We start from the raw sequence: 57,671 nt of genomic DNA, 5'->3' as shown, positions 1-57,671 counted from the left end.
ATCCTTGAGCAATTGCGGACTGCACACCGGGAACACTTCTTCGCTGAACAGCCAGTGACTTTCGCCCTGTTTGAAGCGACCGTCGCCGAACAGTACGGCAACGTCGATATCCGGCCGGAGCATGTTGTGATTGCGCTCGCTGGTGACCAGGCTGACATCGACCTGCGGATTGGCTTCGTGAAAACGATGCAGACGCGGCATCAACCAGTACGCGGCGAAGGCGAAATCGGTGGCGACCTGCAGCACTTCATGTTGCTGTTGTGCGCTGATTGCGCCCAATCCTGCGTCGATATTCTGCAAACCGAGGGTGACTTGCTCGAAAAGGATCGAACCGACCTCGGTCAGCTCAATGCCTCGGTAGATCCGGTCGAACAGCCGTGTGCCGAGCTGTTCCTCCAGCCGTTTGATCTGCTGGCTGATGGCCGGTTGAGTGGTGCCGAGTTCTACCGCTGCAGCAGTAAAACTGCGATGACGGGCCGCCGCCTCGAAGGCGCGCAGCAGGTCCAGCGACAAATCACCGAGGGCTTCATACATAAGCTGTGCTTATCCTAGTCATTGTCCGGCGCGGGCTTTACCGGAGATTGCGTGGAATCCATGCTCGATCGCAGCAATGTCGCATAAATATTCACTATGGAATGCCGCGATCACATGAAGCGCAAGAACATTCTCTTCATCATGGCCGATCAAATGGCCGCGCCAATGTTGCCGTTCTACGGCCCGTCGCCAATCAAACTGCCGAATCTCAGCCGCCTCGCCGAACTGGGCGTGGTGTTCGATGCCGCGTATTGCAACAGCCCGCTGTGCGCGCCGTCGCGATTTACCCTGGTCAGCGGCCAGTTGCCGAGCAAGATCGGCGCCTACGACAACGCCGCCGATTTCCCCGCCGACATTCCGACCTACGCCCATTATCTGCGGCGCCTCGGTTACCGCACTGCGCTGTCGGGCAAGATGCATTTCTGCGGTCCCGATCAACTGCACGGTTACGAAGAACGCCTGACCAGCGACATCTACCCGGCCGATTATGGGTGGGCAGTGAACTGGGATGAGCCCGACGTGCGGCCGAGCTGGTACCACAACATGTCCTCGGTGTTGCAGGCCGGGCCGTGCGTGCGCACCAACCAGCTCGATTTCGACGAAGAGGTGGTGTTCAAGGCGCAGCAATACCTGTTCGACCACATTCGCGAGGACGGCGGCCAGCCGTTCTGCCTGACCGTGTCGATGACTCACCCACACGATCCGTACACGATTCCCAAGGCGTTCTGGGACTTGTACGACGATGCGGATATCCCGCTTCCCACAACACCGGATCAGCATTCACTCGATCCGCATTCCCAGCGTTTGCTCAAGGTCTACGATCTGTGGGACAAGCCGCTGCCTGTGGATAAGATTCGCGATGCGCGTCGCGCTTATTTCGGCGCCTGTAGCTATATCGACGCCAACGTCGGCAAACTCCTGCAAACCCTCGAAGATACCGGGCTGATCGATGACACCATCATCGTGTTCTCCGGCGACCACGGCGACATGCTTGGGGAAAAAGGCCTCTGGTACAAAATGCACTGGTTCGAGATGGCCGCGCGGGTGCCCCTGTTGATAAGTGCTCCAGGGCAGTTCAAATCCGGCCGCATCAGCGCTGCTGTGTCCACTGCCGACCTGTTGCCGACCTTCGTGGAGCTGGCCGGCGGCAGCCTGGAACCCGACCTGCCACTGGACGGCCGCTCATTGGTGCCGCATCTGCAAGGGCAGGGCGGTCATGACGAAGTGTTCGGCGAATACATGGCCGAAGGCACCGTCAGCCCGCTGATGATGATCCGGCGTGGCGCCTTCAAATTTATCTACAGCGAAACCGACCCTTGCCTACTCTTCGATGTGGATAACGATCCACGGGAGCAGGAAGAACTCAGCCAGTCACCGCAACATCGCCAGCTGTTCGACGATTTTCTCGCCGAAGCCCGGGCCAAATGGGACATTCCAGCGATCCACCGCGAGGTGCTCGAAAGCCAGCGGCGCCGGCGCTTCGTTGCCGACGCGCTGACTATCGGCAAGCTGAAGAGCTGGGATCACCAGCCGCTGGTGGACGCCAGTCAGCAGTACATGCGCAACCACATCGACCTCGATGACCTGGAGCGCAAGGCCCGTTATCCACAACCCTGCCAAAACCAATAACGTTAAGGGGAAGTCCATGGTCAAGTTATCCACAGTCGTGACGGTCAGCCTGCTGGCACTGGGCAGCGCATCCGCATTCGCCGAGAGTTGCGACACGGTGAAAATGGCCGATCCCGGCTGGAGCGACATCGCCGCGACCAACGCCATCACCGGGTTTCTGCTGGACGGCATGGGCTACAAGGCCAAGGTCGATACCCTCGCGGTGCCGATCACCTTCGGCGGCTTGAAGGATGGCCAGGTCGACGTGTTCCTTGGCAACTGGATGCCGGCGCAGCAGAGCTTCTACGACAAGTTCGTGGCCACCGGCGACGTCACGCAACTGGCGAAGAACCTCGACGGCACCGAATTCACCCTGGCCGTGCCGGACTACGTGTGGGACGCGGGTGTGCATAACTTTTCCGACCTGAACAAATTCGCCGACAAGTTCGAGCGCAAGATCTACGGCATCGGCTCCGGCGCGCCGGCGAACATTTCGCTGCAAGAGATCATCAAGAAGAACGACTTCGACATGGGTCAGTGGAAGCTGATCGAGTCCAGCGAACAGGCGATGCTTGCCGAAGTCTCGCGGGCGGTGAAGAAGCAGAAATTCGTCACCTTCCTCGGCTGGACTCCGCACCCGATGAACGTGCAGCTGAAAATGCATTACCTCAAGGGTGGCGAGAAGTACTTTGGCGACACGGGTAGCGTCTACACCCTGACTCGCAAGGGCTATGCCGAGGCCTGTCCGAATGTGGGTAAATTGCTGACCAATCTTTCGTTCACTCAGGAGATGGAGAACAGCGTCATGGCCGAGGTGGTGAACAAGAAGGTCAGCAATGCCGATGCGGTGAAGGCGTGGATCAAGGCGAATCCGGCGGTGCTGGACAAGTGGCTTGATGGTGTGAAAACCGTGGATGGCAAGGATGCGTTGCCGGCGGTTAAAGCCAAACTGTAACTGCGCGGGCCGATCGTTCCCACGCTCTGCGTGGGAATGCCGCCATGGACGCTCCGCGTCCCGAGCTGCGTACAATGCGCAAAATTTCACCCGAGAGGATTCATGGCCTTCCCCAGCCGCCGCTCACTGTTCCCCTTCCTGACCTGGCTGCCCCGGCAGACCCGCGCCAGCGTCGGGCGGGACCTGGTCGTCGGCCTCAGCGGCGCGATCCTCGCGTTGCCGCAGTCGATTGCCTACGCCCTGATCGCCGGCCTCCCACCCGAGTACGGCCTGTATGCCGCGATCATTCCAGTACTGATCGCCTGCCTGTGGGGCTCGTCCTGGCATCTGATCTGCGGCCCGACCGCGGCGATTTCGATTGTGCTGTTCGCCAGTGTCAGTCCACTGGCCGTGCCGGCGTCGCAGGACTACATCACCCTGATCCTTTTGCTGACGTTCCTCGCCGGGATTTTTCAGTATTTGCTCGGCCTGTTGCGCTTCGGCGCACTGGTGAACTTCGTCTCGCACTCGGTGGTGCTGGGGTTCACCCTCGGCGCGGCAGTGGTGATTGCCATCGGGCAATTGCCGAACCTGTTGGGGCTGGATCTGCCGGCCAAGGCGACGGCGCTGACCAGCCTGATGGACTTGCTGCGCCATCTCGGGGCTGTGGATAAACCCTCGCTCGTCCTGGGCGTCGCTACGGTGCTGGTTGGCGTATTGCTCAAACAACTGCTGCCACGCTGGCCGACGCTGTTGATGACTCTGGTGCTCGGCAGCCTGGTGGTGTGGCTGTGGCCGGCGATGTTTGGCCATGTTCAATTAGTCAGTGCCTTTGTCGGGCGCCTGCCGCCGTTCAGTGGGTTGCCGCTGGACATGGATCTAGTCCTGCGCCTGCTGCCGAGCGCGGTGGCGGTGGGCATGCTCGGGCTGGTCACCAGTCTGTCGATTGCCCGTTCGATTGCTGCGCGTTCCCAGCAATTGCTCGATGCCAATCAGGAGGTCCGCGCGCAGGGTCTTTCGAACATTGTCGGGGCGTTCTTTTCGGGATCGTTGTCCGCCGGTTCGTTCACCCGCTCCGGACTGAGCTATGAGGCCGGGGCCTGTTCACCGCTGGCCGGGGTGTTTTCGGCGTTGTGGGTGGCGCTGTTCGCGATTTTCGGCGCCGGGTTGATTTCCCACATTCCGATTCCGGCCATGGCCGGCAGCATTTTGTTGATCGCCTGGGGACTGGTGGATCATCGCGGCATTCGTGCGCTGCTGCGGGTCAGCCGGGCCGAGTTTGTGGTGATGGGCCTGACCTGCGTCGCCACGTTGCTGCTGGAATTGCAGACAGCGATTTACGCCGGGGTGCTGGCGTCGCTGTTTTTCTACCTCAAGCGCACTTCGCAGCCACGAGTGCAGCATTGGCGCGACGGCGAGGACGATGTGCTGCGGGTCGGCGGGTCGATCTTCTTCGGCGCCAGCCACTACCTGCAAGTGCGCCTGCAACGGATGCACGGCGCGCGGGTGGTGATCGAGGCGCAGCAGATCAACTTCATCGACTATTCCGGCGTGGAAATGCTGCATCAGGAAGCCCGGCGCCTGCTGCGCCAGGATCGCAGCCTGACCTTGCGTCAGGCGCGACCGCAGGTGGTGGAGGAGTTGCGCAAACTCGAAGGGCCGGAGAAATGCCCGATCCGCTTCGAGGACTGAAGGCCCCTTACAGCGCCAACTGCCGACGCAACTCCGCCAGAACCGGCGCCGTGTCGGGACGTACGCCACGCCACAGGAAAAAGGCTTCCGCCGCCTGTTCCGCCAGCATGCCCAAGCCATCCATCACCACACCCGCGCCATGCTCGCTGGCCCAGCAGCAGAACGCGGTCGGCTCCTTGCCATACATCATGTCGTAGCACAGGGTCTGGCCCGGTTCGATCAGGCTTTCTGCAATCGGCGGCACGTCGCCGGTGAGGCTGGCGGAGGTGGCGTTGATGATCACGTCCACCGGCTCGCGCAGCCAGTCGTAACCGCTGGCCGACACCGGCCCGAGGTCGCAGAACAGTTCGGCCAGCAACTCGGCCTTGTCCACCGTGCGGTTGGCGATGATCACCGAAGCCGGTTTCTCCGCCAGCAACGGCTCCAGCGCACCGCGTACCGCGCCACCGGCGCCGAGCAGCAGAATGCGTTTGCCGGTGAGGCTGAACCCGGCGTTGACCGTCAGATCGCGCACCAGCCCGGCGCCGTCGGTGTTATCACCGAGCAGGCTGCCGTCGGCGAGCTTGCTCAGGGTGTTCACCGCGCCCGCGCGTTGGGCACGGTCGGTCAGGCTGTTGGCCAGGCGGTAGGCGTCTTCCTTGAACGGTACAGTCACGTTGGCACCGCGACCTTCCTGGAAAAAGGCCGTGGCGCAGCCGGAAAAATCGTCGAGCGGCGCCAGCAGGATGCTGTAGTCGAGGCTCTGCCCGGTCTGTTCGGCGAACAGTTTGTGAATCATCGGCGACTTGCTGTGGCCGATCGGGTTACCGAAAACGACGTAACGATCCATCGGAAATCCTCAGGCCTGGGCCAGCCAGTCGCGATCTTGCAAGAAGTAGTCGGTCAGGCGTGCTTCTTCGCTGCCCGGCTCGGCTTTCCAGTCATAGGCCCAACGCACTTGCGGCGGCAGCGACATCAGGATCGACTCGGTGCGACCGCCCGACTGCAGGCCAAACAGGGTGCCACGGTCATAGACCAGGTTAAACTCGACGTAGCGACCGCGACGGAACTCCTGGAACTCACGCTGCCTGGCGGTGAACGTGTCGTTCTTGCGACGCTGCACGATCGGCAGGTAAGCGTCGATGTACGCATCGCCGATGGCACGCATGAAGGCGAAGCTGGTGTCGAAGTCCCACTCGTTCAGGTCATCGAAGAACAGACCGCCGATGCCGCGTGGTTCGTGGCGATGCTTGATGTGGAAATAGGTGTCGCACCAGGCCTTGTAGCGCGGATAGACGTCCGGGCCGAACGGCGCGCAGGCCTGTTCGGCAACGCGGTGCCAGTGGATGCAGTCTTCTTCGTTGCCGTAGTACGGCGTCAGGTCGAAACCGCCGCCGAACCACCAGACCGGCTCTTCACCTTCCTTTTCGGCGATGAAAAAGCGCACGTTGGCGTGGGACGTCGGCACATGCGGGTTGTGCGGGTGGATCACCAGCGACACGCCGAGGGCTTCGAAACCACGACCCGCCAGTTCCGGCCGATGAGCGCTGGCGGACGGTGGCAGACCGCTGCCGAAGACGTGGGAAAAGTTGACGCCGCCCTTTTCGATCACCGCGCCGTTCTCGATCACCCGGGTGCGACCGCCACCGCCGGCCGCACGGGTCCAGGCGTCTTCGACGAAGCGCGTGCCGCCGTCTTCGGATTCCAGGGCCGCGCAGATGCGGTCTTGCAGGTCGAGCAGATAGGCCTTTACGGCGTCGGTGCGGGTCGTCATGGCATCACCTTGGATCGGGCATCGCCCCGTGGGCGAGGGGGCGGCGCAAATGGGCGCGTAGCATAACATCGCAGGCCGGCACGCCGCAGTTGACGAAGATCAAGCAGGGGAGTTCGATAGGGGCCTTCCAAATCGTCCCAAGGAGTAGGCAGATGGCCAAGCGAATCCAGTTCCGCGCCCATGGCGGCCCCGAAGTGCTCGAATACGTTGACTACCAGCCCGCCGAACCCGGCCCGCAGCAGGTTCGCGTGAGCAACAAGGCCATCGGCCTGAACTTCATCGACACCTACTACCGCAGCGGTCTCTACGCGCCACCGGCATTGCCGTCGGGAGTAGGGGCGGAGGGCGCCGGCATCGTCGAGGCGGTGGGCAGCGCCGTCACCCGGTTCAAGGTCGGCGACCGCGTAGCTTATGGCAGCGGCCCGCTGGGCGCGTACAGCGACGTGCACGTCCTGCCGGAAGCGAATCTGGTGCACCTGCCGGACGCCATCAGCTTCGAAACCGCCGCCGGCGTGATGCTCAAGGGCCTGACCGTGCAGTACCTACTGCGTCAGACCTATGAACTCAAGGGTGGCGAAACCATTCTGTTCCACGCGGCGGCCGGCGGCGTCGGTCTGCTCGCCTGCCAATGGGCGAAAGCGCTGGGAGTGAAGCTGATCGGCACCGTCAGCTCGCCAGCCAAAGCCGAACTGGCCAAGGCCCACGGCGCCTGGGAAACCATCGATTACAGCCACGAAAACGTCGCCCAGCGGGTGCTGGAATTGACCGACGGGAAAAAAGTCCCGGTGGTGTACGACGGCGTCGGCAAGGACACTTGGCCGGCCTCGCTGGACAGCGTGGCGCCTCGCGGTCTGCTGGTGAGCTTCGGCAACGCCTCGGGCGCGGTAGACGGGGTGAACCTTGGGATTCTGGCGGCGAAAGGCTCGCTGTACGTCACCCGGCCGACGCTCGCGACCTACGCCAACAACGCCGAAAACCTGCAACGCATGGCCGATGAGCTGTTCGGGATGATCACCAGCGGCAAGCTGAAAGTGGATATCAGCCAGCGTTATTCGCTGGCTGACGCGGCGAAAGCGCAGACCGAGTTGTCGGCGCGACGCACCACTGGCTCTACCGTTCTGCTGCCCTGACCACAGACTTCTCCTGCCAATCGTCATGACTTGGCCGGTGTCTGTTCCAACGTCACAAAAAACGGTGTCTTGCCAGTCAGAGTCGTTTCAAATGCCTGACGGGCAAGACGCTTCACCTCCAGCCCCAATACACCGGGCAGACTGAGCAATGCGCTCGCTTGCCCTTCGACCTGCAACGCACCTTCGATGAAGGTATGCGCGACGGCAGTCAGTCTGTCCTCGGCGATAACCAGACGCATGTGCGCTCCACCGGCCTGTCGATCGATCTGCACCTGGACATCCGCAGTGTCCAACTCAGGCAGGATCTGCCGAAGTACGTGCAATACCTGCGACTGAGTGATGATCGCCCCACCCAGTTTGATCGATGTTTCGACCCTCCCATCAAGGGCCAGAACCGGCATGGAGCTGCCACAGGCACAATTCTTCACCGTGCGCAGGATTCGCCCCCGATCCCCGATCCTGTAGCGAAACAGCGGCGCATGATCGGGCAGCAGGGGCGTCAGCAGAAACTCACCGGTCTCTTCTTCTGCCACGGCCTGCAGGGTCAGGGGATCAACCACTTCGACCAGCATCGCGTCGGCGTGCAAATGATAAAAACCGTGTTCAAGGTGGGCACACTGAAAGCCGATGGGACCCGTTTCCGTCGAGCTGTAGCCCAATGAGCGAATTTTCAGCTTCGGCCAATCCCGGGCCAATTGGTCGCGCAGCGTTTTACTGCAGGGTTCTCCAATGTAGTAAAGCCACCTCAGACTGCCCAACTGTTCTGAACCAACGTTTTCATGATTGAACAAGGCGGCGGCGAAGGAAGGGGTGCACATCAGCGCATCGGCCGCGTGCGACCGAATCAGCTCGGCAATGCGCTGAACACCCATCTGTGAGCCGGCGGGCAACAAGCGTGCGCCAATGTGCTGGACGATGGCTGTCGCGTAGTGAAATGCACCCTGCATTTCACCGGCCGTCAGGCAGTTGATGACCACCTCCGGATGCTCGTCCGTCATACCAAACATCCGCGCCCCCAGAGGCACGATCGCGGCGTTGAACGCCCAGGAATGAGTGATCTGTTTGCGATTGCCGGTGCTCCCTCCCGAGGTCAGGGTCAGGCCGCCACCTGGAGCTCGGTGCGACGCATCGCCGAGTGCGGAAAACAGCCCACCGCCGAACTCGTCTTCCACTGCCAGAACCGGCAGTCGATGCAGATCAGCCAATGTCTGCACCTCCAGGATCCGGGGATACAGCGCGCGGAACCACGGCAGAGCGCGCGCGTGAGCCAATTTTTGTGCAAGCGCCTCGGCTGATAAATCCATCAGTGGATCATTGCTCATTAGCCCATCCTCCCTGACGAATGCCCAACTCGTCGAATCCGCTATGGACGGCACTCGCCAGAGATTCCAACTGGTGCTGACTGTGGCTCGCGCTGACGGCCAGACGCAAAATCGCCTCGCCCTTGGCCACTACCGGAAACAGTGCGGTAGTGACCGCCATGCCCTGCCGACGCAAATGCTGCGCCAGACAGATCGCGTCTCTCTCGGCCCCGACGCGGATGAAACGAATGGGGGACTCGACCTGATGATTGCCCAGCACCGGCCCAAGCAAACCGTCGATCACGGTGATATTTCGCCACAGGCCAGCCTGCAATCGACCCAGCTCCGGCGACAGGTGGATTTTCCCGGAGGCAACTGCCGCGCCCACTCCAGCCATGGAAAGGGGGCCGCCGAACGTATAGGTCGAGGCGTGGCTGCGTATCAGCTCGGCATCGGCTGCCGTACGCACGGTGATCGCGCCACCGGTTGCACCGAATGCCTTGGACAGCGACGACAGAAGGATCAGCCGACCGCGCAGCCGTTCTTCAGCAGCGGCCAATGCATACCCACCCCCTGCCACTCCGTGGATCGAAGTGCCGTGGGCATCATCCGCATAGAGATAACCGTCAAAACGCTCCGCCAGTTGCAACAGGCGGTTGACCGGATACACACCGCGCATCGAGCCAATGCTGTCGGTCAGGATGATGGGCGTGTTACCCGCTGCGACCGCCGCCAGACACGCATCCTCTACTTGCTCCACATCACTGCAATCGCAGCGCTGTACCGGACCGAACTGCCAGAGAATGCCTTGCAGGACTTGCATCGAAGCATGCGCTGCACGGTCAACAATCCAGCAGGGGCCACGACGCATGGGGTAGGAGGGCATCTCGCCGGAACCGAGCAGCGGCAGGCAGCCAAGATGCGCACTGCCTACCGAATTGAAGGTCACCGTATGTCCCTGAAATATCCGGCTCAGTAGTTCATCCAGCTCACGCATGGGAGGCAGCAGGACTCGGGTTCGCGCGGCTGCGAACTGCACGCCGAAGGCTTCGGCGGCGCTCACGGCTCCGTAAACCAAGCGTGGATCAAACTCCAGCCCCAGGTAAGAACATGAGAGAAACTCCGTCAGCCGTTCGCCGCTGTCGAGTTCGATCTCTTTGCCTTCACGCTTGACCAGTTTCAGACCGTTCAGCCCGGCATCGAATAACTGCTGTTGATCATCACGAGATTGCCGGACACGGTTTTTGACCCAGTTGACGGTCGGTTGAAAGGTGTTCATCGGGATACCTGCATCGCAGTTGTCCGGCGATAAACCTGCACACGCCAGAGCTGGGTTTTTTCTTGTGCGATCTCTGCCTGGTACTGATGGGTGATATCGCAGAAGCCTGCACAATCGGGTTGAACCACATGTAAATGGCCACGCATGACCACCCGTGCGTTTTCCACCAGCACTGGTGCCAGACGCTGCAGAACATGGGTACCGGCCGTTTCGGGCATGAAGGAGGGCACGTCGGACAGAGATACGAAATCGATACCCGTTTCCCCGGCAACACAGTCGAGGATGTCAGCCTGCACAATGCGTAATTCACATTGCTTAAGCCCCTCACGGGCGTGCTGGAAAATCTGCGGATCGCACTCCAGCGGGAAACCTTGCGGATAGCGCAGTTCACCGAAAAACAGCATTTGCAGGAAAAAGCTCTCCCGGACCACCTGAGAGGTGAACAGCCTGTGGAAAATTTCCAGATAGGCCGCACGGGAACTGATACCAAGGTTGTTGGGTGGAAAGGCGCCTTTGTACAACAGCGAATTGAGTACTGCTGCGTTGCCCAGCAAAGCGATCACGGCCTTCCAGCGCTTGAGTGGAAAGCGCTTTCGGTAATATTCGGTTTGTTCTTCAAGGCAGCCGTACTGAAAAATGCCCCGGCCCGCCTTGCCGGTAAACAGTCCGGTGATCTTCGCCAGCCGCTTCAGAGTCTGCTCGAATGCGCCCATGTAGATCGGCGCGTCCCATTGCCTGGACTGGAATAACCCGAACAACCAGCGCCGATCCGCGGGCGGCAAAATCAATTGCTGAAAAATGGATCGGCGCCGTGCTCTGAGACTTTCCATCCGATAGCCCATGAACTCCATGAACGACTCATGATCGGTCTGCTCCAGCAACGCCAGACGCAACCGGGTGAACGCCAGTTGCGGCGCACTGATGTCGCTACAGGTCATGCGTAACGGATTTGCGGCCAGCAGCGGCAACAGGCGCCCGCCGCATCCGGCAATACCCAGCACGTGTCGGGAATGCGTGGGCAGGATCGCGTACTCAAGCGCGGTGTCTTCATCCCCCAGCGTGTAGTTGAGCTGGTCGAAATAGTCAGCCATGTCTGCCTCCAGCCACCTGATATGAACATGGGCGTGAGGTCTTCATTGGTTGTCCAGGGCGTGGAGGAAGTCATAACGGGGCGCCAGCCCGTTTTGCCAGGCTTCGTACTGCTCATATACGGCCTCAAGCATGTTGCCCGTCAGGCGCAGGCTGGTTTCCATGACGGTGGCAACGGCATCCCAATCGTCCTGACGCTTGCAGGTGCGCTGCAGCATGAGTTTGATTTCGTTGAAGTGCTCGATATCGATGTCGGAATGTGCAACGAAGAACGTCAGCTGAGCCGGTTTCAGCTCCAGCGTTTCACTCAGACGGTTAATAAGTGGCGTAATGAACTGGTAGGCATTTTCTGCCCAATAACTATAACCCAGTCGCTGTAACGGATTACCGGTAAAGGAAATCCAGTACAAATAGGCAATCAGTACTTCAGTCTCTGGAAGTGCAGATGGAATATCGAACACTTCATGCTTCAGACCAAGGCTCATGACATCGTGCAATGCCATCTTTTCATGACCGACTTCCTGTGCCGCATGTTCAAAACAGAACTTTGCATACACCGGATTATCTGCATGCCGCACACCCACCAATCCTTGATTTCGCGCATTGTGTGCCGTGTAGTGAAAGGTTTCGATCATGTAGATCGCATATAGCGCTCTGGAAACACCACCTTCGCGAATGGCTTTTACCAGCCGCGAATTCTCCAGAATATCGGCCCATGACTTTTCGAATTCGCTCATCGAGCAGGCTCAACTGTTGGTTAAAACTGAGGGGCGCATTCATCAAGGTGCTTCTCCGATGGGTTGGCGAGCAGGTGGATGGGTTGTTGAAGTGCGGCGAAAATCTGCTGCCATTGAGCTGAAAGCAGCCAGTAATCACCACGCTTGCGGTGTTCGATGTGCAGAGCGTCGGTGGTGATCGGCGTCAGGCCGAAGCGCTGGAAGAATCGCCGTTGCGGTGATCGGCAGAGGGCGGTGACGCCTTCATGACCGTGCCTGATCGCCCATTCCGTGGCAGCCGCCAGCAGGCCGTTGACCGACATCGGGAACTGATTTTGCGAGTGACTGATCAAGCGGCTGAACTCGACATGGCGCGATAGCGCCACCGTGGGAGAAAGCTGCTGTTGCGCCAGTGATGCCCATTCAAATGGCGCAGGCGTGACTCTCAATACAGCCATGGGTCTGTCGTGCAGATACAGCAAAAAGTGAGTACTGCGCGAGGCAATTGCCAAGTGTGTTTCAAATAATCTGGCTTTGGGTGTCAGCATGTAGTGCTGCAATCGCAGTCGAAAATGACGAGCAACAAACTGTTCAAACTCTCGAATATCCGAACCTGCCTCAAGAATAACGATGCGATAACTTTCATAGCGACTTTTCAAGGTCGCCTGTAATGCCTGCAGACAGTCCGTTAATTGCAAATACCTGATATCCATTTCCTCTCCGCAGCCGTTAACTTTTCGAAGTTTTCTGAGCGCGTTGAAATAATGAATGTTTTTAGAAAAATCGCTACTGTGCGGCTTCTGAGAATAACGTCGGAAAAATTACAACAAATGAATACTTACCGATTCATCTGACATAGAAAGGAAAAATTCAAACCGAAAAACCGGTCTGTATTTTTAGTTACTTGAAGGAAAAATCGCAGGCGCGCGTAGTACTCCTCGCCATAAAAGCCGAGGAGTACTCACAGAATTAACCAAGGGTAATATCAGGACGGGCGCACAACCCTGCCGCTCGCCAGATCGCGAATCAGGCTCGGGTTCTTGCGCCCGCCGAGCATTCCGCCCAACACCAGATCGACCTGGCCCCGGAAATACTGCTCGACCCGCAAGCGACTCTTCGCCGCCGGCCGGCCTTGCGGGTTGGCCGATGTCGAGATCAACGGCCCCACCAGCGAGCACAAGTCCCGCACCTGCGGATGATCGCTGACCCGCAGCGCCACGGTGTCGTGCACCCCGGTCACCCATTCCGGCAACAGGTTCTGATGTGGCACCAGCCAGGTGTTCGGCCCCGGCCAGGTACTGGCCATTCGGTCGATCCAGTCCTGAGGAAAATCCTCGAACAGGAAGTCGAACTGACGAATGTTGTCGGCGACCAGGATCAACCCCTTGTCCACCGAACGGTTCTTGATCGCCAACAGGCGATCCACCGCTTCTTCATTCCATGGATCGCACCCCAGCCCCCAGACGGCTTCGGTTGGATAGGCAATCACCGCCCCGGCGCGAATCTCTCGTGCGGCTTGTTGCACACGCCAACTGTTGACCATGAAAAACTCTCCGCAAACAGGTTTCGCGCAGTTTACCGATCTTCAATGTAAAACCTAGCTTACCCGCGCAAACCAGCGACCGTTTTCGCATACTGCACGGCCCTCCATCTCCAGTTCGGTCAATGCCGCCAGCACTTTGGGTAGCGCCCAGCCACTGCTGTCGGCCAACCCCTCGCTGGTATGAGGTGCGGCGTGCAACAGCCGCAACAACGGGTTTTCGGTACTCGGTGCGATTGCGGACACCGACAGGTGCTGCCAGCCGCGCAAGGCTTCCAGAATATGTTCGATGGTTTCCACCAGCACCGCGCCATCGCGGATCAGTTGATGACAACCGCGCGCGCCGGGGTGGTGGATCGAGCCCGGAATCGCGTACACCTCTCGCCCCTGCTCCGCCGCCAATCGAGCGGTGATCAACGAACCGCTGGCCACGCTGGCCTCGACCACCAGTACGCCGAGAGACAAACCGCTGATGATCCGGTTACGTCTGGGGAAGTTGCTCGCGGTCGGCCCGGCGTCCAGTGGAAACTCCGAAATCACCGCACTGCCCGAGGCAATCATCGTGTCCGCCAGCCGCCGGTTGCGCTGTGGATAAAATTTTTCCAGACCGGTGCCCAGCACGCCGACGGTTTGCCCGCCGACGTCGAGCGCAGCTTGATGAACAGCGGCATCGATGCCCAGCGCCAGGCCACTGGTGATGACAAAACCGGCCCCGGCCAGGCTGCGGGCAAACGCTGTGGCGGTGTCCATGCCCGGGCGCGAAGCGCGGCGACTGCCGACCACCGCCAGTTGTGGTTTTTCCAGGATCAGCGGGTCACCGGCAACAAACAGCAGCGGTGGCGGATCGGCAATCTGTGCCAGCAATGCCGGGTAGTCCGGCTGGTCCCACATCAGCAAATGCTGGCCCGGGTGCTCTAGCCAGGCCAATGCGTGGCTCGCGCCGTCACGCACTTCAGGACAGCGGCGCGCTTCGGCACTTGTCACCGGCAACCCCAACGAACGCCAGGCACTGGCCGGCGCGCTGATGGCCTTGGAGGCGGAGCCGAACGCTTCGAGCAATCGGGCAAAACGTTTCGGGCCGATTTCCGGCAGGCGGTGCAGACGCAAACGCGCTTCCAGTTCCGCTGGGGAAACCGGCGTACAGACAGGCATCATCATGGATCATCCTTGATCGTTATAAGCCCCGAACCTTTCGGAACAAGCTGTGGATAACTCTGTTGATAACTTGTGAAGCCAGCTAAGGATTTCGCACCTTGTCCAACACCGCCAGCGAGCGCGATGCGTTCAATACCAGGCCGTAACTGAGTTTGTCGTAGGTGCGGAACACCATCAGCAATCCGGCGCGCTCATCGGGGATTTTCAACGGCTGGCCGGTGATCCGGTCACGCACGGTTTCCCCGGTTTTCATCACCACCAGCACGTTGCCCTCGGCCAGGCCGTCGCGCTTGCCCTTGTTCAGGGTTACCACGTCCATTGCGCCGATCTGCGTGACGCCACGCGGCACATCAATGATCAGACCGTTGATGTCGGTGGTGGGCGCGCTGGGCATGAAGGTCGAGTTGATCGAGCGTTCTTCGCCGCTGAACAGACGGTCGCCGAGGCGCACTTCCTGGGTCGTGCGTTGCAGGGCGAGGGTGGCGACGTCGCCCTCGGTGGCGACGATCTCACCGCCGCCGATGTCGTCGGCGTTGATCCCCAGAAACTCCTTGCTCTGCGGATCGGTGTAAACCTTGCCCTGGCGGAAGATGCCGTAGACCGGCTGATTCGGGTCGAAATGGCCACGGGCGAAGATCCGGTCGCCGGTGCCGCTGAGCACGCGTTCGGCATCGCCCGCGACGATGTACGGCGCCTTGTCGAAGTCCTCGACCTTGTCGACGATGCGGTTGCTCAGCAGAAAGCTGTTGATGGATTTCAGCGGAATGCTCGGAATCGCCTCGGCCACCGGGCTGCTGCGGATCCGTGGCGAGAGCTTGATGGTGCCGCGCGACGCCCCGCGATTGAGGGTCAGGCGGGGCTGACCGTTGACGTAACTGAGCGTCAGCGTGTCGCCCGGATAGATCAGGTTGGGGTTTTCGATCTGCGGATTGGCCCGCCACAACTGCGGCCACTGCCAGGGTTCGCGCAGATACTTTCCGGAGATGTCCCAGAGTGTGTCCCCCGAAACCACCGTGTATTGCTGTGGAAAACCTTCCTTGAGTTGCACTTGCCCGTGCGCGGTACCGGCCGAGGCCAGAAACAGCAGGGCGAGTAGTGATTTCCTCATGCGGTGAATCCCTTTATCATGTGCGTTCGCGTGAAACGCCAGAGCCCCCGTGGCTCGCTCCCTGCTCTATGCTGAAAAGCAAGGAGCTACGTTTCACAACGGTAGCCTGCATCTTCGGACCCGCCAGGCCATCGCCCGACTTTACCTCACACGTGCAGCAATCAAGCTTATGGCCATTTTGAACATCCTCGAATTTCCGGACCCGCGTCTGCGCACTATCGCCAAGCCTGTGGCTGTAGTGGACGACGAAGTGCGTCAGCTGGTCGATGACATGTTTGAAACAATGTATGAAGCGCCGGGCATCGGCCTTGCCGCGACCCAGGTCAACGTGCACAAACGTATCGTCGTGATGGACCTTTCCGAAGACCGCACCGAACCCCGGGTGTTCATCAACCCCGAGTTCGAACCGCTGACCGACGAAATGGAGCAATACCAGGAAGGCTGCCTCTCGGTGCCGGGTTTCTACGAAAACGTCGACCGCCCGCAGAAGGTCAAGATCAAGGCTCTGGACCGTGACGGCCAGCCTTACGAACTGATCGCCGAAGGCCTGCTCGCGGTGTGCATCCAGCACGAATGCGACCACCTCAACGGCAAGTTGTTCGTCGACTACCTGTCCACGCTCAAACGCGACCGGATCAAGAAGAAACTGGAAAAGCAGCACCGCCAGAACGCTTGATGCCCCTCTCCAAAGGCTTGCTGCGGCAAGCCTTTTTCTTTTTATGAGATTCCCCCCATGACTGAGCCACTGCGCATCGTTTTTGCCGGTACCCCGGAATTCGCCGCCGAACACCTCAAGGCCCTGCTGGATAGCCCTTACGAGATCGTCGCGGTCTACACCCAACCGGATCGTCCGGCCGGTCGTGGGCAAAAACTGATGCCGAGCCCGGTCAAACAGCTCGCCCTGGAAAATAATATCCAGGTGTTGCAGCCGCCGACTCTGCGCAACGCTGACGCTCAGGCCGAGCTCGCAGCCTTGAAGCCTGACTTGATGGTGGTGGTCGCCTACGGCCTGATCCTGCCGCAAGTGGTGCTGGATATTCCACGTTTGGGCTGCATCAACAGCCACGCTTCCCTGCTGCCACGCTGGCGCGGTGCGGCGCCGATCCAGCGCGCTGTCGAAGCAGGCGACGCCGAGAGCGGCGTGACCGTGATGCGCATGGAGGCGGGCCTGGACACCGGGCCGATGCTGCTTAAAGTCGTGACCCCGATCAGCGCTGACGACACTGGCGGCAGCCTCCACGACCGCCTCGCCGAAATGGGCCCGCCAGCCGTCGTGCAAGCGATTGCCGGTCTGGCCGCCGGCACCCTGGAAGGCGAAGTGCAGAACGATGACCTCGCCACCTATGCGCACAAACTGAACAAGGACGAGGCGCGCATCGACTGGAGCCGTCCGGCCGTCGAGCTGGAACGTCTGGTCCGCGCCTTCAACCCATGGCCGATCACCCACAGCACGCTCAACGGCGAAGCGCTGAAAGTGCTGGCGGCGACACTGGCCGAAGGCAAAGGCGCACCGGGCACCATTCTCGGCGCCGGCAAGGACGGTCTACTGGTCGCCTGTGGCGATCAGGCACTGTGCCTGACCCGCCTGCAATTGCCCGGCGGCAAGGCGTTGAACTTCAGCGATCTGTTCAACAGCCGTCGTGAGAAATTCGCCACCGGCACGGTACTGGGCGCTGCGGTGGACGCGCAATGAACCCGCGTCTGGCCGCCGCCAAGGCACTCGCCGCCGTCCTGAGCGGCAAGGCTTCGCTCAACAGCTCCCTGCCAACGCAACTGGATAAGGTCGAGGATCGCGATCGCGGTTTCACCCAGGATCTGGCCTTTGGCACCGCCCGCTGGCAGCCGCGTTTGTCGGCGCTGGCGGAGAAGCTGCTGCAGAAGCCGTTCAAGGCTGCCGACGCCGATGTCGAGGCGCTGTTGCTGGTGGGTCTGTATCAATTGCTCTACACCCGCGTCCCGGCTCACGCCGCCATCGGCGAAACCGTCGGTTGCGCCGACAAGCTGAAAAAGCCGTGGGCCAAGGGCCTGCTGAATGCCGTACTGCGCAACGCCCAACGCGAACATGAGGCGATCTTCGCCGAACTGGAGCGCGATCCGGTGGTGCGCACCGCCCACCCGCGCTGGCTGCAAAAATCCCTGAAGGCCTTCTGGCCTGAGCAATGGGAAGCCATCTGCGAGGCCAACAACGCGCATCCGCCGATGATCCTGCGGGTCAACCGCCGTCATCACAGCCGCGACGCCTACCTCGGTCTGCTGACTGAAGCGGGTACCGCCGCGCAGCCATGCACTTTCAGCCGCGACGGCATCGTCCTCGACGCTGCCGCCGACGTGCGCAGCCTGCCCGGCTTCACCGAAGGCTGGATCAGCGTGCAGGACGAAGCCGCGCAACTGGCCGCCGACCTGCTCGATCTCGCGCCGGGCCAGCGAGTGCTGGACGCCTGCTGCGCACCGGGCGGCAAGACCTGCCACATCCTCGAAGCCGAACCGGCGCTGGCCGGTGTGGTGGCGGTGGACCTGGAAGCCAAGCGTCTGGTGCGGGTGAAGGAAAACCTCGAACGCCTCGGTCTGAGCGCCGAACTGATCGCCGCCGACGGTCGCGACACGGCCGCGTGGTGGGACGGCAAACCGTTCCAGCGCATCCTGCTCGATGCGCCGTGCTCGGCGACTGGCGTGATCCGTCGTCATCCGGACATCAAGCTGACCCGCCAGGCCGACGACATCGCCGCCCTCGCGCAACTGCAAGGCGAACTGCTCGACGCCATGTGGAAAACCCTCGAAGTCGGCGGCATCCTGCTCTACGCCACCTGCTCGACCTTGCCGACCGAGAACACCGAAGTCATCGCCGCGTTCCTTGAGCGCACGCCGGGCGCCCGGGAGCTGGATCTGGCCACGCAGGCCGGGATCAAACAACCTCATGGCCGCCAATTGCTGGCCCAGCAGGGTGGGCATGACGGGTTCTACTACGCCAAGCTGATCAAGATCGCTGCCGCGCGCGGCTAAACGGATTCAATGGAGTGACGGGTTGAAAATCATCATCCTCGGTGCAGGGCAGGTCGGCGGTTCGCTGGCTGAACATCTGGCCAGCGAAGCCAACGACATCACCGTGGTCGACACCGATGGCGACCGTCTGCGCGACCTTGGCGACCGTCTCGATATCCGCACCGTGCAGGGCCGTGGTTCGCTGCCGAGCGTGCTGCGTCAGGCCGGTGCCGACGACGCCGACATGCTGGTGGCGGTGACCAACAGCGACGAAACCAACATGGTCGCCTGTCAGGTTGCCCACACGCTGTTCCACACCCCGACCAAGATCGCCCGGGTACGCGAAGCTTCGTACCTGACCCGCGAGGAGCAACTGTTCCAGAACGAAGCGATTCCGGTCGACGTGCTGATCAGCCCCGAACAAGTGGTCACCAACTACATCAAGCGCCTGATCCAGCATCCCGGCGCCTTGCAGGTGATCGACTTCGCCGAGGGCCAGGCGCAACTGGTGGCGGTGCGTGCCTATTACGGCGGGCCGCTGGTGGGTCAGCAACTGCGTCAGTTGCGCGAACACATGCCGAATGTGGAAACCCGGGTAGCAGCAATCTTCCGCCGTGACCGTCCGATTCTTCCTCAGGGCGACACGGTGATCGAGGCGGACGACGAAGTCTTCTTCATCGCTGCCCGTGAGAACATTCGCGCCGTAATGAGCGAAATGCGCCGCCTTGACGAAACCTACAAACGCATCGTCATCGCCGGCGGCGGGCAGATCGGCGAACGCCTGGCCGAGGCCATCGAAAGCCGTTACCAGGTGAAGATCATCGAGATGAACCCGGCGCGCTGCCGCTACCTCTCCGATACCCTCGACAGCACCGTGGTGCTGCAAGGCAGCGCGTCGGATCGCGACCTGCTGCTGGAGGAGAACATCGCCGACGCGGACATCTTCCTGGCGCTGACCAACGATGACGAAGCCAACATCATGTCGTCGCTGCTGGCCAAGCGCCTGGGGGCGAAAAAGGTGATGACGATCATCAACAACCCGGCCTACGTCGACCTGATTCAGGGCGGTGACATCGACATCGCCATCAGCCCGCAACTGGCGACCATCGGCACCTTGCTGGCCCACGTGCGGCGGGGCGATATAGTCAGCGTGCACTCGTTGCGCCGGGGCGCAGCCGAAGCCATCGAGGCTGTTGCCCATGGCGACTCGAAGTCGAGCAAGGTCATCGGCAAGGCCATCGAAAACATTGCCCTGCCGCCGGGCACCACCATCGGCGCGATCATCCGCGATGAAGAAGTGATCATCGCCCACGACGACACGGTGATCGCTGCCGGCGATCATGTGATCCTGTTCCTTGTGGATAAAAAGCACATTCGCGATGTGGAGAAGCTGTTCCACGTGGGACTGAGTTTCTTCTGACCGACCAAGAGGCGAGACCGATGATCGACTCCCTGGAAAAAATGCTCGCCAAGGGTGTGGATAACTCATTGCTGCGCTTCGGCCTGGGCAAGGGTTATCTGGATCTGGGGGAAAACGCGAAGGCGGCCGAGCATTTCCAGCGTTGCGTCGGCTTCGATCCGAAGTATTCAGCGGCGTGGAAACTGTTGGGCAAGGCGCACCTGGCGCTGGGTGATCTGGCGGCTGCGCGGCAGTCCTGGGAGCAGGGACTGGAAGCGGCCCGGGCCCATGGCGACAAGCAGGCGGAGAAGGAAATGACAGTGTTTCTGAAGAAGCTCGAACGGCAGAAGCCGTAACGGCTGTGGATAACCCTTGTTGTCAGGTTATCCACAATTGCACATCGCCGATCAGTACCAACGCGCCTCACCCGGCGGGCGCTTCTTGAAGCGTTTCATGCTCCACATGTACTGGCTCGGATAAGCCGCCACATAACGCTCGACCACCTGACTCATCGCTGCGCAGGAGGTTTCGGTGTCGGTGCTGTACATCGCTTCCGGCGCGGCTTCCAGAATCACCTTGTAGCCGGAACCGTCCGGCAGACGCAGGGCATGCAGGAACACGCCGACAGCCTTGCCGCCAGCGAGCATGTTCGGCACGAACTTGCTGGTCAGGGCCTGGGTGGCGAAGAACGGTACGAAGATCCCGGCGGATTCAGCTGGCTCCGGGTCCGCCGGAATCCCCACCTGACCGCCCTTGCGCACTTCCTTGATGACGCTGAGGATGCCTTCCTTGGTTGACGCCGCCACACGGTTGCCCAGTTGCACCCGCTGTTTGCGCAGCAATTCATCCACAGCCTTGAGCTTCGGCGGACGGTAGAAAATGATCGGTTTGCACTGGCTGCAATAAAAGTGGTTGAGCACTTCCCAGTTGCCGAGGTGGCTGGTGATGCCGACCACGCCTTTGCCCGATGCCAGCGCATCCTTGAGGATGTCGAGACCTTCGACTTCGCGCACCAGGTCGATGGAACGCTGGGCCGGCCAGATCCAGGCGCAGGCGCTTTCGGTCAGGGACTTGCCGATGTCTTTCAGGCTCTGGCCCACCAGACGCTCACGTTCGGCCGGGTCCATCTGTGGAAAACATTTGGCGAGGTTGATCCGCACCACATCGCGGGAACGGTTGGGGGTTTTCCACATGATCCAGCCGATCGCCGAACCCACGGCCTGCACGGCCCGCCACGGAAGCAGGGCAAACAGCCGCAGAGCGCCAACCAGCATGGCGCCTTTAAACTTTTCCACAGGTCACTCCTGATCTTGTGCTGTGCGCGAAGCGGCCATTCTAACCGGCGTTGACGAGCTGCGCGTAGCGGTCGCAGTCCTGGGTGTGATCCATGACCATGCCCGAGGCCTGCATCAGCGCGTAGCAGATGGTTGGGCCGACAAAGGTGAAACCGGCCTTTTTCAGGCCTTTGCTCATGGCCACGGCCTGCGGGGTAATGGCCGGGACTTCGCTGCGATCCTTGAAATGATTGATCACAGGCTGGTTATCCACAAACGACCAGAGGAAGGCCACCGGATCTTCCAGCGCCAGCCACGCCTGGGCGTTGCGCCGGGCGGCGTTAAGTTTGAGGCGGTTGCGGATGATCCCCGGATCGAGCATCAAGTCATCGATTTCCGCGTCGCTCATCTGCGCCACGCGCTGTACGTCGAAGCCGTACAACACCTCGCGATATCGCTCGCGCTTGCGCAGCACGGTGATCCACGAAAGCCCGGCCTGGAACCCTTCGAGCAAAAGCAACTCGAACAATCCCTGCGCATCGCGTAGCGGCGTGCCCCACTCCTGATCGTGGTAAGCCATGTACAGCGGATCTTCGTTGCACCAAAAGCAGCGTGGCATAAGGCTCCAGGGGGTGGAGGTGCGACTGAATCGGGTATACTCCCGCTCTTTAAATCGCAGCCCAAGAAACAGGTGAATTTCGTGAGCCAGCCTACGCCAGCCGTGCGTACCTTCCAAGACTTGATCCTCGCGCTCCAGCAATACTGGGCCGAGCAAGGTTGTGTGGTACTTCAGCCCTACGATATGGAAGTAGGCGCCGGCACTTTCCACACCGCGACATTCCTGCGTGCCATCGGCCCGGAAACCTGGAACGCCGCTTACGTACAGCCAAGCCGCCGTCCGACTGACGGCCGTTACGGCGAAAACCCGAACCGTCTGCAGCACTACTACCAGTTCCAGGTAGTCCTGAAGCCGAACCCGGACAACTTCCAGGAACTGTACCTGGGCTCCCTCAAGCATGTCGGCCTGGATCCGCTGGTCCACGACATCCGCTTCGTCGAAGACAACTGGGAATCGCCGACCCTCGGCGCCTGGGGTCTGGGCTGGGAAGTCTGGCTGAACGGCATGGAAGTGACCCAGTTCACTTACTTCCAACAGGCGGGCGGCATCGAGTGCTACCCGGTGACCGGCGAGATCACCTACGGTCTCGAGCGTCTGGCCATGTACTTGCAGGGCGTGGATTCGGTCTACGACCTGGTCTGGGCTGACGGTCCGTTCGGCAAGGTGACCTACGGCGACGTGTTCCACCAGAACGAAGTGGAGCAGTCCACCTACAACTTCGAACACGCCAACGTCGACAAGCTGTTCGAACTGTTCGATTTCTATGAAAGCGAAGCCAAGCGCCTGATCGAACTCGACCAGCCGCTGCCGTTGCCGAGCTACGAAATGGTCCTGAAGGCCTCGCACACCTTCAACCTGCTGGATGCGCGCCGGGCGATCTCGGTGACTGCGCGTCAGCAATACATTCTGCGCGTGCGCACCCTGGCGCGTTCCGTCGCCCAAGCCTACCTGCTGGCCCGCGCCAAGCTGGGCTTCCCGATGGCAACCCCGGACCTGCGTGACGAAGTACTGGCCAAGCTGGAGGCTGCACAATGAGTGCTCAAGATTTTCTGGTTGAACTGGGCACCGAAGAACTGCCACCCAAAGCCCTGAACACCCTGGCCGAAGCGTTCCTCGCCGGTATCGACAAGGGCCTGCAGGCTGCCGGCCTGAACTACGAAACCAAAACCGTCTACGCCGCACCGCGTCGTCTGGCCGTGCTGATCACCGCGCTGGCCACCCAGCAGCCGGATCGCAGCATCAACCTCGACGGCCCGCCACGTCAGGCCGCGTTCGATGCCGAAGGCAATCCGACTCAAGCGGCACTGGGTTTTGCCAAGAAGTGCGGCGTCGAGCTGAGCGAAATCGACCAGAGCGGTCCGAAACTGCGCTACAGCCAGAACATCGCCGGCAAGCCGACCGCCAGCCTGCTGCCGACCATCGTCGAAGACTCGCTGAATGACCTGCCGATCCCGAAACGCATGCGTTGGGGTGCGCGCAAGGAAGAGTTCGTGCGTCCGACCCAGTGGCTGGTGATGCTGCTCGGCGACCAGGTCATCGACTGCACGATCCTCGCGCAGAAGGCTGGCCGTGAATCCCGTGGCCACCGTTTCCACCACCCGCAAAGCGTGCGCATCGGTTCGCCGTCGAGCTACCTGGCCGACCTGCGTGCCGCTTATGTGCTGGCCGACGCCAACGAACGTCGCGAGATCATCAGCAAGCGCACCGAAGAGCTGGCGACCCGTCAGGAAGGTACCGCGATCGTGCCGCCGGCGCTGCTCGACGAAGTGACCGCGCTGGTCGAATGGCCGGTGCCGCTGGTGTGCTCGTTCGAGGAACGTTTCCTCGACGTGCCGCAGGAAGCGCTGATCACCACCATGCAGGACAACCAGAAGTATTTCTGCCTGCTGGATGCCGACGGCAAGTTGCTGCCACGTTTCATCACCGTGGCCAACATCGAATCCAAAGACCCGCAGCAGATCATCGCCGGTAACGAGAAAGTGGTTCGCCCACGTCTGACCGACGCCGAGTTCTTCTTCAAGCAGGACAAGAAGCAGAAGCTCGAAGCGTTCAACGATCGCCTGCAGAACGTGGTGTTCCAGGAAAAACTCGGCAGTGTCTACGACAAGGCCGAGCGTGTGTCGAAACTGGCGGCCTATATTGCCGCACGCATCGGTGGCAACGCTTCGTGGGCTGCCCGCGCAGGCCTGCTGTCCAAATGCGACCTGGCCACCGAAATGGTCGGCGAGTTCCCGGAGATGCAAGGTGTCGCCGGTTACTACTACGCCCTCAATGACGGCGAGCCGGAAGACGTCGCTCTGGCCCTGAACGAGCAGTACATGCCGCGCGGTGCCGGCGCTGAACTGCCGGCCACCCTGACCGGTGCGGCCGTGGCCATCGCCGACAAGCTCGACACCCTGGTCGGCATCTTCGGCATCGGCATGCTGCCGACCGGCAGCAAAGACCCGTATGCCCTGCGCCGTGCGGCACTGGGCGTGCTGCGGATCCTGATCGAGAAACAACTGGATCTGGACCTCAATGACGCCGTGGCTTTCGCCGTGAATTCCTTCGGCGCCAAGGTCAAGGCTGCCGGCCTGAACGACGCGGTGCTGGAATTCATCTTCGACCGTCTGCGTGCGCGTTACGAAGACGAAGGCGTGGACGTGGCCACCTACCTGTCGGTACGTGCCCTGAAGCCGGGTTCGGCGCTGGACTTCGACCAGCGTGTGCAAGCGGTGCAGGCCTTCCGCAAACTGCCGGAAGCGGCAGCGCTGGCGGCGGTGAACAAGCGTGTGTCGAACCTGCTGAGCAAAGTCGAAGGCTCCGTGCCGACCGACGTTCAGGCCAAGTACTTCGACAACGCCAACGAGTTCTCGCTGTACTCGGCGATCCAGCAGGCGGACCAGGCTGTACAGCCAATGGCCGCGGCGCGTCAGTACAACGAATCGCTGGCACGCCTGGCCGCCCTGCGCGAGCCGGTCGACGCGTTCTTCGACGCGGTGATGGTCAATGCCGAAGACGCCAATGTACGGGCCAACCGTTACGCGCTGCTGGCGCGTCTGCGTGGCCTGTTCCTGGGCGTTGCCGACATTTCGCTGCTGGGTTGAGGGATTGCTGTTGAAACTGCTGATTCTCGATCGGGACGGAGTGATCAATTACGACTCCGACGCTTACATCAAGTCGGTGGAGGAGTGGATTCCGCTGCCCGGCTCGATCGAAGCGATTGCGCAGTTGAGCAAGGCCGGCTGGACGGTGGCGGTCGCCACCAACCAGTCGGGCATTGCTCGCGGCTACTACGACCTCGCCACTCTCGATGCCATGCACGCGCGCCTGCGCGAACTGGTGGCGGAGCAGGGCGGTGAAGTCGGGCTGATCGTGTATTGCCCGCATGGGCCGGACGAGGGTTGCGATTGCCGCAAGCCGAAACCGGGGATGTTGAAAACCATCGCGCAGCATTACAACGTGGCGCTGACGAATGTCTGGTTCGTCGGCGACAGCCTTGGTGACCTGGAGGCCGCCAAAGCCGTCGATTCACAGCCCGTTTTGGTAAAGACCGGGAAAGGCGAAAAGACTCTGGGCAAGACCCTTCCGGTCGGCACCCTGATTTTTGACGATCTGGCGGCGATTGCCGCAGAACTTATCCACAACTAGAGTACTTCTGAAGTTCCTGACCAGGGATTGATCGGGAGTGCGCTTGAACAGTCGGGCATCGCCCGTAACGGTAAACGTCGCCATGTCGATACTGCAGGCCATCAGAATCTTCCTCTTTTACCTGCTGCTGGGCACCACCGCTCTGCTGTGGTGCAGCCTGAGCTTTTTTATCGCGCCCTTTCTGCCGTTCAAGGCGCGCTATCGCTTCATCAACGTGTACTGGTGCCGCTGCGCCTTGTGGTTGACCAAGGTGTTCCTCGGTATCCGTTACGAAGTCAAAGGCGCAGAAAACGTGCCTGACCGGCCCTGCGTGATTCAATCGAACCACCAGAGCACCTGGGAGACGTTTTTTCTCTCCGCTTATTTCTCGCCCTTGAGCCAAGTGCTCAAGCGCGAATTGCTGTATGTGCCGTTCTTCGGCTGGGCCATGGCCATGCTGCGGCCGATCGCCATTGATCGCGACAACCCGAAAGCTGCGCTCAAGCAAGTTGCGGCAAAGGGTGACGAGCTGCTCAAGGACAATGTCTGGGTACTGATCTTCCCTGAAGGCACTCGCGTTCCTCATGGCACCATCGGCAAGTTTTCCCGCAGCGGCAGCGCCCTGGCGGTGAATGCGGCGCTTCCGGTGCTGCCGATTGCGCACAATGCCGGCAAGTTCTGGCCAAAAATCGGCTGGGGCAAAAAACAGGGTGTGATCACCGTGGTCATCGGTGAACCGATGTATGCCGAAGGATCAGGCCCTCGCGCCATCGCCGATCTGAACGACCGGGTACAGGCATGGAATGAGCAGGCCCAAAGGGAAATGGGTTCGTTGCCACCGGCACCACAAGCCCCGGCAGCCAGCGATCAAGTGACTGTCTGATTTTTGTGGATAACCTGTGTACGGTTTGTTGGCAATATTCCGAAAACAGCAATTAACTTACTGATTTTTATATATATTTCTGAAGCTGATAAAACACCGTAAAAGGTGCATAAGTTTTTTTCGGAAGTAAGAAAACCGGCTGATATAGCCGGTTTTTTATGCCTGCTCTTCGGTGATCAACGGCAGTTCAAGGCGGAATGTGGTGCCCTGATCGATTACGCTGATGCATTCGATCCGCCCACCATGGTGATCCACCACGGCTTTGACCATCGACAGCCCCAGCCCTACGCCATCGATGCCCTTGGCCGAGGAAAAACGCCGGTATTGAGTGAACAGATCGGGCAGTTCTTCAGCCGCAATACCTTTGCCCTGATCGGTCAGTTCACAGTGCAGCCAGTCATCGTGGCAACGAATGCGCAACCTGACCACGGACCCGGCCGGGCTGTACTTGATCGCATTTTCCAGCAGATTGAACAGCGCCCGGGTCAGCAGACCCTGGTCCGCCAGCACCAGACGTTCCTGTGATTGTTCATCCATATCGTTCAGCAGCTCGATACACTTTTGCTGGGCAATGGGCAGCGCCTGATCCAGGACGTCCATTACCAGCATCGCAAACAGACTCGGCTGGAACTGATAGGCCTTGGATTCGGCCCGGGCCAGCAGCACGAAACCGTCGGTCAGCTCCAGCGCTCGACGCACCTGGCGTTCAATCTGCTCGAACAGCGGTGAATCCGTGCCGGCCTGATGCCGGTGGACATCGAGCAGGGCAAGGATTGCCGAATGCGGGGCACGCAAGTCATGGGACAGAAAACGCAGCAGCACGCCGCGCTGCTCTTCGGCGGCACGTTCGGCGCTCAGATCGGTAAGGCTCAGCAGCCAGCCAATCGGCGTGTCGCCGTCCACCGGCAACAAGGCTGCACGTTCCAGCCGCAAGCTGCGCTCCTTGTGATCACGAAACTCCACTAGAGGCAGGTCGGACAACAGTGAATGCGACGCTGTGGATAAATCCGGATAGCCAAGGCTCGCCAATCGATCGAGGACGTCATCACCGACCAGATCACTGCCGAACAAGTCACGCGCCTTGCGGTTGCCCAACAGGATCTGACCTTTGGGATCACTGATCAGGGTCGCGACCGGCAGATACTCCAGGCCATCGGCGATAAAGCGACGGGTGTCACGCGTGCGACTCATGGCCTGTTCGAGGGCCATGATCTGGCCTTGCAACCGGTCGCCACTGGCAAATTGTGTGCGTCGACGCTCGGGGAACACCTTCGGTTCATCGTCCAGCCGGGACAACTCCCAGCCGAAGTAGGTCAGCACGACACTCAGACGTCGCCAGTTCCAGATCAGATAACCGAACAGCATGCCCAGCACTGCCGGCGTCGGGGACCACCAACGCTGAACTTCCGCCAGGCCGGCGCTGGTCAGCAGCACGCCGACCATGCCGATCAGCGTGAGCCAGAGCGCCAGACGCGGTCGCCACAGCAATAACCCCAGCACGATGGCCACCAGCACGGTAGACAGCACTGCGCCACTGACAGGCGCCGGATCATGCAGATTGATCTGCGCACGCCAAGACAACAATGCAGTCAGCGGCAACAGCACTAGACTTATCCACACCCACTCGCGCACCAGTTGCCGAAACAGGCGTTGAACCTGACTTTGCACACGGCTTTCGTGGCGGCGTCGGTTAATCATGGAAAACAGGGCAGGGCGGGTTGAATGGTTTCATAGGCGACAGGTCTGAGGACGTGGACCCGAAGAATCATAGCGGCTCACCCCACGGCGTGCCGCTTACTTTCACTGCTTTGGTCGAACCGCCGGTGTCGACCACCCATTACCCAAGCGACAAGGAAACCCGCGTATGCGCGTTGCGATACTGGACGATGAACCCGCCGAACTGCGCCGGGTCGAGCAGACCCTGCAACAAATGGCCGAGGCCGGCGAACAGCCCTGGTCGCTGCACAGTTTCGAACGCGGAGAAGACCTGCTGCGGCAACTGCGCCGGGAAACCTTCGATCTGCTGATCCTCGACTGGCAGCTTCCCGATCTCACCGGCCTGGCGCTACTGCGCTGGACTCGCGAGCACATGGAAGCCCCGCCGGCCGCCATCATGCTCACCAGTCGCGACGGCGAGAGCGATATCGTCCAGGCGTTGAATGCAGGGGCCGACGACTATGTCAGCAAACCGTTCCGTCCCAACGAGTTGAAGGCTCGTGTCACCGCCGTATTGCGCCGGCACAGCCATCAGCGCCCGACGGTGGCCAATGTCCTGCGTTTCAATGATCTGGTATTTGATGACGCTGAATTGACCGTCACGCGCGAAGGCAAGCCGATTATGATGACCGAGCGTGAGTACCGGCTCGCTCACTGTTTATTCAGCAACCTCGGCCGACCACTGTCACGGGACTATCTATACGAAAGGTTCTGGCCCCATGAAGAGATGGCCTCGTCACGGCCACTGGATACCCACATCTATCGCCTGCGCAACAAGCTGGGGCTGACGGCGGATCGGGGTTGGCAGCTGCTGACGATTTATGGGTATGGGTATCGGTTGGAGAGTGTGGCGGCAGGGTAGCGAGTAATTCCGGATCGGAAAACTCACTTTAGTTTCTTGGCTGCGGACTCAACCTCTTGAATGCTGTTCTCCGGAACTGGCAAATCTTCAGGCATGGCTCCGCCGAGCTCTACGATGGTTTCTCTTACCTTTCTACCAACTTCCAGATGGACTTGATTAGCCTGCTTCTTGCCTTGGACGTTATCACGACGCAGCTTGTCCTCAGCCTGTGTTGCGCGGAACAAGTTGGCAGCCAATTCGGTTGATCCCATGTGATCAAGAATTTTCTGACTCTTTTTTAGTCCTTTGCGTTGGTGAATGGCTTTCTGATCAAGGCCGCCATATAGCCCTTGATAACCGTGGTTCTGGAAAATGGCGAAATCCAGGCCGGTTTCAACGCCAGCCTGTTGCGCTGCTTCCACCAGTTGCTTGTTGTGCTCACGTAACTCATTACGCAACAGCAGGCGTTTTTGATCATCCCTCAGCTTCTGAAATGAAGCGTCGTCCGCCAATTCCTGACGTCGGGTCTGAATTGCGAAATAGGTCTGCCCTGCGGCAATAACCGGTTTGATCGGGTCTCCGTTCTGAACAATCAGATAACAGGCATATCGAGAGAGCTGGATATCCTTCACCGATCGCTGGGATCCGGACCCCAGCAAAACCATTTTGGTGACGTCAACGAAATGGTCTGCGATGCGATGACTACTTAGCTCGCAGGCCTGCACTGCTTTACCAATGACATTTTCGAAGTTCCGCCAATCCCTGTATTCCAAGAGAGGCGCAAGCTCTCGGGCGGACCAGAATTCAAAGCCATCTTCCGACTGGTGCTTCAGGTCTTCGAAAGACCGGTGCTGTTCGCTCAAGGTAATTCCTCCGCAGATTGGGGGTGATCTGAATTTCTTCCAATAACCCGGAACAGATTCACACTGACACCTCTCTGGAATCAATGGTGGCTTACAAATGCATACATTGTTGTCGGAAAAAATGTGTCGGTTTAGGGGCGCATTTATCGAACAAAAAAAGCCCGATGAATCAGAGATCCACCGGGCTTGGCATGGCTTCGGTCACATGTGCAAACGGATCAGAAATCCAGGTTGGACACCGCCAGAGCATTGCTCTCGATGAAGTCACGGCGAGGTTCGACCGCATCACCCATCAGGGTGTTGAAGATCTGGTCTGCGCCGATGGCGTCTTCGATGGTGACTTTCAGCATGCGGCGCACGCTTGGGTCCATGGTGGTTTCCCACAGCTGATCCGGGTTCATTTCGCCCAGACCTTTGTATCGCTGGATGGTATGGCGCTTGGTGCTTTCGGCCATCAGCCAGTCCAGGGCTTCCTTGAACTCGGTGACCGCTTTCTTGCGCTCGCCACGCTGGATGTACGCGCCTTCGTCGAGCAGGGTGCTCAGTTGAGCGCCGAGGGTGACAACGGTCTTGTAGTCGTTGCTGCCGAAGAAGTCGCGGTTGAAGGTGACGTAGTTCGACAGGCCGTGGGAGATCAGCTCGACCTCTGGCAGCCACACGCCACGTTCGCGGTCTTCACGCAGGCTGGCCTTGTAGACCAGGCCCGACTTCTCGACGGTGCGCAGACGGACTTCGTACTGGGCCAGCCAGTCTTGCATCTTGGCGTGGTCGCCGAGCATTTCCAGGCTGACGGCCGGCAGGTAGATAAAGTGCTCGGTCAGCTCCTGCGGGTACAGGCGCGACAGACGCTTGAGGGTCTTCATGACCATGCGGAAGTCATTCACCAGACGTTCCAGCGCTTCGCCGGAAATGCCCGGGGCGTCTTCGTTCAGGTGCAGGCTCGCATCTTCCAGGGCCGACTGCGTCATGTACTCTTCCATGGCGTCGTCGTCTTTGATGTATTGCTCTTGCTTGCCCTTCTTGACCTTGTACAGCGGCGGCTGGGCGATGTAGATGTAGCCGCGCTCGATCAGCTCAGGCAACTGACGGAAGAAGAAGGTCAGCAGCAGGGTACGGATGTGCGAACCGTCGACGTCAGCATCGGTCATGATGATGATGTTGTGATAGCGCAGCTTGTCGATGTTGTACTCTTCGCGACCGATACCGCAGCCCAGCGCGGTGATCAGGGTGCCCACTTCCTGGGACGAGATCATCTTGTCGAAACGGGCTTTCTCGACGTTGAGGATCTTGCCCTTCAGCGGCAGGATGGCCTGGGTCTTGCGGTTACGTCCCTGCTTGGCAGAGCCGCCCGCGGAGTCACCTTCCACGAGGTACAGTTCGGACAGCGCCGGGTCTTTTTCCTGGCAGTCGGCGAGCTTGCCCGGCAGACCGGCGATGTCCAGCGCGCCTTTGCGGCGGGTCATCTCACGGGCCTTGCGCGCCGCTTCACGGGCACGGGCGGCGTCGATCATCTTGCCGACGACCAGCTTGGCTTCGTTCGGGTTTTCCAGCAGGAAGTCCGAGAAGTACTTGCCCATTTCCTGTTCGACCGCGGTCTTCACTTCGGAAGACACCAGCTTGTCTTTGGTCTGGGAGCTGAACTTCGGATCCGGCACCTTTACCGAGATGATCGCGGTCAGGCCTTCACGAGCATCGTCCCCGGTGGTGGCGACTTTGTGCTTCTTCGCCAGACCTTCCTGCTCGATGTAGTTGTTCAGGTTACGCGTCAGTGCGGAACGGAAGCCCACCAGGTGGGTACCGCCGTCGCGCTGCGGAATGTTGTTGGTGAAGCACAACAGGTTCTCGTTGAAGCTGTCGTTCCACTGCAGGGCGATTTCCACGCCGATGCCGTCTTCACGCTGGATGTTGAAATGGAACACCTGGTTGACCGCAGTCTTGTTGGTGTTCAGGTATTCAACGAACGCACGCAGGCCGCCTTCGTATTTGAACAGCTCTTCCTTGCCGCTGCGCTCGTCCTTGAGGACGATGCCGACACCGGAGTTGAGGAAGGACAGCTCACGAATACGCTTGGCCAGGATGTCCCAGCTGAAGTGAATGTTCTTGAAGGTTTCCTTGGAAGCCTTGAAGTGAATCTGGGTGCCGGTGGTTTCGCTGTCGCCAACGATCGCCATCGGTGCCTGAGGTACGCCGTGGACGTAGGTCTGTTCCCAGATCTTGCCGCTGCGGCGAACGGTCAGGACCAGCTCTTCGGACAGCGCGTTCACTACCGAAACACCTACACCGTGCAGACCGCCGGATACCTTGTAGGAGTTGTCGTCGAACTTACCGCCGGCGTGGAGGACGGTCATGATGACCTCGGCGGCGGAAACGCCTTCCTCTTTGTGCACGTCTACCGGGATGCCACGGCCGTTGTCTTTGACGGTGATGGACTCATCCGGGTGGATGATGATGCTGATGTCGTCGCAATGGCCGGCGAGGGCTTCGTCGATCGAGTTGTCGACCACCTCGAACACCATGTGATGCAGACCGCTGCCATCGTCGGTGTCACCAATGTACATACCGGGACGTTTGCGCACGGCATCCAGGCCTTTCAGCACTTTAATGCTCGATGAGTCGTACGTATTTTCTTCGCTCAATGCCTTCACTCCCGATGGTCGTGGGTCTGGGTGATACGGCCCTGTTCCACGTGGAACAGAGCGACTGGCGTTTCCGTCTGCCAGCCTTCCCTCAATAATTCGTGATCTACACAGGTGATAAAGACCTGGCAGCGTAAGTCTTCCAGCAAGCGGCACAGCGCGCGACGGTGGCTATCGTCCAGCTCGGACGGCAAGTCATCCACCAGATAAATACACTGGCCGCGTCGGGCCTGGCTCACCAGATGCCCCTGGGCAATACGCAACGCACAGACCACCAGTTTTTGCTGACCCCGGGACAAGATGTCCGCGGCATTGTGCGCGCCCAATCTAAGACGCAAGTCAGCGCGTTGCGGTCCGGCCTGGGTATGCCCCATCTGCTGGTCCCGCTGCAGGGATCCGGCAAGCACGGCACTCAATTCCCGGTCCTTGTCCCAGCCTCGGTAATAGCTGAGCGTCAAACCTTCGAGCTCAACCAGTTCGCTCAAGGTTTGTTCAAAGACTGGTTTCAAGGCTTTGATGTAAGCGCGACGGTATTCATCGATTTCAGCGCTGGCCTGGCACAGTTCCCTGTCCCAAACCGCTTGCGAAACGGCGTCAAGTGTACCATGCCGCAGCCAGGAGTTTCTCTGGCGCAAGGCCTTCTGCAAACGCTGCCAGGTGGCCATGAACCGCGGTTCGACGTGGAACACGCCCCAGTCCAGGAACTGTCGGCGGATCTTCGGCGCACCTTCCAGCAGACGGAAGCTGTCGGGGTTGATCAACTGCAGCGGCAGAATCTCCGCCAGTTGCGCGGCACTGCGGGCATTCTGGCCGTCGATGCGAATCTGGAACTCGCCCTGACGGTCGCGAGATATCCCCAATGCGCTGTGGCCGCCCTCGGCGAGCTCGACCTGACCGAATACGGTACAGGCGAGTTGCTCATACTGGATGACCGGCAACAGCCGGGTGCTACGAAACGAACGGGCAAGCCCCAGCAGATGAATGGCTTCCAGAACACTGGTTTTGCCGCTGCCGTTGGCGCCGTAAAGAATGTTGATTCGGGGGGAAGGGGAGAAGGTCACCGGGTGCAGATTGCGCACCGCGGTGACCGAGACGCGACTTAGCGACATCCAGAGTCAGCTGATTACAGACGCATCGGCATGACAACGTAAGCCGAATCGTCGTTGTCGGACTCTTGCACCAGCGCACTGCTGTTGGAGTCGGACAGGATCAGACGAACCTGCTCGGTGGTCATCACGCCCAGTACGTCGAGCAGATAGCTCACGTTGAAGCCGATTTCCAGGGAGCCGCCGCTGTATTCCACGCCTACTTCTTCTTCCGCTTCTTCCTGCTCCGGGTTGTTCGCCTGGATTTTCAGCTGACCGCTGGCCAGTTGCAGACGAATGCCGCGGTACTTCTCGTTGGACAGAATCGCAGTACGGCTGAACGCTTCGCGCAGCGCCTGGCGGTCGCCCAATACCAGCTTGTCGCCGCCCTTCGGCAGAACGCGCTCGTAGTCAGGGAACTTGCCGTCGACCAGCTTCGAAGTGAAGGTGAATTCGCCGGTGGTCGCACGGATGTGGTGTTGACCCAGTACGATGCTGACGTTGCCGTCCGGCTCGGTGAGCAGACGAGCCAACTCAAGAATACCTTTGCGCGGCACGATCACCTGGTGACGATCCTGCTGACCGATGTCGGCCTGCATCGAGCACATCGCCAGACGGTGACCGTCGGTAGCCACGGCACGAATCACACCGGTGGACACTTCCAGCAACATGCCGTTGAGGTAGTAACGCACGTCCTGCTGGGCCATGGCGAAACTGGTGCGCTCGATCAGGCGACGCAGCTTGCTCTGATCCAGGCTGGTAGTCAGCGAGCCAGGGCCTTCTTCCACCGTCGGGAAGTCATTGGCCGGCAGGGTCGACAGGGTGAAGCGGCTACGGCCGGCCTTCACTACCAGCTTCTGCTCGTCGACCTTGATGTCGATCAGCGCATCGTTCGGCAAGCTCTTGCAGATATCCATCAGCTTGCGCGCGGGCACGGTGATTGAACCTGTTTCAGCCGGCTCTTCGAGTTGCACGCGACCGACCAGCTCGACTTCCAGGTCGGTACCGGTCAGCGACAGTTGCTGGCCATCGACGACCAGCAGCACGTTGGAGAGTACCGGCAAGGTCTGTCGGCGCTCGACGACGCCTGCGACCAGTTGCAGGGGTTTCAACAGGGCTTCGCGTTGAATGGTGAAATGCATGGTCTAGTCCCTTGCCTTAATAAGCTGCGCTGGTGTTCATCAAGTGGTCAGAGTACGCAGCAGGTTCTTGTAGTCCTCGCGGATATCCGCGTCGGATTCCTTAAGTTCGTTGATCTTGCGGCAGGCATGCAACACCGTCGTATGGTCGCGACCGCCAAACACATCACCGATTTCCGGCAGACTGTGGTTGGTCAGTTCCTTGGACAGAGCCATGGCGACCTGACGCGGGCGAGCGACCGAGCGCGAACGGCGCTTGGACAGCAAGTCGGAGATCTTGATCTTGTAGTACTCGGCGACCGTGCGCTGAATGTTATCCACAGAGACCAGTTTGTCCTGCAATGCCAACAGGTCTTTCAGGGATTCGCGAATCAGCTCGATGGTGATGTCGCGGCCCATGAAGTGCGAGTGGGCGATCACGCGTTTCAACGCGCCTTCCAGCTCACGGACGTTGGAACGAATGCGCTGGGCAATGAAGAACGCGGCATCGTGTGGCAACTCGACTTTGGCCTGGTCGGCCTTCTTCATCAAGATGGCCACGCGGGTTTCCAGCTCCGGCGGCTCGACGGCAACCGTCAGGCCCCAGCCGAAGCGGGATTTGAGGCGTTCTTCAAGGCCTTCGATTTCTTTCGGGTAGCGGTCACTGGTGAGAATGACCTGCTGGCCACCTTCAAGCAGGGCGTTGAAGGTGTGGAAAAACTCTTCCTGGGAACGCTCCTTGCGGGCGAAGAACTGAATGTCGTCGATCAGCAGGGCGTCCACCGAACGGTAGAACCGCTTGAACTCGTTGATCGCGTTCAGTTGCAGCGCCTTGACCATGTCGGCCACGAAACGCTCGGAATGCAGGTACACGACCTTGGCATTCGGATTCTTCTTTAACAGATGGTTACCCACCGCGTGCATCAAGTGCGTTTTACCCAGACCGACGCCGCCATAAAGGAAGAGCGGGTTGTAGCCGTGCTTGGGGTTGTCTGCCACTTGCCAGGCCGCCGCACGGGCGAGCTGGTTGGATTTACCTTCGACGAAGTTCTCGAAGGTAAAGGTGCGGTTCAGGTAGCTGGTGTGCTTGAGCGCGCCTTCGACCTGCACGGTGCGCTGTTCGGCACGCACTGGCGCTTGCTGCGAAGCCGCACCGGCCATCGGATCGAAACTGTCACGGGACGGCTCTTCGCTGACTTCCTCGGTTTTCTGCGTCACACGCTTGGCCGGGGTCGGAGCCGGTGCTGGTGCCGGAGCGCTGACGGGTGCGGCATTGGCCTGAGCCAGGGATGCAGCAGCGGCGGCCAACGGTGCATTCGGCGCGGCACGCGGTGCAGAACTGCGCTTGCTGCCTATTAATAAGGAGAGCGACGGCGCCAGGCCGTTGCCATGCTCATCCAGCAGTTCAAGGACGCGCCCCAGGTACTTTTCGTTGACCCAGTCCAGAACAAAACGGTTCGGTGCGTAGACACGCAACTCGTCGCCTTCGGCTTCGACCTGTAATGGACGGATCCAGGTGTTGAATTGTTGGGCTGGCAGCTCTTCGCGCAAAAGCTCCACGCACTGCTGCCAAAGTTCCACTGACACGGAAATCCCCTAAGTTGAAAGCCGGTGAGGCAAAAACAAGCGGCCATTGTAGCGGCGGGGCGTTCACTTATCCACATGCAGGTGGCCCGGTGGACATGATTTATCAATGCCTTATCTGGTGAAAAAGCGACCGACGGTGTGTGAATAAGCTCTGTGGATAACCGTAGCTGAGAGCACTGGACAACTGCGGGCGAAACTCGGTGGACAAGTCCCCTGTGGATAACCTCACTTTCCACACACAGGTTATCCGACAGCGCAGCACAGGCTGAACACTGTTTTCCAGCGTAGTTGTCATTCTCTGTACATCAAGCTCCACAAGGCCTCAGACCAGTTATCCACAGAAGGTGGCGGTCCTAGCTTTTACAAGCTTTACAGAAAAGCTTTAAATAATTCCCTTCTCTATTTTTATGTCTGGCGAACAAGGTTTCGAGCCTGCGGGCACCAGAGATCTATTTATAAGGAAACGTTGGTTGGAAATTGACCTATGGACTTGCTTTCTCTAGAATCCCCGGTCTCTTAAAACGGGGGCCATTCCGGCCCGTTGTGGACGAACCAGGTAACACGACATGAAACGTACTTTCCAACCAAGCACTATCAAACGCGCTCGTACCCACGGTTTCCGTGCTCGCATGGCTACCAAGAACGGTCGTGCCGTACTGTCGCGTCGTCGCGCCAAAGGCCGCGCACGTCTGGCAGTTTGATAATCCGGCACTGGAGGTGAGTCAGGACTTCAGTCGGGAAAAGCGTCTGCTTACTCCCCGGCATTTCAAGGCAGTCTTTGACTCCCCTACCGGCAAGGTTCCGGGGAAAAATCTCCTGCTCCTTGCACGCAACAACGATCTCGATCACCCCCGTCTTGGACTGGTTATCGGGAAAAAGAGCGTAAAGCTTTCCGTTGAGCGCAATCGCCTCAAACGTCTGATGCGCGAATCGTTTCGCCTGCACCAGGATTCACTGGTCGGCTGGGACATCGTTATCGTCGCGCGCAAAGGTTTGGGTGATGTAGAAAACCCCGAATTGATTCAGCATTTCGGCAAACTCTGGAAGCGTCTGGCACGCAACAAGCCGGTACCAGCAGTCAAAACCGAAACTGTAGGGGTAGACAGTCCAGATGCGTAAACTGGCACTCGTTCCGATCCAGTTTTACCGCTACGCCATTAGTCCCCTGATGGCCAGTCACTGTCGTTTCTACCCCAGTTGTTCTTGCTACGCGTATGAAGCCATCGAAAATCATGGCCTTCTGCGCGGTGGCTGGCTGACCTTTCGTCGTTTAGGTCGCTGTCATCCGTGGAATCCCGGTGGTTATGACCCGGTTCCACCTATCCCTACCTCCCGTTCTTCTTCGATGGCCGAGTAATCATGGATATCAAACGCACGATCCTGATCGTCGCCCTGGCAATCGTGTCCTACGTCATGGTTCTTAAATGGAACCAGGACTATGGTCAGGCTGCCCTGCCGACTCAGAATGTTGCTTCCAGTACGACTACATCCGGTTTGCCGGACACCGCCACTGGCAATAACGCTGCAGCCAGTGACGATATTCCGCGCGCCGCAAGCGATACCAGCGCACCTGCCGAAACGCCGGTCGCCGCCAGCAAGGATCTGATCCAGATCAAAACCGACGTGCTCGATCTGTCGATCGATCCACAGGGTGGCGATGTTGCCCAACTGACCTTGCCGCTGTATCCGCGTCGTCAGGATCGTCCGGACGTTCCGTTCCAGCTGTTCGACAACGGCGGCGAGCGTACTTACCTGGCGCAAAGCGGTCTGATCGGCACCAACGGCCCGGACGCCAGCCCGGCCGGTCGTCCGATCTACTCCTCGGAGAAGAAGACTTATCAACTGGCTGACGGTCAGGACCAATTGGTCGTCGACCTGAAGTTCAGCAAGGACGGCGTCAATTACATCAAGCGTTTCACCCTGAAACGTGGCCTGTATGACGTGACCGTCACTTATCTGATCGACAACCAGAGCGCTCAGCCTTGGTCCGGTTCGATGTTTGCCCAGCTGAAACGCGATGCAAGCGCCGATCCTTCGTCGACCACGGCTACCGGCACCGCGACTTACCTGGGCGCTGCCCTGTGGACAAGTTCCGAGCCGTACAAGAAAGTGTCCATGAAAGACATGGACAAAGGTCAGCTCAAGGAAACCGTGACCGGTGGCTGGGTAGCCTGGCTGCAACACTACTTCGTGACTGCATGGGTTGCTCCGAAGGGCGAAAACAACATCGTCCAGACCCGTAAAGACAGCAAAGGCAACTACATCATCGGTTACACCGGTCCTTCGCTGACCGCTGCACCGGGTGCAAAAGTCGAGACCAGCGCTGTTCTGTACGCCGGTCCGAAAAGCCAGGCGGTACTGAAAGAGTTGTCCCCAGGTCTGGAACTGACCGTCGACTACGGCATTCTGTGGTTCATTGCCCAGCCGATCTTCTGGCTGCTGCAACATATCCACGCCATTGTCGGCAACTGGGGCTGGTCGATCATCTTCCTGACCATGCTGATCAAAGGGATTTTCTTCCCGCTGTCGGCCGCCAGCTACAAGTCGATGGCCCGCATGCGCGCCGTGGCTCCGAAACTGGCTGCACTGAAAGAGCAACATGGCGATGACCGGCAGAAAATGTCGCAAGCCATGATGGAGCTGTACAAGAAAGAGAAGATCAATCCGCTGGGTGGCTGCTTGCCGATCCTGGTGCAGATGCCGGTATTCCTTTCCCTGTACTGGGTTCTGCTGGAAAGCGTGGAAATGCGCCAGGCGCCGTTCATGCTGTGGATTACCGACCTGTCGATCAAGGATCCGTTCTTCATCCTGCCGATCATCATGGGCGCGACCATGTTCATCCAGCAGCGTCTGAACCCGACTCCTCCGGATCCGATGCAAGCGAAGGTCATGAAAATGATGCCAATCATCTTCACCTTCTTCTTCCTGTGGTTCCCGGCTGGTCTGGTGCTGTACTGGGTTGTGAACAACTGCCTGTCGATTGCCCAACAGTGGTACATCACGCGTAAGATCGAAGCGGCGACGAAAAAAGCCGAGGCGTAACTTACTCTGTGGATAACACCACTCAAAACGCCCCCTAGTGGGGCGTTTTGCTATCTGCCATTTTTGTCTGGATATCGGTTTATGAGCGCACCTCGTGAAACCATCGCAGCCGTCGCTACCGCCCAGGGTCGTGGCGGCGTGGGCATCGTCAGAATTTCCGGGCCGCTGGCCAGCGTTGCAGCCAAGGCCATCAGCGGCCGCGAGCTGAAACCCCGATTTGCCCACTACGGGCCCTTCTTCAGTGACGATCAACAGGTGCTCGATGAAGGTCTGGCACTGTATTTCCCCGGACCGAACTCGTTCACCGGTGAAGATGTGCTGGAACTGCAGGGCCACGGCGGCCCGATCGTCCTCGACATGTTGCTCAAGCGTTGTCTGGAACTGGGTTGCCGTCTGGCCCGTCCGGGGGAATTCAGCGAACGCGCCTTCCTCAATGACAAACTCGACCTGGCCCAGGCCGAGGCCATTGCCGACCTGATCGAAGCCAGTTCTGCCCAGGCTGCACGCAATGCCTTGCGTTCCTTGCAGGGCGCGTTTTCCCAACGTGTGCATAACCTTACCGAACAACTGATCGGTCTGAGGATTTACGTTGAGGCAGCCATCGATTTCCCGGAAGAAGAGATCGACTTCCTCGCCGATGGCCATGTATTGAGCATGCTCGACAAGGTACGCGACGAGTTATCCACCGTACTGCGTGAAGCCGGGCAGGGTGCGCTGCTGCGTGATGGTATGACGGTGGTGATTGCCGGTCGTCCGAATGCCGGCAAATCCAGCCTGTTGAATGCACTGGCCGGGCGAGAAGCCGCCATCGTGACGGAAATCGCCGGCACGACCCGGGATATCCTGCGTGAACATATCCACATCGATGGCATGCCGCTGCATGTCGTAGACACCGCCGGTTTGCGTGATACCGATGACCATGTGGAAAAGATCGGCGTCGAACGTGCGTTGAAAGCCATTGGCGAAGCCGATCGGGTGCTGTTGGTGGTCGATGCCACCGCACCGGAAGCTGCAGATCCATTCGCGTTATGGCCTGAATTCCTTGAAACCCGACCAGATCCGGCAAAGGTCACCCTGATTCGCAATAAAGCGGATCTCACCGGTGAAGCGATTGCCCTGGAAGTCAGCGACGATGGCCACGTCACCATCAGCCTGAGTGCCAAGGCTGCCGGCGAAGGTCTGGATCTGCTTCGCGATCACCTGAAGGCCTGCATGGGTTACGAGCAGACCTCGGAAAGCAGCTTCAGCGCACGCCGCCGCCACCTGGAAGCACTGCGTCATGCCAGCGCGGCCCTGGAACACGGTCGTGCACAGCTGACTCTGGCGGGTGCCGGTGAACTGTTGGCGGAAGATCTGCGTCAGGCTCAGCAGTCCCTCGGGGAAATTACCGGTGCATTCAGCTCCGATGATCTGCTCGGACGCATCTTTTCCAGCTTCTGCATCGGTAAATAACCCTTCTGTTGTCCACAGACAGGTCCATTCGCGGCCTGTCTGTTTCTCCTCTTCGCATTCATTCCCTTCCAGTGCCGGACAGATTCCCTCTCCCTGAGCGGATTTCCCGTGTCCGCAGCATGCTCATTCATCCGATTTCTGTGGATTAAGCCCTGTGAATAACTGCCGCTGAGGGCAGTTGATAACAGGGTCTGAAAACTGAACATAACTGCCTCTGTGGATAACAGCCCCATTCATCCACAGGCTTACACCGGTTATCCAAGGGCCTCATGGTCACATGGGCACAGGGTTTTGAATCTCTGTACATATTGAAAATAAAGGCCTGTAGCAATCTATCCACAGAAATCACGGGCAGTAAGAATAAGCTTTAAAACAAAGGTTTTATAAATTTCTCTCTTTTTTATTCTTTTAACCGCGAGTTCTCCACAGCTGGTTAAATTTTGTGCAAAGGGTTCTTTAGGAAGGGCGAAGTCCCTATACTTGTCGACCAGGTCCAGAAACCTGATCTCAAACTATTCCTGAATTACCTACTTAAGCAGGCACGAGGTGCGTGGTGGATTTCCCTTCCCGTTTTGAAGTGATCGTCATCGGCGGCGGTCATGCCGGTACCGAGGCAGCACTGGCCTCAGCACGCATGGGTGCAAAAACCCTTCTGCTGACGCACAACGTGGAAACCCTCGGTGCCATGAGTTGCAACCCGGCCATCGGCGGCATTGGTAAAAGTCATCTGGTCAAGGAAATCGACGCCCTCGGCGGCGCGATGGCCATTGCTACCGATCTGGGTGGTATCCAGTTTCGTGTATTGAACAGCCGTAAAGGCCCGGCCGTACGTGCAACCCGTGCACAAGCCGACCGGATTCTTTACAAGGCGGCTGTCCGCGAAATTCTGGAAAACCAGCCGAACCTGTGGATATTTCAACAAGCCGCCGACGACCTGATCGTCGAGCAGGAACAAGTACGCGGCGTCGTCACGCAAATGGGTCTGCGCTTCTTCGCCGATTCCGTTGTGTTGACCACCGGTACGTTCCTGGGCGGACTTATCCACATTGGTTTGCAGAATTTTTCCGGCGGACGCGCCGGTGATCCGCCTTCGATTGCCCTGGCGCACCGTCTGCGTGAACTGCCGCTGCGTGTCGGTCGCCTGAAAACCGGTACTCCACCGCGTATCGACGGCAAGTCTGTGGATTTTTCGGTGATGACCGAACAACCAGGTGATACGCCGATCCCGGTGATGTCGTTCATGGGCAACAAGGAACAACATCCGCGGCAAGTCAGTTGCTGGATCACCCACACCAACGCCCGTACCCACGAAATCATTGCCGCGAACCTCGACCGTTCGCCGATGTATTCCGCTGCTGGCGAGATCGAAGGCATCGGTCCGCGTTATTGCCCGTCGATCGAAGACAAGATTCACCGCTTTGCCGACAAGGAAAGCCATCAGGTGTTCATCGAGCCGGAAGGCCTGACCACCCATGAGCTGTATCCGAACGGGATATCCACAAGCCTGCCGTTCGACGTGCAATTGCAGATTGTGCAATCGATTCGCGGCATGGAAAACGCGCACATCGTGCGTCCGGGTTATGCGATCGAGTACGACTACTTCGACCCGCGCGACCTGAAGTACAGCCTGGAAACCAAAGTCATCGGCGGTCTGTTCTTTGCCGGCCAGATCAACGGCACCACCGGTTACGAAGAAGCCGGCGCCCAGGGTCTGCTTGCCGGGACCAACGCCGCACTGCGTGCGAAAGGCAAAGAAGCCTGGTGCCCGCGTCGAGATGAAGCGTACATCGGGGTATTGGTCGACGACCTGATCACCCTCGGTACCCAAGAGCCGTACCGCATGTTCACGTCCCGTGCCGAGTACCGCCTGATCCTGCGTGAGGACAACGCCGACCTGCGTCTGACCGAAAAAGGTCGCGAACTGGGTCTGGTCGATGACGCGCGTTGGGCGGCGTTCTGCAAGAAGCGCGAAAACATCGAACTCGAAGAGCAGCGCCTGAAGAGCACCTGGGTTCGCCCGGGCACTCCGCAGGGCGATGCGATTGCGGAAAAATTCGGCACGCCACTGACTCACGAATACAACTTGCTCAATCTCTTGAGCCGTCCGGAAATCGACTACGCTGGTCTGGTCGAAGTGACCGGGCAGGGCGCAGAAGATCCACAGGTCGCCGAACAGGTGGAGATCAAGACCAAATACGCCGGTTACATCGACCGTCAACAGGATGAAATCGCCCGTCTGCGTGCAAGCGAAGACACGAAACTGCCTGTGGATATTGATTACACCAACATTTCCGGTCTCTCCAAGGAGATCCAGAGCAAGCTGGGTGCCACGCGTCCCGAGACGCTGGGTCAGGCTTCGCGGATCCCGGGTGTGACCCCGGCAGCGATTTCGCTGTTGATGATTCATTTGAAAAAACGCGGCGCGGGCCGTCAGTTGGAGCAAAGCGCTTGAGTTCTAAGGTCACTTCGCAACACGCCGAAGAGTTATCCACAGGAGCCCGCGAGCTCGGTGTCAACCTCACTGAAACCCAGCACGAACTGCTGCTGGGTTATCTGGCCCTGTTGATCAAATGGAACCAGGCCTACAACCTGACCGCCGTCCGCGATCCGGACGAAATGGTTTCCCGTCATTTGCTCGATAGCCTCAGCGTCATGTCGTTCATCGAAAACGGCCGCTGGTTGGATGTCGGCAGTGGTGGTGGCATGCCGGGGATCCCTCTGGCGATCCTGTATCCCGACTCGCAGGTGACTTGCCTGGACAGCAACGGCAAGAAAACCCGCTTCCTGACTCAGGTCAAACTCGAACTCAAACTGGACAACCTGCAAGTTATCCACAGTCGCGTCGAAGCGTTCCAGCCTGCACAGCCATTCAACGGGATCATTTCCCGGGCATTCAGCAGCATGGAGAACTTCACCAACTGGACTCGCCACCTCGGCGATGCCGATACGCGCTGGCTGGCAATGAAGGGCGTTCATCCGGCCGATGAGCTGGTAGCATTGCCGGCAGACTTCAAACTCGATAGCGAACACGCCCTGGCCGTACCCGGTTGCCAAGGCCAACGCCATCTGCTGATACTGCGCCGCACGGCATGATTGGGAACACAAGCAAGAATGGCTAAGGTATTCGCGATAGCGAACCAGAAGGGTGGTGTGGGCAAGACCACCACCTGCATCAACCTCGCAGCATCCCTGGTCGCGACCAAGCGCCGGGTGCTGTTGATCGATCTCGATCCACAGGGCAACGCCACCATGGGTAGCGGTGTGGATAAACATGGCCTGGAAAACTCGGTCTACGACCTGCTGATCGGCGAATGCGATCTGGCCCAGGCCATGCACTTCTCGGAGCACGGCGGTTATCAACTGCTGCCGGCCAACCGTGACCTGACGGCGGCCGAAGTGGTGCTGCTGGAAATGCAGATGAAGGAAAGCCGTCTGCGCAGCGCGCTGGCGCCGATCCGGGAAAACTACGATTACATTCTGATCGACTGCCCGCCCTCGCTGTCGATGCTCACATTGAACGCACTGGTCGCGGCTGACGGGGTCATTATCCCCATGCAGTGCGAGTACTTTGCGCTCGAAGGTTTGAGCGACCTTGTGGATAACATCAAGCGCATCGCCGAACTGCTGAACCCGAACCTGAAAGTCGAAGGCCTGCTGCGGACTATGTATGACCCGCGTCTGAGCCTGATGAACGATGTATCGGCCCAGCTCAAGGAACACTTCGGCGATCAGCTGTACGACACCGTCATCCCGCGCAACATCCGTCTGGCCGAAGCCCCGAGCTACGGCATGCCGGCGCTGGCCTATGACAAGCAATCCCGTGGCGCGCTGGCCTATCTGGCCCTGGCGGGCGAGATGGTTCGCCGTCAGCGCAAAAATTCACGCATCGCCGCTGCCCAGCCAACTTAAGGAATCCCCATGGCCGTCAAGAAACGAGGTCTCGGACGAGGACTGGATGCACTGCTGAGCGGTCCGACTGTCAGCTCGCTGGAAGAACAGGCGGCGCAGGCTGACAGCCGTGAGTTGCAGCACCTGCCGCTGGACCTGCTGCAACGCGGCAAGTATCAGCCGCGCCGGGACATGGATCCGCAGGCGCTGGAAGAGCTGGCGCAGTCGATCAAGACTCAGGGCGTGATGCAGCCGATCGTGGTTCGCCCGATTGGCGGTGGCCGTTTTGAAATCATCGCCGGTGAGCGCCGCTGGCGTGCCAGCCAGCAGGCCGGGCAGGAAACCATCCCGGCCATGGTCCGTGATGTGCCGGATGAAACCGCGATCGCCATTGCTCTGATCGAGAACATCCAGCGTGAAGACCTGAACCCGATCGAAGAAGCGGTGGCCCTGCAGCGCCTGCAGCAGGAATTCCAGCTCACCCAGCAACAGGTGGCCGAGGCTGTGGGTAAGTCCCGCGTCACGGTGGCCAACCTCTTGCGCCTGATTGCGCTGCCGGAAGTCATCAAGACCATGCTGTCCCACGGCGACCTGGAAATGGGCCATGCCCGTGCATTGCTCGGTCTGCCGGACAATCAGCAGGTTGAAGGGGCGCGACATGTTGTCGCACGCGGCCTCACCGTGCGCCAGACTGAGGCACTGGTTCGCCAGTGGCTGAGTGGCAAACCCGAGCCTGTCGAGCCTGCCAAACCCGACCCGGATATCGCCCGCCTCGAGCAGCGTCTGGCCGAGCGCCTAGGCTCTGCGGTGCAGATCCGCCACGGGAAGAAAGGAAAGGGTCAGTTGGTGATCGGTTACAACTCCCTCGATGAGCTTCAGGGTGTGCTTGCACACATCCGCTGAAACAATTCCTCTTGTAGCGCGCAGTCGGAAATCACTACCTGACAGTTGAATAGGGGCAGAACCGCCCCTATACTCTGCGCGCATTTTGTCGGCACAAATTATGCCAAGTTATTGAATTTCGGCAGCCGACCATTGGAGAGCAATAGTGATGGAAACCCGCAAGCCAAACCGCCTGCCGTTCCATCGCCTGGCGGTTTTTCCGGTGTTGATGGCTCAATTTGTCATTTTGCTCATTGCCGCTTTGGCGCTCTGGCAATGGCACGGAGTCGTTGCCGGATACTCGGGACTTTGCGGAGGCCTGATAGCCTTGCTGCCCAATGTTTATTTCGCTCACAAGGCATTTCGGTTTTCCGGCGCCCGAGCAGCCCAGTCCATCGTCCGGTCTTTCTATGCCGGCGAGGCAGGCAAACTGATTTTGACGGCAGTGCTGTTTGCACTGGTGTTTGCAGGTGTGAAGCCACTGGCGCCGATCGCTGTATTCGGCGCCTTCGTGCTGACTCAGTCGGTCAGCTGGTTCGCTCCCCTGCTGATGAGAACAAGACTTTCGAGACCTTAGGGCGTTTGAGGCAACCATGGCAGAAACAACCGCTTCGGGCTATATCCAGCACCACTTGCAGAACCTGACCTTCGGTCAGCTACCCAACGGCGGCTGGGGCTTTGCCCACTCCGCAGCAGAAGCCAAGGAAATGGGCTTCTGGGCTTTCCACGTCGATACCCTCGGCTGGTCGGTCGCACTGGGTCTGATTTTCGTCATTCTTTTCCGCATGGCGGCCAAGAAGGCGACTTCCGGTCAGCCAGGTGCACTGCAGAACTTCGTTGAAGTCCTGGTCGAATTCGTCGATGGCAGCGTGAAAGACAGCTTCCATGGCCGTAGCCCGGTGATCGCACCGCTGGCACTGACCATCTTCGTCTGGGTGTTCCTGATGAACGCCGTCGACCTGGTACCGGTCGACTGGATTCCTCAGCTGGCCATTCTGATCTCCGGCGACCACCACATCCCGTTCCGTGCCGTGTCGACTACCGACCCGAACGCGACCCTGGGCATGGCGTTCTCGGTTTTCGCACTGATCATTTTCTATAGCATCAAGGTCAAGGGCCTCGGCGGCTTCATCGGCGAGCTGACCCTGCACCCGTTCGGCAGCAAGAACATCTTCGTTCAGGCCCTGCTGATCCCGGTGAACTTCCTGCTGGAATTCGTGACCCTGATCGCCAAACCGATCTCTCTGGCTCTGCGTCTGTTCGGCAACATGTATGCCGGCGAGCTGGTGTTCATCCTGATCGCTGTGATGTTCGGCAGCGGCCTGCTCTGGCTGAGCGGCCTGGGCGTTGTCCTGCAGTGGGCGTGGGCTGTGTTCCACATCCTGATCATCACCCTGCAGGCGTTCATCTTCATGATGCTGACCATCGTCTACCTGTCGATGGCGCACGAAGAAAACCATTAAGACCAGTCTCGACTAGTCTGATGTCCTTCCCGGTAAAACGGGGAGGGGCTCCTCACGGGGCACCATGAAACGATTTGTTTTACCGCTTTAATCTAAAAAACCTAAACCATACGACGTAAAAGTCGGGAGGAAAGATGGAAACTGTAGTTGGTCTAACCGCTATCGCTGTTGCACTGTTGATCGGCCTGGGCGCACTGGGTACCGCAATTGGTTTCGGCCTGCTGGGCGGCAAGTTCCTGGAAGGCGCAGCGCGTCAGCCAGAAATGGTTCCAATGCTGCAAGTTAAAATGTTCATCGTTGCCGGTCTGCTCGACGCCGTAACCATGATCGGTGTTGGTATCGCTCTGTTCTTCACCTTTGCGAACCCGTTCGTTGGTCAAATCGCTGGCTAATCATTCGGACTTTCCGAGTGATTTGGTGTGATGGACAACGTAACTGCGAGGTGTTGGCGTGAACATTAATGCGACCCTGATTGGCCAGTCCGTTGCGTTCCTGATTTTTGTACTGTTCTGCATGAAGTTCGTATGGCCTCCGGTCATCGCAGCTCTGCACGAACGTCAAAAGAAGATCGCTGATGGTCTGGACGCTGCCAGCCGTGCAGCTCGCGACCTGGAGTTGGCCCAAGAGAAAGCGGGTCAGCAACTGCGCGAAGCGAAAGCTCAGGCAGCTGAAATCATCGAGCAAGCCAAGAAACGCGGTAACCAGATTGTCGAAGAGGCCGTTGAAAAGGCCCGTGTCGACGCTGACCGTGTGAAGGTTCAGGCTCAAGCCGAGATCGAACAGGAACTGAACAGTGTCAAAGACAAGCTGCGCGCCCAAGTGGGCTTGCTGGCTGTCGGCGGCGCCGAGAAGATCCTGGGTGCCACAATCGATCAAAACGCGCACGCAGAGCTGGTTAACCAACTGGCTGCTGAAATCTAAGCGAGGGCGATCATGGCAGAACTGACCACGTTGGCCCGACCTTACGCTAAGGCGGCCTTCGAGCACGCTCAGGCCCACCAGCAACTGGCCAATTGGTCAGCCATGCTCGGCCTGGCTGCAGCGGTGTCGCAAGACGACACCATGCAGCGCGTGCTCAAGGCCCCGCGACTGACGAGCGCAGAAAAGGCCGCCACGTTCATTGACGTGTGCGGCGACAAGTTTGATGCCATGGCACAGAACTTCATCAATGTCGTTGCCGAAAACGACCGTCTCCCGCTTCTGCCGGAGATCGCTGCTCTTTTCGACCTGTACAAGGCCGAACAAGAGAAATCGGTAGACGTTGAAGTGACCAGTGCTTTTGCATTGAACCAAGAACAGCAAGACAAACTCGCCAAGGTTCTCAGTGCACGACTCAACCGGGAAGTGCGCCTGCAAGTTGCGGAGGATGCTGCCCTCATAGGTGGTGTCGTTATCCGCGCCGGCGACCTGGTTATCGATGGCTCGATTCGCGGCAAAATCGCGAAACTTGCCGAAGCATTGAAATCTTGAGTTTGAAGGGGCAGCAGAGCAATGCAGCAACTCAATCCTTCCGAAATAAGTGAAATTATCAAGGGCCGCATCGAAAAACTCGATGTGACCTCCCAAGCCCGTAACGAAGGCACTGTCGTCAGCGTATCTGACGGTATCGTGCGGATTCACGGTCTGGCCGACGTCATGTACGGCGAGATGATCGAGTTTCCGGGCGGCGTCTACGGTATGGCCCTCAACCTGGAGCAAGACTCCGTAGGTGCCGTTGTACTGGGCGCATACACGACTCTGGCTGAAGGCATGAGCGCCAAGTGCACCGGCCGCATCCTCGAAGTTCCGGTTGGTAAGGAACTGCTGGGTCGCGTTGTCGACGCACTGGGTAACCCTGTTGACGGCAAAGGTCCACTGGGCAACACCGAGACCGACGCGGTCGAGAAAGTTGCTCCGGGCGTGATCTGGCGTAAGTCGGTAGACCAGCCTGTACAGACTGGCTACAAGGCTGTCGATGCCATGATCCCTGTCGGCCGTGGCCAGCGTGAGCTGATCATCGGTGACCGTCAGATCGGTAAGACCGCTCTGGCGATCGACGCGATCATCAATCAGAAAGACAGCGGCATTTTCTGCGTCTACGTGGCAATCGGTCAGAAGCAATCGACCATTGCCAACGTGGTTCGCAAGCTGGAAGAAAACGGTGCACTGGCTAACACCATCATCGTTGCAGCGAGCGCTTCGGAATCTGCAGCACTGCAGTTCCTGGCTCCGTACTCCGGTTGCACCATGGGCGAATTCTTCCGTGACCGCGGTGAAGACGCGCTGATCGTTTATGACGATCTGTCCAAGCAAGCAGTGGCTTACCGCCAGATTTCCCTGCTGCTGCGCCGTCCACCAGGCCGTGAAGCTTACCCAGGCGACGTGTTCTATCTCCACTCCCGTCTGCTGGAGCGCGCATCCCGCGTTTCGGAAGAGTACGTAGAGAAGTTCACCAACGGCGCAGTGACCGGCAAAACCGGTTCCCTGACCGCACTGCCGATCATCGAAACCCAGGCTGGCGACGTTTCCGCGTTCGTTCCGACCAACGTGATTTCCATCACCGACGGTCAGATCTTCCTGGAATCGGCCATGTTCAACTCGGGCATCCGCCCTGCAGTGAACGCCGGTGTTTCGGTATCCCGTGTGGGTGGTGCCGCTCAGACCAAGATCATCAAGAAGCTGTCCGGTGGTATCCGTACCGCTCTGGCTCAGTATCGTGAACTGGCGGCATTCGCCCAGTTCGCTTCTGACCTGGACGAAGCGACCCGCAAGCAACTTGAGCATGGTCAGCGCGTTACCGAGCTGATGAAGCAGAAGCAATACGCACCTATGTCGATCGCCGACATGGCGCTGTCGCTGTATGCCGCTGAGCGTGGGTTCCTGACTGACATTGAAATCGCCAAGATCGGCAGCTTCGAACAAGCGCTGATTGCTTTCTTCAACCGCGATCACGCCGACTTGATGGCGAAGATCAACGTTAAAGGTGACTTCAATGACGAAATCGACGCTGGCCTGAAAGCCGGTATCGAGAAGTTCAAGGCCACCCAAACCTGGTAAGCCGCAGCGGGAGCCGCAAGGCTCCCGCTTGCTAACCTGATAGGTGTTACATGGCAGGCGCAAAAGAGATTCGCAGTAAGATTGCGAGCATCAAAAGCACGCAAAAAATTACCAGCGCCATGGAAAAAGTGGCGGTCAGCAAAATGCGCAAGGCACAAATGCGTATGGCTGCTAGCCGTCCTTATGCGGAGCGTATCCGCCAGGTAATTGGGCATCTGGCCAACGCCAACCCGGAATACCGCCATCCGTTCATGATCGACCGCGCCATCAAGCGTGTCGGTTATGTCGTGGTGAGCAGTGACCGTGGTCTGTGCGGCGGCTTGAACACCAACCTGTTCAAGGCCCTGGTCAAGGACATGGCGGTAAACCGCGAAAACGGCGTCGAGATTGATCTGTGTGTCGTTGGTAGCAAGGGTGCGGCCTTTTTCCGCAACTTCGGCGGTAACGTCGTTGCAGCTATCAGCCACCTGGGTGAAGAGCCGTCGATCAATGATCTGATCGGCAGCGTCAAGGTGATGCTGGATGCCTATCTGGACGGCCGTATTGACCGCCTGTCCGTGGTATCCAACAAGTTCATCAACACCATGACGCAACAGCCTACCGTGGAGCAGTTGATTCCACTGGTAGCGACCCCGGATCAGGATCTCAAGCACCACTGGGACTACCTCTACGAACCAGACGCCAAAGAGCTGCTTGACGGCTTGATGGTGCGTTACGTGGAGTCGCAGGTGTACCAGGCGGTGGTCGAGAACAACGCGGCCGAACAAGCTGCGCGGATGATCGCGATGAAGAACGCTACCGACAACGCCGGTGATTTGATCAGCGATTTGCAGCTGATCTACAACAAGGCGCGTCAGGCTGCGATCACCCAAGAGATCTCGGAAATCGTCGGCGGCGCTGCCGCGGTTTAACGGTTCAAATATTCAGAGGATCCAGCTATGAGTAGCGGACGTATCGTTCAAATCATCGGCGCCGTTATCGACGTGGAATTTCCACGCGACAGCGTACCGAGCATCTACGACGCCTTGAAGGTTCAAGGCGCCGAAACCACTCTGGAAGTTCAGCAGCAGCTGGGCGACGGCGTGGTTCGTACCATTGCGATGGGCTCCACCGAAGGCTTGAAGCGCGGTCTGGACGTCAACAACACTGGCGCAGCCATCTCCGTACCGGTCGGTAAAGCGACTCTGGGCCGGATCATGGACGTACTGGGCAACCCGATCGACGAAGCTGGCCCGATCGGCGAAGAAGAGCGCTGGGGTATCCACCGCGCCGCTCCTTCCTTCGCGGAACAAGCTGGCGGCAACGAGCTGCTGGAAACCGGCATCAAGGTTATCGACCTGGTTTGCCCGTTCGCCAAGGGCGGTAAAGTCGGTCTGTTCGGTGGTGCCGGTGTAGGCAAGACCGTAAACATGATGGAACTGATCCGTAACATCGCCATCGAGCACAGCGGTTATTCCGTGTTCGCCGGTGTGGGTGAGCGTACTCGTGAGGGTAACGACTTCTACCACGAGATGAAGGACTCCAACGTTCTCGACAAGGTAGCGCTGGTCTACGGTCAGATGAACGAGCCACCGGGAAACCGTCTGCGCGTAGCGCTGACCGGTCTGACCATGGCCGAGAAGTTCCGTGACGAAGGTAACGACGTTCTGCTGTTCGTCGACAACATCTATCGTTACACCCTGGCCGGTACCGAAGTATCCGCACTGCTGGGCCGTATGCCTTCGGCAGTAGGTTACCAGCCGACCCTGGCTGAAGAGATGGGCGTGCTGCAAGAGCGCATCACTTCGACCAAGCAAGGTTCGATTACTTCGATCCAGGCCGTATACGTACCAGCGGACGACTTGACTGACCCGTCGCCAGCGACCACGTTTGCTCACCTGGACGCCACCGTCGTTCTGTCCCGTGACATCGCTTCCCTGGGTATCTACCCGGCGGTAGACCCACTGGACTCGACCTCGCGTCAGCTGGACCCGAACGTGATCGGCAACGATCACTACGAGACCGCTCGCGGCGTTCAGTACGTGCTGCAGCGTTACAAAGAGCTGAAGGACATCATCGCGATCCTGGGTATGGACGAGCTGTCGGAAGCCGACAAGCAGTTGGTAAACCGTGCTCGTAAGATCCAGCGCTTCTTGTCGCAGCCGTTCTTCGTGGCTGAAGTCTTCACCGGTGCTTCGGGTAAATACGTTTCCCTGAAAGACACCATTGCTGGCTTCAAAGGCATCCTCAACGGTGACTACGACCACCTGCCAGAACAAGCGTTCTACATGGTCGGCGGCATCGAAGAAGCGATCGAGAAAGCCAAGAAACTGTAATCCCGGCGCCCGGCAACGGGCGCTCATTTAGGTTGAGGCAATCAGATGGCTATGACAGTCCATTGCGATATCGTCAGCGCGGAAGGAGAAATCTTTTCCGGCCTGGTCGAGATGGTGATTGCGCACGGTGCTCTGGGTGATCTTGGTATCGCTCTGGGTCACGCGCCGCTGATCACGAATCTCAAGCCGGGTCCGATCCGCCTGATCAAGCAAGGCGGGGAAGCCGAGGTGTTCTACATCTCCGGTGGTTTCCTCGAGGTTCAGCCGAACATGGTCAAGGTGCTTGCCGATACCGTGCAACGTGCCGCCGACCTGGATGAAGCTCAGGCTCAGGCAGCTCTCAAGGCTGCCGAAGCTGCTCTGCATGAGAAGAGCGCAGATTTCGACTACGGAGCTGCGTCCGCACGTCTGGCCGAGGCTGCAGCTCAGCTGCGCACCGTCCAGCAGATCCGCAAGAAGTTTGGCGGTTAATCCGTCAGCCACTTGTTGTGCGATTGATAAAAAAGGGTAGCCTCGGCTACCCTTTTTTCTTTTCAGAATTCTACAAACCCGGTCGCAGTTGCTGACCACCCAGGATTGGTAGCCAGTCATGTCTCTTGAAATCGTTATCCTCGCGGCCGGCCAAGGCACCCGCATGCGTTCGGCATTGCCGAAAGTGCTGCACCCGGTAGCCGGCAACTCCATGCTCGGCCATGTTATCCACAGTGCCCGTCAACTCGATCCACAGCGCATTCACGTGGTCATCGGTCATGGCGCCGATGTCGTGCGCGAGCGCCTGGCCGCCGATGATCTCAATTTCGTGTTGCAGGACAAGCAATTGGGCACCGGTCATGCCACCGCCCAGGCTGTGCCGTTCATTACCGCCGACACCGTTCTGATTCTCTACGGTGACGTGCCGTTGATCGAAGTCGAAACCCTGCAGCGCCTGCTCAAGCATGTCGTTCCCGGTCAGATGGGATTGCTCACCGTCGAACTGGACGACCCGACTGGCTACGGCCGCATCGTGCGTGACGCAAGCGGCAAGGTCGCGGCCATTGTCGAGCACAAGGACGCCAGCGAAGCACAACGCGCGATCACCGAAGGCAATACCGGCATTCTCGCCGTGCCTGCCAGCCATCTGGCTGACTGGATGAGCCGCCTGTCGAACAACAACGCCCAAGGTGAGTATTACCTGACCGATGTGATCGAAATGGCGGTCGGTGATGGCCTGGTGGTCGCGACCGAGCAGCCCCACGATCCGATGGAAGTGCAGGGCGCCAACGATCGCAAGCAACTGTCCGAGCTGGAGCGCCACTATCAGTTGCGCGCAGGCCGTCGCTTGATGGCGCAGGGCGTGACTCTGCGTGATCCGGCCCGCTTTGATGTGCGTGGCGAAGTGACCGTCGGTCGCGACGTGCTGATCGACATCAACGTCATTCTCGAAGGTAAAGTGGTCATCGAGGATGACGTGGTGATCGGCCCGAACTGCGTGATCAAGGACAGCACCCTGCGCAAGGGCGTTGTCATCAAGGCCAATACTCATATCGAAGGCGCAGTGCTCGGTGAAGGCAGCGATGCCGGCCCGTTTGCGCGCTTGCGTCCGGGCACCGTACTGGAAGCTCGCGCCCATGTGGGTAACTTCGTCGAACTGAAGAATGCCCGCATGGGGGAAGGCGCCAAGGCCGGACACCTGACTTATCTGGGCGATGCCGAGATCGGTGCCCGTACCAACATCGGCGCCGGCACCATCACCTGCAACTACGATGGCGCCAACAAGTGGAAAACCGTTTTGGGTGAAGACGTGTTCATCGGCTCCAACAACTCGCTGGTGGCGCCTGTGGATATCTCTGCCGGTGCAACTACCGCAGCCGGTTCGACCATCACTCAGAATGTGGATAACGCCCAACTGGCCGTCGGTCGCGCTCGACAGAAGAACATCGATGGCTGGAAGCGGCCGGAGAAAATCCAGAAGAGCTGAGTTATCCACAGCGCTTCAATCAAAAGGATCGCTGCCCTTGGGCAGCGATTTTTTTCATCCCCGGCTTGACGACTTTGCGTCGATAGGTTTTGATTGCTTCCGTTATCTTTCGAATCGAAACTTATCAAGCCATGTCGAAACGCAATACACCCCAACGTCGCCACAACATACTGGCCTTGCTCAACGAGCAGGGCGAAGTCAGTGTTGACGAGCTCGCCAAGCGTTTCGAAACCTCGGAAGTTACGATTCGCAAGGATCTGGCGGCGCTGGAAAGTCATGGTCTGCTGCTGCGCCGTTATGGCGGAGCGATCACCATGCCCCAGGAACTGGTGGCCGATGTCAGTCAGAACGTTTCCAAGTACAAACAGGCGGTTGCCCGCGCTGCGGTCACCCGTATACGCGAGCACGCCCGCATCATCATCGACAGCGGCAGCACCACCGCCGCGATGATTCCCGAGCTTGGCCAGCAGCCGGGGCTGGTGGTGATGACCAACTCCCTGCACGTCGCCAACGCCTTGAGCGAACTCGAACATGAACCTGTCCTGCTCATGACCGGCGGCACCTGGGATCCCCATTCGGAATCCTTTCAGGGCCAGGTCGCCGAGCAGGTACTACGCTCTTACGACTTCGATCAGTTGTTTATCGGTGCCGACGGCATCGATCTGGTGCGTGGAACCACCACCTTCAATGAGTTGCTCGGTTTGAGCCGGGTGATGGCGGAAGTGGCGCGGGAAGTGATCGTGATGGTCGAGGCCGACAAGATCGGCCGCAAGATTCCAAACCTGGAGCTGCCATGGAGCAGCGTCCATACCCTAATCACCGATGATCGCCTGCCGCAGGAGGCACGGGATCAGATTCAGGCTCGCGGTATCAATTTGATTTGCGCGACGGTCAGTCAGGAGAAATAAGCATGTGTGGAATTGTCGGCGCGGTAGCTGAACGTAATATCACCGCCATCCTGGTCGAAGGCCTAAAGCGCCTCGAATACCGGGGTTATGACAGTGCCGGTGTCGCGGTGTACACCAATGACGGCACGCTGGAGCGCACCCGTCGTGTGGGCAAGGTCAGCGAACTGGACGCGGCCCTGGCGGAACACCCGCTGGTTGGCCGCCTCGGCATTGCCCACACCCGTTGGGCAACCCACGGTGCGCCGAGCGAACGTAATGCTCACCCGCATTTTTCCGGCAATGTCGCAGTGGTGCACAACGGCATCATCGAAAACCATGAAGCGCTGCGCGAACAGCTCAAGGCGCAGGGTTACGTGTTCTCTTCTGACACAGACACCGAAGTCATCGCGCACCTGCTGACCGAAAAACTCAAGAACCTGCCGGACCTGACCGACGCGCTGAAGGCAACGGTCAAGGATCTGCATGGCGCTTACGGTCTGGCGGTCATCCACGCGCTGCAGCCGGATCGACTGGTCGCTGCCCGCAGCGGCAGCCCGCTGGTGATCGGCCTGGGTCTGGGCGAGAACTTCCTGGCTTCCGACCAGTTGGCACTGCGTCAGGTCACTGACCGTTTCATGTACCTGGAAGAGGGCGATATCGCCGAGATCCAGCGTGACAAGGTGCAGATCTGGGACGTGACCGGCAAAGCCGTCGAGCGCCAGACCGTGCAATACACCGACGGTGCCGAAGCCGCCGACAAGGGCGAGTTCCGCCACTACATGCTCAAGGAAATCCACGAGCAGCCGTCCGTGGTGCAACGCACGCTGGAAGGTCGTCTCAGCCCGAACCAGGTGCTGGTGCAGGCGTTCGGCCCGCAAGCTGCCGAACTGTTCGCCAAAGTGCGCAACGTACAGATCGTCGCCTGCGGCACCAGTTATCACGCCGGCATGGTTGCCCGTTACTGGCTCGAAGAGCTGGCCGGGATTCCGTGCCAGGTCGAAGTCGCCAGTGAGTTCCGCTACCGCAAGGTGGTGGTACAGCCGGACACGCTGTTCGTCACCATTTCCCAGTCCGGCGAAACCGCCGACACCCTGGCCGCACTGCGCAACGCCAAAGAGCTGGGTTTCCTGGGCAGCCTGGCGATCTGCAACGTCGGCATCAGTTCGCTGGTGCGCGAATCCGACCTGACCCTGCTGACCCAGGCCGGTCGCGAAATTGGTGTGGCCTCGACCAAGGCGTTCACCACGCAACTGGTTGGCCTGCTGTTGCTGACTCTGTCTCTGGGCCAGGTGCGCGGCACGCTGGGCAAAGACGTTGAAGCCACGCTGGTCGAAGAACTGCGTCGCCTGCCGACCCGTCTGGGCGAAGCGCTGGCCATGGACAGCACCGTGGAAAAGATCGCCGAACTGTTCGCCGACAAGAACCACACCCTGTTCCTCGGGCGTGGCGCGCAATACCCGGTCGCGATGGAAGGGGCCCTGAAACTCAAGGAAATCTCTTACATCCACGCCGAAGCCTATCCTGCCGGCGAACTGAAGCATGGTCCGCTGGCGCTTGTGGATAACGACATGCCGGTGGTCACCGTTGCGCCGAACAACGAACTGCTGGAGAAGCTAAAGTCCAACCTGCAGGAAGTCCGTGCCCGTGGCGGTGAACTGATCGTGTTCGCTGACGAGAAGGCCGGAATGACCAACGGCGAAGGCACCCACGTGGTGCAGATGCCGCACATCCACGACATCCTGTCGCCGATCCTCTACACCATCCCGCTGCAATTGCTGTCGTACTACGTTGCTGTGCTCAAGGGCACTGACGTGGACCAGCCGCGCAACCTGGCCAAGTCGGTGACGGTGGAATAAGTTATCCACACGCCGCAATAGACGATCACAGCCTGGAGACTCATTGGGTCTCCTGACTGTGGGATGTTTCCCACTTTTTGTTACCGAACACCCCAGCGCGGTGCAATGCCACGCTCCTGTAACAGCCTCTCTGCTTTCAAAAAGCGCCCCTTCGAAAAAAATTCAATCACTCGATGGCCCGTGATTTCGGCCTCCTCAGCGATGTCCGCTGGTTTTGTCGGACAGCTTCTTCATAAGTTGGCCGTTCAATTGCATATGCTTGTATGTACAAGTAAAGACGTATGCATACGAGTTGAAAGAAACCAAGCATCACGTCCACTGATTCGCTTGTCGCGCATTGAAGCGCACAAGCCGCTTGCCCATCGCCAGGGTTGGTTTGAATTGATCGCTGAGGAGTCTTTTTCGTGACTGACGCAAAAACTACTAAATTCCGTGACGTTGAAAT

At 59.2% G+C, this 57,671-nt stretch carries 54 protein-coding genes (1 of these 54 running past the window's edge); 35 read left to right on the top strand and 19 right to left on the bottom strand.

What is annotated here, in order from left to right; all coding sequences use genetic code 11:
• Nucleotides 1-534, bottom strand: the 5' portion of a protein-coding gene (locus DXT77_RS27515) for a LysR family transcriptional regulator (protein ID WP_119429906.1). It extends 417 nt beyond the left edge of the window; the window shows 534 of its 951 coding nt (coding positions 1-534); its start codon is at nt 532-534; the stop codon falls past the left edge of the window.
• 114 nt (nt 535-648) lie between these two features.
• Here DXT77_RS27515 and betC point away from each other — a divergent pair, with 114 nt between their 5' ends.
• The 3 genes from betC (at nt 649) to DXT77_RS27500 (ending at nt 4,768) form a co-directional block, all read left to right on the top strand.
• Nucleotides 649-2,163, top strand: a complete 1,515-nt coding sequence (betC, locus tag DXT77_RS27510) for a choline-sulfatase (RefSeq protein ID WP_119429905.1) — start codon at nt 649-651, stop codon at nt 2,161-2,163.
• Between the two features lie 16 nt (nt 2,164-2,179).
• A complete protein-coding gene (choX, locus tag DXT77_RS27505; protein WP_119429904.1) occupies nt 2,180-3,097 on the top strand; it encodes a choline ABC transporter substrate-binding protein in 918 nt (305 codons plus the stop codon).
• Nucleotides 3,098-3,199: 102 nt separating this feature from the next.
• A complete protein-coding gene (locus DXT77_RS27500; protein ID WP_119429903.1) occupies nt 3,200-4,768 on the top strand; it encodes a SulP family inorganic anion transporter in 1,569 nt (522 codons plus the stop codon).
• Between the two features lie 7 nt (nt 4,769-4,775).
• On the opposite strand, the gene aroE is transcribed toward DXT77_RS27500, so the two are convergent.
• Nucleotides 4,776-5,597 carry a shikimate dehydrogenase gene (aroE, locus tag DXT77_RS27495; RefSeq protein ID WP_119429902.1) on the bottom strand — a complete coding sequence of 274 codons (822 nt, stop codon included), beginning with the start codon at nt 5,595-5,597 and terminating at the stop codon, nt 4,776-4,778.
• A 9-nt stretch (nt 5,598-5,606) separates the two neighbouring features.
• Entirely contained in the window at nt 5,607-6,521 is a 915-nt protein-coding gene (gene hemF / locus DXT77_RS27490) for an oxygen-dependent coproporphyrinogen oxidase (protein ID WP_119429901.1), read from the bottom strand.
• A gap of 152 nt (nt 6,522-6,673) precedes the next feature.
• Between hemF and DXT77_RS27485 the strand changes: the two genes are divergently transcribed.
• On the top strand, nt 6,674-7,651 hold the full coding sequence (locus tag DXT77_RS27485; protein WP_119429900.1) for an NADPH:quinone reductase: 978 nt from the start codon (nt 6,674-6,676) through the stop codon (nt 7,649-7,651).
• Nucleotides 7,652-7,674: 23 nt separating this feature from the next.
• Here the strand turns inward: DXT77_RS27485 and DXT77_RS27480 are convergent, their stop codons facing one another.
• From DXT77_RS27480 to DXT77_RS27445, 8 genes are all read right to left on the bottom strand, one after another.
• A complete protein-coding gene (locus tag DXT77_RS27480; protein ID WP_119429899.1) occupies nt 7,675-8,973 on the bottom strand; it encodes a phenylacetate--CoA ligase family protein in 1,299 nt (432 codons plus the stop codon).
• Entirely contained in the window at nt 8,963-10,231 is a 1,269-nt protein-coding gene (locus tag DXT77_RS27475) for an aminotransferase class I/II-fold pyridoxal phosphate-dependent enzyme (protein WP_119429898.1), read from the bottom strand. Before DXT77_RS27475 ends, DXT77_RS27480 begins: the two co-directional genes overlap by 11 nt.
• Nucleotides 10,228-11,322: a DUF3419 family protein gene (locus DXT77_RS27470; RefSeq protein ID WP_119429897.1), complete on the bottom strand. Its 1,095-nt coding sequence runs from the start codon at nt 11,320-11,322 to the stop codon at nt 10,228-10,230. Before DXT77_RS27470 ends, DXT77_RS27475 begins: the two co-directional genes overlap by 4 nt.
• A gap of 42 nt (nt 11,323-11,364) precedes the next feature.
• Nucleotides 11,365-12,057, bottom strand: coding sequence for an iron-containing redox enzyme family protein (locus DXT77_RS27465; protein ID WP_256663056.1), 693 nt, complete (start codon nt 12,055-12,057; stop codon nt 11,365-11,367).
• Nucleotides 12,058-12,077: 20 nt separating this feature from the next.
• Entirely contained in the window at nt 12,078-12,749 is a 672-nt protein-coding gene (locus tag DXT77_RS27460) for a hypothetical protein (protein ID WP_119429896.1), read from the bottom strand.
• 272 nt (nt 12,750-13,021) lie between these two features.
• Nucleotides 13,022-13,579 carry an L-threonylcarbamoyladenylate synthase gene (locus DXT77_RS27455; RefSeq protein ID WP_085733885.1) on the bottom strand — a complete coding sequence of 186 codons (558 nt, stop codon included), beginning with the start codon at nt 13,577-13,579 and terminating at the stop codon, nt 13,022-13,024.
• Between the two features lie 54 nt (nt 13,580-13,633).
• Nucleotides 13,634-14,734, bottom strand: coding sequence for a DNA-processing protein DprA (gene dprA, locus DXT77_RS27450; protein ID WP_119429895.1), 1,101 nt, complete (start codon nt 14,732-14,734; stop codon nt 13,634-13,636).
• A 79-nt stretch (nt 14,735-14,813) separates the two neighbouring features.
• Nucleotides 14,814-15,839 (bottom strand): LysM peptidoglycan-binding domain-containing protein, encoded by a 1,026-nt coding sequence (locus tag DXT77_RS27445; RefSeq protein WP_119429894.1) that lies wholly within the window; start codon nt 15,837-15,839, stop codon nt 14,814-14,816.
• A 169-nt stretch (nt 15,840-16,008) separates the two neighbouring features.
• Here DXT77_RS27445 and def point away from each other — a divergent pair, with 169 nt between their 5' ends.
• The 5 genes from def to DXT77_RS27420 are packed head-to-tail and all read left to right on the top strand — an operon-like array spanning nt 16,009 to nt 20,573.
• Nucleotides 16,009-16,515, top strand: coding sequence for a peptide deformylase (gene def / locus DXT77_RS27440; RefSeq protein WP_085713083.1), 507 nt, complete (start codon nt 16,009-16,011; stop codon nt 16,513-16,515).
• A 57-nt stretch (nt 16,516-16,572) separates the two neighbouring features.
• The gene (fmt, locus tag DXT77_RS27435) at nt 16,573-17,532 is read left to right on the top strand and encodes a methionyl-tRNA formyltransferase (RefSeq protein ID WP_119429893.1); all 960 of its coding nucleotides are present in this window, start codon (nt 16,573-16,575) and stop codon (nt 17,530-17,532) included.
• A complete protein-coding gene (gene rsmB, locus DXT77_RS27430; RefSeq protein ID WP_119429892.1) occupies nt 17,529-18,839 on the top strand; it encodes a 16S rRNA (cytosine(967)-C(5))-methyltransferase RsmB in 1,311 nt (436 codons plus the stop codon). The genes fmt and rsmB overlap by 4 nt, the downstream gene beginning before the upstream one ends.
• A 22-nt stretch (nt 18,840-18,861) precedes the next feature.
• On the top strand, nt 18,862-20,238 hold the full coding sequence (gene trkA / locus DXT77_RS27425) for a Trk system potassium transporter TrkA (protein ID WP_119429891.1): 1,377 nt from the start codon (nt 18,862-18,864) through the stop codon (nt 20,236-20,238).
• A 20-nt stretch (nt 20,239-20,258) separates the two neighbouring features.
• Nucleotides 20,259-20,573: a tetratricopeptide repeat protein gene (locus DXT77_RS27420; RefSeq protein WP_119429890.1), complete on the top strand. Its 315-nt coding sequence runs from the start codon at nt 20,259-20,261 to the stop codon at nt 20,571-20,573.
• Nucleotides 20,574-20,624: 51 nt separating this feature from the next.
• On the opposite strand, the gene DXT77_RS27415 is transcribed toward DXT77_RS27420, so the two are convergent.
• The gene (locus DXT77_RS27415) at nt 20,625-21,512 is read right to left on the bottom strand and encodes a lysophospholipid acyltransferase (protein ID WP_085713088.1); all 888 of its coding nucleotides are present in this window, start codon (nt 21,510-21,512) and stop codon (nt 20,625-20,627) included.
• Nucleotides 21,513-21,552: 40 nt separating this feature from the next.
• A complete protein-coding gene (gene tag / locus DXT77_RS27410; RefSeq protein WP_119429889.1) occupies nt 21,553-22,110 on the bottom strand; it encodes a DNA-3-methyladenine glycosylase I in 558 nt (185 codons plus the stop codon).
• Nucleotides 22,111-22,191: 81 nt separating this feature from the next.
• On the opposite strand from tag, the gene glyQ reads away from it, so the two are divergent.
• From glyQ to DXT77_RS27390, 4 genes are all read left to right on the top strand, one after another.
• Nucleotides 22,192-23,145, top strand: coding sequence for a glycine--tRNA ligase subunit alpha (gene glyQ, locus DXT77_RS27405; protein WP_003187265.1), 954 nt, complete (start codon nt 22,192-22,194; stop codon nt 23,143-23,145).
• Nucleotides 23,142-25,196 carry a glycine--tRNA ligase subunit beta gene (gene glyS / locus DXT77_RS27400; RefSeq protein ID WP_119429888.1) on the top strand — a complete coding sequence of 685 codons (2,055 nt, stop codon included), beginning with the start codon at nt 23,142-23,144 and terminating at the stop codon, nt 25,194-25,196. Before glyQ ends, glyS begins: the two co-directional genes overlap by 4 nt.
• A 4-nt stretch (nt 25,197-25,200) precedes the next feature.
• Nucleotides 25,201-25,740, top strand: coding sequence for a D-glycero-beta-D-manno-heptose 1,7-bisphosphate 7-phosphatase (gene gmhB / locus DXT77_RS27395; protein ID WP_178083500.1), 540 nt, complete (start codon nt 25,201-25,203; stop codon nt 25,738-25,740).
• Between the two features lie 82 nt (nt 25,741-25,822).
• Entirely contained in the window at nt 25,823-26,602 is a 780-nt protein-coding gene (locus DXT77_RS27390; protein WP_085713092.1) for a 1-acyl-sn-glycerol-3-phosphate acyltransferase, read from the top strand.
• Nucleotides 26,603-26,758: 156 nt separating this feature from the next.
• On the opposite strand, the gene DXT77_RS27385 is transcribed toward DXT77_RS27390, so the two are convergent.
• Nucleotides 26,759-28,300, bottom strand: a complete 1,542-nt coding sequence (locus tag DXT77_RS27385) for a PAS domain-containing sensor histidine kinase (RefSeq protein ID WP_119429886.1) — start codon at nt 28,298-28,300, stop codon at nt 26,759-26,761.
• A gap of 166 nt (nt 28,301-28,466) precedes the next feature.
• Here DXT77_RS27385 and DXT77_RS27380 point away from each other — a divergent pair, with 166 nt between their 5' ends.
• Entirely contained in the window at nt 28,467-29,180 is a 714-nt protein-coding gene (locus DXT77_RS27380) for a response regulator transcription factor (protein WP_119429885.1), read from the top strand.
• Between the two features lie 23 nt (nt 29,181-29,203).
• Here DXT77_RS27380 and dinD read toward each other — a convergent pair whose 3' ends face one another.
• The 5 genes from dinD to dnaA form a co-directional block, all read right to left on the bottom strand.
• Entirely contained in the window at nt 29,204-30,022 is an 819-nt protein-coding gene (gene dinD, locus DXT77_RS27375) for a DNA damage-inducible protein D (protein WP_119429884.1), read from the bottom strand.
• Nucleotides 30,023-30,240: 218 nt separating this feature from the next.
• Nucleotides 30,241-32,658, bottom strand: a complete 2,418-nt coding sequence (gyrB, locus tag DXT77_RS27370; RefSeq protein ID WP_085686140.1) for a DNA topoisomerase (ATP-hydrolyzing) subunit B — start codon at nt 32,656-32,658, stop codon at nt 30,241-30,243.
• A gap of 5 nt (nt 32,659-32,663) precedes the next feature.
• On the bottom strand, nt 32,664-33,767 hold the full coding sequence (recF, locus tag DXT77_RS27365) for a DNA replication/repair protein RecF (protein ID WP_119429883.1): 1,104 nt from the start codon (nt 33,765-33,767) through the stop codon (nt 32,664-32,666).
• Nucleotides 33,768-33,781: 14 nt separating this feature from the next.
• Nucleotides 33,782-34,885 (bottom strand): DNA polymerase III subunit beta, encoded by a 1,104-nt coding sequence (dnaN, locus tag DXT77_RS27360; protein WP_119429882.1) that lies wholly within the window; start codon nt 34,883-34,885, stop codon nt 33,782-33,784.
• A gap of 39 nt (nt 34,886-34,924) precedes the next feature.
• Entirely contained in the window at nt 34,925-36,448 is a 1,524-nt protein-coding gene (dnaA, locus tag DXT77_RS27355; RefSeq protein WP_119429881.1) for a chromosomal replication initiator protein DnaA, read from the bottom strand.
• A gap of 566 nt (nt 36,449-37,014) precedes the next feature.
• Between dnaA and rpmH the strand changes: the two genes are divergently transcribed.
• The 21 genes from rpmH (at nt 37,015) to glmS (ending at nt 57,226) form a co-directional block, all read left to right on the top strand.
• Entirely contained in the window at nt 37,015-37,149 is a 135-nt protein-coding gene (rpmH, locus tag DXT77_RS27350) for a 50S ribosomal protein L34 (protein ID WP_003213577.1), read from the top strand.
• 16 nt (nt 37,150-37,165) lie between these two features.
• The gene (rnpA, locus tag DXT77_RS27345; RefSeq protein WP_011336726.1) at nt 37,166-37,567 is read left to right on the top strand and encodes a ribonuclease P protein component; all 402 of its coding nucleotides are present in this window, start codon (nt 37,166-37,168) and stop codon (nt 37,565-37,567) included.
• Nucleotides 37,560-37,805: a membrane protein insertion efficiency factor YidD gene (gene yidD, locus DXT77_RS27340; protein WP_010465488.1), complete on the top strand. Its 246-nt coding sequence runs from the start codon at nt 37,560-37,562 to the stop codon at nt 37,803-37,805. Before rnpA ends, yidD begins: the two co-directional genes overlap by 8 nt.
• Before the next feature lie 2 nt (nt 37,806-37,807).
• A complete protein-coding gene (yidC, locus tag DXT77_RS27335) occupies nt 37,808-39,490 on the top strand; it encodes a membrane protein insertase YidC (protein ID WP_119429880.1) in 1,683 nt (560 codons plus the stop codon).
• 81 nt (nt 39,491-39,571) lie between these two features.
• Nucleotides 39,572-40,942 (top strand): tRNA uridine-5-carboxymethylaminomethyl(34) synthesis GTPase MnmE, encoded by a 1,371-nt coding sequence (gene mnmE, locus DXT77_RS27330; protein WP_114886525.1) that lies wholly within the window; start codon nt 39,572-39,574, stop codon nt 40,940-40,942.
• Between the two features lie 553 nt (nt 40,943-41,495).
• Nucleotides 41,496-43,394 carry a tRNA uridine-5-carboxymethylaminomethyl(34) synthesis enzyme MnmG gene (gene mnmG, locus DXT77_RS27320; protein ID WP_119429878.1) on the top strand — a complete coding sequence of 633 codons (1,899 nt, stop codon included), beginning with the start codon at nt 41,496-41,498 and terminating at the stop codon, nt 43,392-43,394.
• Complete coding sequence (gene rsmG / locus DXT77_RS27315; protein ID WP_007911906.1) at nt 43,391-44,035, top strand: 16S rRNA (guanine(527)-N(7))-methyltransferase RsmG; 645 nt, start codon at nt 43,391-43,393, stop codon at nt 44,033-44,035. The genes mnmG and rsmG overlap by 4 nt, the downstream gene beginning before the upstream one ends.
• 18 nt (nt 44,036-44,053) lie before the next feature.
• A complete protein-coding gene (locus DXT77_RS27310) occupies nt 44,054-44,851 on the top strand; it encodes a ParA family protein (protein WP_085713099.1) in 798 nt (265 codons plus the stop codon).
• Nucleotides 44,852-44,860: 9 nt separating this feature from the next.
• Complete coding sequence (locus DXT77_RS27305; RefSeq protein WP_085713100.1) at nt 44,861-45,733, top strand: ParB/RepB/Spo0J family partition protein; 873 nt, start codon at nt 44,861-44,863, stop codon at nt 45,731-45,733.
• 148 nt (nt 45,734-45,881) lie between these two features.
• Nucleotides 45,882-46,289 (top strand): F0F1 ATP synthase subunit I, encoded by a 408-nt coding sequence (locus tag DXT77_RS27300; RefSeq protein ID WP_003229783.1) that lies wholly within the window; start codon nt 45,882-45,884, stop codon nt 46,287-46,289.
• A 16-nt stretch (nt 46,290-46,305) separates the two neighbouring features.
• Nucleotides 46,306-47,175, top strand: coding sequence for a F0F1 ATP synthase subunit A (gene atpB / locus DXT77_RS27295; RefSeq protein WP_085733904.1), 870 nt, complete (start codon nt 46,306-46,308; stop codon nt 47,173-47,175).
• A gap of 134 nt (nt 47,176-47,309) precedes the next feature.
• Entirely contained in the window at nt 47,310-47,567 is a 258-nt protein-coding gene (gene atpE, locus DXT77_RS27290; protein ID WP_003097235.1) for a F0F1 ATP synthase subunit C, read from the top strand.
• A gap of 58 nt (nt 47,568-47,625) precedes the next feature.
• On the top strand, nt 47,626-48,096 hold the full coding sequence (locus tag DXT77_RS27285) for a F0F1 ATP synthase subunit B (RefSeq protein ID WP_007954149.1): 471 nt from the start codon (nt 47,626-47,628) through the stop codon (nt 48,094-48,096).
• Nucleotides 48,097-48,108: 12 nt separating this feature from the next.
• Entirely contained in the window at nt 48,109-48,645 is a 537-nt protein-coding gene (locus tag DXT77_RS27280) for a F0F1 ATP synthase subunit delta (RefSeq protein ID WP_119429877.1), read from the top strand.
• Between the two features lie 21 nt (nt 48,646-48,666).
• Nucleotides 48,667-50,211, top strand: coding sequence for a F0F1 ATP synthase subunit alpha (atpA, locus tag DXT77_RS27275; protein ID WP_085606310.1), 1,545 nt, complete (start codon nt 48,667-48,669; stop codon nt 50,209-50,211).
• Nucleotides 50,212-50,261: 50 nt separating this feature from the next.
• The gene (atpG, locus tag DXT77_RS27270; RefSeq protein WP_008084419.1) at nt 50,262-51,122 is read left to right on the top strand and encodes a F0F1 ATP synthase subunit gamma; all 861 of its coding nucleotides are present in this window, start codon (nt 50,262-50,264) and stop codon (nt 51,120-51,122) included.
• 27 nt (nt 51,123-51,149) lie between these two features.
• On the top strand, nt 51,150-52,526 hold the full coding sequence (gene atpD / locus DXT77_RS27265; protein WP_007954162.1) for a F0F1 ATP synthase subunit beta: 1,377 nt from the start codon (nt 51,150-51,152) through the stop codon (nt 52,524-52,526).
• 45 nt (nt 52,527-52,571) lie between these two features.
• Nucleotides 52,572-52,997, top strand: a complete 426-nt coding sequence (locus DXT77_RS27260) for a F0F1 ATP synthase subunit epsilon (protein ID WP_007954164.1) — start codon at nt 52,572-52,574, stop codon at nt 52,995-52,997.
• Nucleotides 52,998-53,115: 118 nt separating this feature from the next.
• Nucleotides 53,116-54,483 carry a bifunctional UDP-N-acetylglucosamine diphosphorylase/glucosamine-1-phosphate N-acetyltransferase GlmU gene (glmU, locus tag DXT77_RS27255; RefSeq protein WP_119429876.1) on the top strand — a complete coding sequence of 456 codons (1,368 nt, stop codon included), beginning with the start codon at nt 53,116-53,118 and terminating at the stop codon, nt 54,481-54,483.
• 131 nt (nt 54,484-54,614) lie between these two features.
• Nucleotides 54,615-55,391 (top strand): DeoR/GlpR family DNA-binding transcription regulator, encoded by a 777-nt coding sequence (locus DXT77_RS27250; protein ID WP_119429875.1) that lies wholly within the window; start codon nt 54,615-54,617, stop codon nt 55,389-55,391.
• A 2-nt stretch (nt 55,392-55,393) separates the two neighbouring features.
• Nucleotides 55,394-57,226 carry a glutamine--fructose-6-phosphate transaminase (isomerizing) gene (gene glmS, locus DXT77_RS27245; RefSeq protein WP_085713103.1) on the top strand — a complete coding sequence of 611 codons (1,833 nt, stop codon included), beginning with the start codon at nt 55,394-55,396 and terminating at the stop codon, nt 57,224-57,226.
• Nucleotides 57,227-57,671 lie beyond the last annotated feature (445 nt).

Origin of the sequence: Pseudomonas sp. 91RF, assembly GCF_003576265.1 — a bacterium.
GTDB lineage: Bacteria > Pseudomonadota > Gammaproteobacteria > Pseudomonadales > Pseudomonadaceae > Aquipseudomonas > Aquipseudomonas kribbensis.
The sequence above is the reverse complement of the archived record's forward strand: the minus strand, read 5'-3'. Positions and strand labels throughout refer to the sequence as shown.

Excerpts from the sequence above, each read along its gene's own strand:
- DXT77_RS27485 (WP_119429900.1), top strand. The coding sequence starts at position 6,674 with ATGGCCAAGCGAATCCAGTTCCGCGCCCATGGCGGCCCCGAAGTGCTC.
- yidD (WP_010465488.1), top strand. The coding sequence starts at position 37,560 with ATGCGTAAACTGGCACTCGTTCCGATCCAGTTTTACCGCTACGCCATT.
- DXT77_RS27260 (WP_007954164.1), top strand. The coding sequence starts at position 52,572 with ATGGCTATGACAGTCCATTGCGATATCGTCAGCGCGGAAGGAGAAATC.
- DXT77_RS27445 (WP_119429894.1), bottom strand. The coding sequence starts at position 15,839 with ATGAGGAAATCACTACTCGCCCTGCTGTTTCTGGCCTCGGCCGGTACC.
- atpE (WP_003097235.1), top strand. The coding sequence starts at position 47,310 with ATGGAAACTGTAGTTGGTCTAACCGCTATCGCTGTTGCACTGTTGATC.
- betC (WP_119429905.1), top strand. The coding sequence starts at position 649 with ATGAAGCGCAAGAACATTCTCTTCATCATGGCCGATCAAATGGCCGCG.
- DXT77_RS27310 (WP_085713099.1), top strand. The coding sequence starts at position 44,054 with ATGGCTAAGGTATTCGCGATAGCGAACCAGAAGGGTGGTGTGGGCAAG.
- atpG (WP_008084419.1), top strand. The coding sequence starts at position 50,262 with ATGGCAGGCGCAAAAGAGATTCGCAGTAAGATTGCGAGCATCAAAAGC.
- choX (WP_119429904.1), top strand. The coding sequence starts at position 2,180 with ATGGTCAAGTTATCCACAGTCGTGACGGTCAGCCTGCTGGCACTGGGC.
- tag (WP_119429889.1), bottom strand. The coding sequence starts at position 22,110 with ATGCCACGCTGCTTTTGGTGCAACGAAGATCCGCTGTACATGGCTTAC.
- atpB (WP_085733904.1), top strand. The coding sequence starts at position 46,306 with ATGGCAGAAACAACCGCTTCGGGCTATATCCAGCACCACTTGCAGAAC.
- rpmH (WP_003213577.1), top strand. The coding sequence starts at position 37,015 with ATGAAACGTACTTTCCAACCAAGCACTATCAAACGCGCTCGTACCCAC.
- DXT77_RS27480 (WP_119429899.1), bottom strand. The coding sequence starts at position 8,973 with ATGAGCAATGATCCACTGATGGATTTATCAGCCGAGGCGCTTGCACAA.
- hemF (WP_119429901.1), bottom strand. The coding sequence starts at position 6,521 with ATGACGACCCGCACCGACGCCGTAAAGGCCTATCTGCTCGACCTGCAA.
- DXT77_RS27455 (WP_085733885.1), bottom strand. The coding sequence starts at position 13,579 with ATGGTCAACAGTTGGCGTGTGCAACAAGCCGCACGAGAGATTCGCGCC.
- mnmE (WP_114886525.1), top strand. The coding sequence starts at position 39,572 with ATGAGCGCACCTCGTGAAACCATCGCAGCCGTCGCTACCGCCCAGGGT.
- rsmB (WP_119429892.1), top strand. The coding sequence starts at position 17,529 with ATGAACCCGCGTCTGGCCGCCGCCAAGGCACTCGCCGCCGTCCTGAGC.
- DXT77_RS27385 (WP_119429886.1), bottom strand. The coding sequence starts at position 28,300 with ATGATTAACCGACGCCGCCACGAAAGCCGTGTGCAAAGTCAGGTTCAA.
- glyS (WP_119429888.1), top strand. The coding sequence starts at position 23,142 with ATGAGTGCTCAAGATTTTCTGGTTGAACTGGGCACCGAAGAACTGCCA.
- DXT77_RS27280 (WP_119429877.1), top strand. The coding sequence starts at position 48,109 with ATGGCAGAACTGACCACGTTGGCCCGACCTTACGCTAAGGCGGCCTTC.
- yidC (WP_119429880.1), top strand. The coding sequence starts at position 37,808 with ATGGATATCAAACGCACGATCCTGATCGTCGCCCTGGCAATCGTGTCC.
- DXT77_RS27465 (WP_256663056.1), bottom strand. The coding sequence starts at position 12,057 with ATGAGCGAATTCGAAAAGTCATGGGCCGATATTCTGGAGAATTCGCGG.
- DXT77_RS27390 (WP_085713092.1), top strand. The coding sequence starts at position 25,823 with ATGTCGATACTGCAGGCCATCAGAATCTTCCTCTTTTACCTGCTGCTG.
- DXT77_RS27470 (WP_119429897.1), bottom strand. The coding sequence starts at position 11,322 with ATGGCTGACTATTTCGACCAGCTCAACTACACGCTGGGGGATGAAGAC.
- glmU (WP_119429876.1), top strand. The coding sequence starts at position 53,116 with ATGTCTCTTGAAATCGTTATCCTCGCGGCCGGCCAAGGCACCCGCATG.
- glmS (WP_085713103.1), top strand. The coding sequence starts at position 55,394 with ATGTGTGGAATTGTCGGCGCGGTAGCTGAACGTAATATCACCGCCATC.
- DXT77_RS27305 (WP_085713100.1), top strand. The coding sequence starts at position 44,861 with ATGGCCGTCAAGAAACGAGGTCTCGGACGAGGACTGGATGCACTGCTG.
- DXT77_RS27380 (WP_119429885.1), top strand. The coding sequence starts at position 28,467 with ATGCGCGTTGCGATACTGGACGATGAACCCGCCGAACTGCGCCGGGTC.
- DXT77_RS27475 (WP_119429898.1), bottom strand. The coding sequence starts at position 10,231 with ATGAACACCTTTCAACCGACCGTCAACTGGGTCAAAAACCGTGTCCGG.
- atpA (WP_085606310.1), top strand. The coding sequence starts at position 48,667 with ATGCAGCAACTCAATCCTTCCGAAATAAGTGAAATTATCAAGGGCCGC.
- dprA (WP_119429895.1), bottom strand. The coding sequence starts at position 14,734 with ATGATGATGCCTGTCTGTACGCCGGTTTCCCCAGCGGAACTGGAAGCG.
- DXT77_RS27300 (WP_003229783.1), top strand. The coding sequence starts at position 45,882 with ATGGAAACCCGCAAGCCAAACCGCCTGCCGTTCCATCGCCTGGCGGTT.
- fmt (WP_119429893.1), top strand. The coding sequence starts at position 16,573 with ATGACTGAGCCACTGCGCATCGTTTTTGCCGGTACCCCGGAATTCGCC.
- DXT77_RS27420 (WP_119429890.1), top strand. The coding sequence starts at position 20,259 with ATGATCGACTCCCTGGAAAAAATGCTCGCCAAGGGTGTGGATAACTCA.
- DXT77_RS27250 (WP_119429875.1), top strand. The coding sequence starts at position 54,615 with ATGTCGAAACGCAATACACCCCAACGTCGCCACAACATACTGGCCTTG.
- dnaN (WP_119429882.1), bottom strand. The coding sequence starts at position 34,885 with ATGCATTTCACCATTCAACGCGAAGCCCTGTTGAAACCCCTGCAACTG.
- def (WP_085713083.1), top strand. The coding sequence starts at position 16,009 with ATGGCCATTTTGAACATCCTCGAATTTCCGGACCCGCGTCTGCGCACT.
- DXT77_RS27460 (WP_119429896.1), bottom strand. The coding sequence starts at position 12,749 with ATGGATATCAGGTATTTGCAATTAACGGACTGTCTGCAGGCATTACAG.
- atpD (WP_007954162.1), top strand. The coding sequence starts at position 51,150 with ATGAGTAGCGGACGTATCGTTCAAATCATCGGCGCCGTTATCGACGTG.
- aroE (WP_119429902.1), bottom strand. The coding sequence starts at position 5,597 with ATGGATCGTTACGTCGTTTTCGGTAACCCGATCGGCCACAGCAAGTCG.
- recF (WP_119429883.1), bottom strand. The coding sequence starts at position 33,767 with ATGTCGCTAAGTCGCGTCTCGGTCACCGCGGTGCGCAATCTGCACCCG.
- DXT77_RS27500 (WP_119429903.1), top strand. The coding sequence starts at position 3,200 with ATGGCCTTCCCCAGCCGCCGCTCACTGTTCCCCTTCCTGACCTGGCTG.